Consider the following 57,671-nt stretch of genomic DNA (forward strand, 5'->3'; position numbering starts at 1 on the left):
GGGCAGTTGCAGATAGTATCTCGGTTTTGGCAGGTATGGCTGGAACAAGAGGACAAGCTTTATCGCTGCTGCCTCAAGTTGATGAGTTTTAACCCAACGGAGGCTGAAGATGCTCTGGGTCAAGCAAGGATCAAGGCTTGGGAAAAGGTGCAAGAGTTGGGGGACTCCATCAGAAATTTAAGAGCTTGGCTAATGCAGTTGACGAGCAACCTCTGCAAAGATATTCTCAAAAAAGACTCTCGGGCTCCAGTGGCTGTAGAAAATATTGAATTGGAGGGGGAGACAGGAGTCCTGTGTACGATGTCTTCGTTGCCATCGCCCCAGATAGCTCTGGAGGAGGAGGAAAGGTATGTCATGATCCGACGGGCAGTGGCTTCATTATCCCAAGGGATGCGCGATACTTTTGCTTTACATTATTATGAAGGGGTTGAGTATATAGAAATAGCCGAGCAACAAGGGTTAACCTACGGTAGCGTCTGCAAGAGGATATCAAGGGCACGCCAGGAGTTGAAGAAGAAGTTGAGGGGTTATTTCCGGGATGAGGAAAAACTAGAAAGTGAGTTGGAGCTGATGGGTCGGAAATCGCCAAGGAGAAAGGCCCAAGTGGAGAAGCAGAGTATAGGGTCTGATGGGAAGTCCTCAAAGAAGACGATAACTGTATCGGCTACTGGGAAGTGCGGGCGAGTGGTGGTGGAAGGAAAATCCTCGTTAAAGAATGACCCAGGGTCGCAAAAGGCTTTAGCGGGCTCGGCAAGATCGGAAGTAAGGGTCAAGGGTTTTGCACAGGAGCATTCCCCAAGCAGCTTAGAACAAGTAAAGGAGCGGACCATAGAGTCAGTTAACCCTATTGGGAAGGAGACGGCAACTTTATGGGGAGGGAGGGAGTGTGGGCAAGTGGTAGTAGAAGAAAAACCTTCCTTAAAGAATGGTGCAGTAGAGCAGAGGGCTCTGGTGGTCTCCCAAATCAAGGAAGTAAGGGCCAAGGGTTCTGCACAGGAGCATTCCCCAAGCAGGTTAGAACAAGTAGAGGAGCGGACCATAGAGTCAGTTTCTCCTATCGGGAAGGAGACGGCAACTGTATTGGGAGTGAGGAAGTATCGGCAAGTGGTAGTAGAAGAAAAACCTTCCTTAAAGGATGGTGCAGTGGATCACAGAGCTCTAGTGGTCTCCCAAATCAAGGAAGTAAGGGCCAAGGGTTCTGCACAGGAGCATTCCCCAAGCAGGTTAGAACAAGTAGAGGAGCGGACCATAGAGTCAGTTTTCCCTATAGGGAAGGAGACGGCAACTGTATCGGGAGCAAGAAAGTGCGCTGCGGTGGGAGAAAAACGGCGAATTTGTCCGGCGAATGTGTTGGTAGCGATATGTAAACCAAAAAATGACGGGTTGATAAAATTTGAAAAGCCAGTAAATCAGCGCTTTGAGAATTTACTTGCCCCTCAATTAAAGATTGACAATAGCTCCTCTAGGCAAAAAAAACTGTCAGAAAATCCCTCCTGGAAACGTCTTATATATGGAAGGCGATGCCAACCCCGGTATTGGGATAGTTCAGCCGGACAATATCACCCTATGCTACCGGACATGATATTGCTCAAGATTGAAGTGAGGCAAAAAATTAAGGATGAAGAAGCGTTTAGTTATTTGCTGTGATGGTACATGGCAAGATTTAAAAAGTTCTTACCCAAGTAACATAGTAAAAATTACTCAAGCAGTCAAACCAATAGCTAGTGACGGAACCCCACAAATCCTCTTTTACGACTCAGGAATTGGGACAGAAAGCAACAAAATATTAGGAGGCGCTGCCGGAGTAGGAATTGATACAAATATACAAGATGGCTATAGATTTCTCTGTCTCAACTATGTTGATGGAGATGAAATCTATTTGTTTGGATTCAGTCGTGGTGCTTATACGGTCAGAAGTTTGGCAGGGATGATCTACTGTTCGGGGCTTCTAAAACGTTCTTGTATTAAGGAAGCACCGAAAGCTTACGAGCTTTATCGCCAACGAAATGTTAAACCGAGCGATAAGGAAGCTACTGATTACCGGAAAAATAACGGTGAACGTGTTCCTATTTCTCTAATCGGTTGTTTTGATACCGTAGGTGCTCTAGGGATTCCTGTTGTCCCCTTATTTCAACGGTTTAAGTCTCTACTTCATAGACGTTATAAATTCTATGACACGAAATTAAACAAATATGTGCAGAATGCACTGCACGCTATGGCCATAGATGAAATTCGGGAAATTTTTGATGTGACTCCCATGAACAAAAACCCTAAGGCGGAAAATCAACGAGTGATTCAAAAGTGGTTCCCTGGCGAACATGGTTGTGTCGGTGGTGGTACAGAAGAACATAGAGGTTTGTCAGATGGGGCATTGAAATGGATGATTGATTCCATTGGCGAGCTTGGGTTAGGGCTGGAATTTGATATTGATGCAATTCCTACAGGGATTCAACCTGATTGTAAATCAGAATTTAAAAACGATCCAGGATTTTTTAAATTGGCAGGAATTAAATTTCGTGATGTCAGCGAGGCTATGGAAGAACTTCATGAATCCACGGTTGAACGTTTGAAGAATCGCCAGGATTATCGACCAAAAAATCTAGAGAAAGTTATTCCTAAACTAAATCTGAAGTAATTTCGACAATTTCACTACAAAAGTTAGAGGTTTTTTATGTCCTATTTAGAAAGGTACGACAGTATTCCGGCAGAAAATGTTAGCGACCGAGTTAATGTTATTAATCAAGGTGTTTGGACCGATTGGACACAATTATTTAAAGAATTGAGAGAAAGTCGTCCCATTTTTATCACCCCTAAATTTGTCCTAGTTAGTTTATTTCCAGACGTACAGGAAGTTTTATCTCGCTCGGAATACTTCTCAGTGAGAGGTTATACTGGCAAAATGGACCCGGTTTTCGGACCTTGTATGCTGTCGAGAGATAACTCAGAACATAACTGGCGAGAAAAGTCCATAATTAGATCAGTGTTGCCCTTGGAAGATTTGTCAATGGTGAGAAAAATGGCTGGTGAAATTGCTAAATCCAGTTTAGATAAATCAGCAGCAACAGGAAAAATAGAAGTTGTTCACGATTTAGCCAAATTTGTTCCCATCAGACTTTGCGGTGATTATTTTGGCTTTCCTGGTCCGAATTTGGAAACTATGTATCGTTGGTCAAAAACAACCCAAGACGATATGTTTAGAAACTTAACTAACGATCCAACAATTCATGAAGCATCTGTTCAGTCAGGTAATGAAATGCGTGCTTATCTATCTGAACTTCTCAAAGAGAAAAGAGCCAAGGAAACTGAAACACCTACAAATTTTTTCACATATCTAGCCCAATTTTTCCAACCAAAAACAGCCAACAACGACCAAAAAATTGCACCTGGGGACGTTTTTACCCGGTTGGCCAACACAAAGTTTCCTGGGGATATTCCCTTCTCGGAAGAGAGAATTATTGCCCACATGATAATTTTTTTGGTGAGTAGCATTGAAGGAACAGCCCAAGTCATCACCCAGATCATAGAACAACTGCTCAAGCGTCCTGAAATTTTCCAAAAAGCCTTAGCAGCAGCCAAGGCTAACGATGACGAAACATTTGATAAATATGTTTGGGAAGCCCTCCGTTTTAATCCCTTTAGTCCTTTTGTCGTGCGTTTCTGCGAAGCAGATTATACCCTCGCAGCAGGAACTCCGAGAGAAACCACTATCCCTGCCAAAAGCGTTGTCTTAGCGAGTATCGGTTCAGCTATGTTTGATTCAGCGGTGGTGACTCATCCTGATGAGTTTTCCATTAATCGTCCTAACTATAACTATATGCACTTTAGTTATGGTAGCCATACCTGTGTTGGAGAACACATTGCTGGAGTAGTAGTTCCCGAGGTGGTTAAACAAACTCTGTTGCGCCCAGGATTGAGATTTTTGCCAGGGGATGAAGGCAAAGTTGAATATCAAGGTTATATACCAGCACGTTTTGTTGTTGCTTATGACAAGTAACATAGGGTGATTAACTGTTAAACTTAAACCGTAGAAAATAGTTGTAAAATTTACACTCATTGTTGTAGTATTAAACAAGTAACAACTAAAATCTAAAAAATAGAAAGTGAATGCGACTTGTTGACAGACATATTATTAACCGAACACATAACTTTTGGCGAGTGTGTGATGAGTTAGCATTTAAGTCTAAAAACTTGTACAACTTAGCTAACTATTATTGTCGTCAGCATTTTTTCACTTTTCTCAAAAAGTCTGGATTTAACCAAGCTATACCATGGAACCAAAGATAGTGATGCTTACAGAGCCTTACCAACCAAGGTATCAAAACAAATAATCAAATGCTTGGTTGCCACTTGGCGTGGTTATTTTCAGGCTATAAAAGAATGGTCAAAACGTCCAGAGAAGTTTTTGGGTAAGCCCAAAATACCCAAATATAAGGACAAAACCAAAGGTAGAAATGTAGTTATATATTCAAAGGAATCAGTCTATAAAGCCCCTTTGAAGAATGGTATTTGTCACTTATCTATGAGTCAAATTAAAATACCTGTAGTTGTGGATACTGTCATCGAAGTGAGGATAGTACCTGCGACTGCCTGCTATATAATTGAAGTTGTCTATGAAAAAACTCTTCAGCCACAAATAAATTCAAGATCTGTAGCCGGGATTGACTTAGGGATTGACCGGTTAGTAGCTCTATCTACAAATAAGCCTGGTGTCAAACCACTGCTGATTAACGGGAAGCCACTAAAAAGCGTCAATCAACTATATAACAAGCGTAAAGCTAAGTACCAAAGTAACCTCAAAGGCAACAGAAAAACCAGTCGTAAGATTGAAGCATTAAGTTATCATAGAAATCGTTTTGTCGAGAATTATCTGCATAACACCAGTAAATTAGTGGTTGAGTATCTAACCACAAATAATATTGGTACTGTAGTCATAGGCCAAAATGATAATTGGAAACAAGGTGCAAACATCGGTAAAAAAAACAATCAAAACTTTACTCAAATACCTCACTCTAAGCTAGTTCAACAGATAACTTATAAATGTGAACTTGCTGGTATTCAAGTTATGGAAACGGAAGAAAGTTACACCAGTAAAACATCTGCTATTGACTTAGAATTGCCCTTTGCTCAAGAAAATTATGTGGGAAAACGAGTCAAACGGGGTTTGTTTAGGAGTGGAACAGGTAAAGTGATTAATGCCGATATTAATGGCAGTCTTCAGATAATCAGAAAGAAATTTCCAGAGGCTTTTAGTGCCGAGGGAATAGTGAGCTGCGCCGTACAGCCAGTATTGGTTAATCCAATATCAAGATAAAAGCTCAGATCGATTTTCTACAGTTTTTTTCGTACGGTCAAATTTATTCACAAGGAGTCATTATCATGTCAGACAAGATCAAAAAAATTATCGGTGAAGTTAAGCAAGTTGTGGGTATTACAGTCGCTGATAGTGCTTTAGGCAAAAGTAAAACCGAAAGGGAAGCCAAAAAAAGCATAGTTAAACGCCATGAACAGCAGTTTGACAAACCCCTCGATCAATTACGCAAAGCCACTGGGAAGTTAGTTTTTAGCGATACTAACAAGCCATTGCACAATATGGACCTCGAATTATGGGACAGGGATATAGGTAGGCCAGGAGATTATTTAGGAACAGGGGTAACTGACGACAATGGTAACTTTGAAATCTATTACGATCCTGCCAAAGGAGGCTTTCTAGACACGCCAGATTTAGAGTTAAGAGTGCTAGACAGTAAGATTAGTTTTGATAGTAATAGTGACCCAGTTTCTACCTATCGCATTGCATACACTATAAAAGGGGAAGACAATGTAAGGGAAAAAGAATATGATTTTGGTACTTGTACTGTTCCCTACTGGCTTTATAAACCTGATAGTCATTTTGCCCGTCTATTTTTTAGTGAATTAGAAGGCACGCCAGATGATTATTCTGTTGGTCGTACTCTTCAAGGTTATGATGCGGCTAGTGGTTTAGTACCTATTAAGGCAAAGCACGTTATTACTAATACACTCAATCCTAACGAACCTACTCTGGCAGAAGTCCAGGCAGCTTATCCACCAAATTTGACCATAAAATTGGATCAAGAAAATCCAGGGTATAGTCGTAGTGATGAATACTTTGTTTCGTGCATTCTCAATGGGATGAATCCTTGTTTACTAAAACGTAATAAAAACAATCCTCATCAATTTAAGGTGACATTTAATTGGGATAAGTACGAAAAAGATGATGACCACGATCTGAATAATGTGGAAGCTTTTTTTGAATTGAAAGATGAGAAGTTAATCCCCACTGCAATAACTATTCAAAGTCGGTATCCAGATTCTATTGCTCCCAATTCTCCTCTAAAAGAGCCAGTTACCTATACTCCCAATGATGGGGAAAAATGGTTACAAGCAAAACGTATTTTCCGCACTAATAGTTTCTTTGCGGCTGAAATGATTGAGCATTATATTAAGGCTCATTTGCAGATGGAACAGTATACCATTGCAGCTTTCCGAAATTTACGCAAAAATCCTGTGCGCCTGATTTTATCTCCTCATATCAAGAGTCTGGTTAACATTAATCAACGGGCTGATGAAGTATTAGTGTCCCCTACCGTTGGCTTAGTTACTACCAACGGCCCCTTAACTCCTGAAGCAGTGGTAGAAGTATGCAAGGAAAGTATGGCGACTTATGACTGGAAAGGTTGGAAACCTCGTCAGCCTCTTTGCGAAACTCATACGTTTGCTAAAATTGGTAATCTTTACTGGCAGGTTTTAACTGAATACATTGATATCTTTTTTGAAGATTACCAAGAGGAAATAGTGAAAGAATGGCTGGAAATTCGTCGTTTTTCCGATGATATAGTTGAACATAGTGTTGCTTATCAGCCATCCCAACCAAGCGGCTCTTCTGATGATAGCGACTACGACTGGTATGATTACAATGAGCTTGACCAACCTGATATTCCCAGAGCCACAATTAATGGTATCGTTAAGGCAACTCGACCCATTACTGTTTCGGATGAACCTAGTGAGGCAGATATTGAAAACTTAAAAGAGTTTTGTCGTTATGTTGTCTATTACATCACCTTTTGGCATTCTTGGGTTAATGATTCTCAAGCGGACGAAGGGGGAGAAGTAGTTTATAGTTCCCTGGCTTTACGCAATGGTAGTTTTGGCAGTGAAGATGATCCAAACATTGCCCCGAATATTATAGAATCAACCAATTTGATCTATATGGTCAATGTTCTGACGGCGATTAAGTACGGCTATATTATCAAGAATGAAGACGACGACATCCCTGAAGAATTAACAACAATATTGGCTAGTTACAAGGATCAATTTGCTGATTTTGGCTACGATATTAGCAATATCAGATCCTTGATCAATATTTAGCCAATCGGAAAGCCCAAAAAGGAGAGAGGGTAAAAGTTATCCGATCAAGCTCTTGGTTATATATTTGCATAAATCTATTTTAGTGCTAATTTTTACCGAATAATTAAGGTTTAAAGCCTCTCCTTTTAAGGAGAAACAAGAAAAAATTTTCCTTTGATTCAATCCTCTTCCTTTTAGGGAGAGGTAATTATCAATTATCCATTATCAATTATCAATTATTGAAACACCTGGTGGTCTTATGAGTACTCTGTACCTACTGGATCAAAATCCTGATATCAAGTAACATTAATTAACCGCAATTTAGGGACGTTGTATGCAACGTCCCTACGAGGTTGGGGAAAGATTGTTTATTACAGTTATTTAATGAGACATGATATGAGTGGCGATCGCGTCTCGAAAATGAGCTTAGGTCTCTTCCCTTGAACTCCCTTAAACTTGAGGGTTTAGAACAATGTTCACCACGTTCTACTGATTTTCCAGTATAGAACCCCTAAGCGTATCTCTAAAAATTTAGGCGATCGCTAACCTCTTAAGCATCAGTCGAATCAAACAAAGATTAATCTTGGCAGTAGCATTACCCACATTCCGCTTAATTAAATAGGGTTTGCGTATGGAAAGTCTTTTTATTGAGGTAGGGAGTAGGGAGTAGGGAGTGGGGAGTAGTTAAGAGTCAGGAGAAATGGGAGTTATAGAGAAGGTGGTCGTTCATTATAGCAAGAGTGATTTTTCTGCTATGGTCTCCCCAAAATACACTCCTTTTTGAGCGTGAAGGGCTGAGAACCAGGTATTTACAGCGGTTTTCATTTCAGTAAACCACAGTAGGGGCGAATGGCATTCGCCCGGCGAATGGCATTTGCGCTCCGCAAAGCTCCGAATTGCGCCCTTATAGGTTTTTGGTTATGACGATGTGGTTTATCAATCTGAAAAGGGCTGTAAAGCTAAAAAAGGATAAAACCAATATCAGTCAATGCTTTGAGATTTAATCAGCAAGCCCTAAATAGACAAGTTTTATGCAACCTGTTGTAATACAATTTAAAGTGCGGAATGTGGGCTTAAGATGAAACAGTCCACTACTGATTCTTATTAACTGGCTCTCATTAACCTTCAATTTCTGTCAAATCCCGCCAATAAAAGAATGGGGATTCAGAATATTTTGTGGGTCAAATTGTTGTTTAATTCGGCGCATTATCTCAAGACCATTCTGATTATAACCCCAAACATCTAGTTTTTCTTTAATGTCTAACGGTGCTGCTAAAACTGTGAGAAATCCACCTTTAGATTCACACCAACGCCGTAATTCTAGAAGAGTTTCAGGAGTAACAGAATTAAATTTTAATTCTCCCAAACCACTACCTGCATGAATTAATCCTAAACCTGTTTCTAGTGCCGATCGCTCTAAAGTTTCTACAGCTTCAGTAGGAATAACTCCTATTTTACAGATAATTTCATTTTGCTGATAATTCCAGATGTGTTGTTTTAAATTTTGCCATAATTCTGCTTCATAATCATGGTAACGGGTGGAATTTAAACCTAAACTATCTCCCACTTTTAATAATTGATTAGATTGCTCTTCAACACTCTCTATTATGCTTTGAAATCTAACCATTAATCCCACACCTTTACCTAAGTCTAATTGTTCTACTAATTTAGTTGAAAGTAAGTCAATAGCAACAGGAGTTAATGCTGAAGATAATAAAGTTTGAGTTGCTTTGGCAATGTTATTTTTTTCTCCTACTAAAACAACAGTACCGGATGCTTGTTGTTGAGGATAAACTCTCAGAGTAACTTGACTAATGATACCTAATGTGCCATAGGAACCTGTAAATAATTTCATTAGGTCGTAACCTGCCACATTTTTAACTACCCGTCCTCCCGCTTTAGCAATTTTTCCATCTGATCGCACAAAACTTATACCAAGTAGCATATCTCGTACTCCCCGGTAGCGTTGACGTAGGGAACCTGTATCAGCAGTGGCAATGATACCGCCAATAGTAGCAGTTTCTGGATAAGCAGGGTCGATAGCGATAAATTGACCTGTTTTTGCTAAAGTTTCTTGTAGTTCTGCATATTTCATCCCAGCTTCCACAGTAACAGTTAAGTCACCAACAGCGTGTTCGATGAGATGGTTGAGGCGATCGCTACTGACAACTATTATTCCTTGTTTGTGAGTAGTTGGGTCTACTTTCATTAACCCTCCCCAATGAACTTTGCTACCGCTACCACAAGGTAATATTGCACAATTATTTTTAGCACAGCAGGTAACTATAGTAGAGAGTTGTGCTTGAGTTTCTGGATAGACGATACAGTTGATGGTAGTGTCGGGAGCGATCGCCTGTGATATTTGTTGTTTTTTTGCTTGGTCTATATCTTGCCACAAACTAATATTGTCTTTGCCGACAATAGTTGCTAATTCTTGTGCGTTAAATGTATTTTCTTGGGAAATCACTATGATTAATTATGGATGGTATTTAGTCAAATTATTTTTTTACAGTTAGGGATTTAAAATAATTCCCTTTTCTTTTTATAGCATATTTGTTGCGTTTATTTGATTGACTTTTTGATCGTTTTATGATATTTACTTATGTAATAATAAATCTCATACTAATACCAAATCTTAAAAAGTTTGCTATATATTTTTAGTAATGGGAAAGTAGGGAGGTAGGGAGATATGGAGAGGGGGAGGTAGGGAGTGGTGAGATAGCTCAAATAAGCATTATTAGGACTTACGCAGTGCAACCTATTTTCGTCCGAAGCGACTGACAGGGTTTGCGGAGCAGTCCGTAACTGAAAGAAATCTCAAATCCTAGTTTTTCCTACTTCATGTGTAAGTCCTGATTATTATTCAGAAGTAGATTAAATTTTTTCTACTTTTACTGGAGGTTAGATAACGAAAACAAAAATATGCTTACCACATTGCAAAAAAGAAAATGGACGCGTTTGTTTCAAGTCTATGATGCCGATCGAAATGGTACAGTAGAAAAAGATGATTTTGAAGCAATATTTTATAATCTTGCTCAAGCTCGTAATTTAACTGAGGAAATGCCACAATACCAGCAACTCTATGCAAAGTTTATGGAAGAGTGGGAATATTTGCAAAAAGATGCAGATAAGAATGGCAACGGTAAAATTGAGCTAGCAGAATGGCTCCAACACGCCGAACGTCGCATCAATAGTCCAAATATATACCAAATACTTGTTGACCTAGCAAATCTGATTTTCGAGTTATTGGATATTGATGGAAATGGGGTTATTGGGGTGGAAGAGTACAAAACTTTTTATTGGAGCTGGCGAATTCCTAAAGATTTAGCTGTAGAAATTTTTCCTAAGTTAGACCTAAATGGTGATGGCAGTATAACTAAAAAGGAATTCTTGAAATTAGTACGGCAATTTCATCGTAGTGATGACCCTGATGCTCCCGGAAACTCACTTTTTGCTTTCTATACTACCACACTGCAAAAAAGAAAGTGGACGCGTTTGTTTCAAGTCTATGATGCTGATCGAAATGGTGCAATAGAAAAAGAAGATTTTGAAGCAATATTTCATAATCTTGCTCAAGCTCGTAATTTAACTGAGGAAATGCCACAATACCAGCAACTCTATGCAAAGTTTATGGAAGAGTGGGAATATTTGCAAAAAGATGCTGATAAGAATGGCAACGGTAAAATCGAGTTAGCAGAATGGCTCGAACATACCGAGCGTCGCATCAATAGTCCAAATATATACCAAATACTTGTTGAGATAGCAAATCAAATTTTCGAGTTATTGGATATTGATGGAAATGGGGTTATTGGTTTAGAAGAGTACAAAACTTTTTATTGGAGCTGGCGAATTCCTCAAGATTTAGCTGTAGAAATTTTTCCTAAGCTAGACCTAAATGGTGATGGCAGTATAACTAAAAAGGAATTCTTGAAATTAGTACGGCAATTTCATCGTAGTGATGACCCTGATGATCCTGGGAATTTATTTTTTGCTTATTACTAATATAGGAAAATTAATTAGTAATTCTCCATAAAGTAACTTCCAATAGAAAAATTTTTCTAGTTAATCTCGATAAATATTCATTCAACAGAAAACTGAAAAGAAATGAGATTATGGAAGCTAGAATTTACTAGATAAATGAGATTTTCGAGTTATTAGATTTAGATAGGGTTATTGGTCTGGAAGAGTAAAAAAAATTTTGTTGGAGCTTGCGACTTCTCGCACACTTTCTTGATGCACTACTAGAAAATATTAGGCTTGTTAAAGAAGAGATTGGAAATGGGTAAAATAGAAATACCGCAAGTTTCTACTTTTATCAATGGAGGGTGTATGAAATGTAAAACGCTTTTAAGTGTAATAGGAAGCATAACATTTTTAGCGATTTGTTCCCCGTCGGCGATCGCTCAACCTAACAGGATAATTCAAAGTAGGTCTAATAGTAATCCACTCTATGCGCAAACACAATCTTTAAGGCAGGTAGCTGAAGTATTTCGCCCTATTCTATCTCAACTAAAGCGCGAAACTAGAGTACCAATTTTATTGCCTAGTCAAGAAGCTTTTTCATTTCCTATACAAGTTTATGTAGAAGCTAATGGGGAAGCAAATGGCTATAAAATTTCATTGGGCAGCAGACCAAATTGTGGAGGAGTTACGGTTTGCTTTGTAGGTTATTTAGCTGCAGAAAGAGGTGGAAGAATTATTGGCAGTCGCGGCGGTGAGTCAAAAGAAGTGCGTCTCACACAAGGAATTACTGGATACTTGAGTATGCCTGTGTCGAGGGGTCGTTACAAAGCACCAACAATAATAAATTGGCTATTTCAAGGGGTTCTTTATACAATTCAAATACGAGGAGAAAATCCAGAAGCATACATGATTGAGTTAGCTAACTCGGCAATAGAGTTTGGATTACAAAATTCTCAGGTTGATCGAAGTTCCTCTGAAGGTAGGTCAATTTTTAAACCAATACTTAGGGATATTCAAGAGCAACTTCCTTCTAATTGGGTAATGCGCTTACCATCTGATATTGTAATGACTCGCGCTGACGGTACAAGAGTTCCTATTTACGCAAGGGTGAAACCCTCAAGAGACAGTAGTTACAATTACTTTAGAATTATCTTGACATCTCGCCCTAACTGTCAAGCAAGAGCTTGCCTATTTGGCCTATTAGCAACATTTTCTAAGGAAGATTTACCTAGCTACTCTAATTGGATAAACAGTTTCTCTTCAAAATATCGACGAGTTGCTCCTATCACTTTAGCAAATGGTATTCGAGGTACTTATGCTCAAGTTGACCCAAGGGGAGCATCTACTGGTCCTTTTGGAGTTGGTCCTTTTGGAGTGGTGTTGTGGGAACAAGACAATCAGGTATTTTTCGTGTCTTTAGGGTATGCATCGAGTATTGAAGAAGGGAAAGAGGACGTAATCCTAGCAGCAATGTCAATGGCTAAAGAGCCTCCTATTGCCAGTATAAATCAACCAAAAATAGCTAGACGATCGCCGTCTGAGAATAGGTCAATTTTTCAACCAATACTGAGGGATATTCAACAACAACTTCCTTCTAATTGGGTAATGCGCTTGCCATCTGATATTGTAATGACTCGCGATGACAGTACAAGAGTTCTTATTTACGCAAATGTGGAACCCTCCAGAGGAAGAGAAAATTACTTGAGAATTAGCTTGACATCTCGCCCCAACTGTCAACCTAGAGCTTGTCAAATTGGCTATTTAGCAACATTTTCTAAGGAAGATAATACCTACTCTGACTGGATGAACAGTTACTCTTCAAAATACCGACGAGTTGCTCCTATCACTTTAGCAAATGGTATTCGAGGTACTTACATTGATACCGATCCAAGAGGGGCATCTACCGGACCTTTTGGAGTGGTGTTGTGGGAGCAAGACAATCAGGTATTTTTGGTGTCTTTAGGGTATGCCTCAAAAAACACTCAACAAAGCAAACAAGAGACTATCCGAGTAGCAATGTCAATGGCTAAAGAGCGTCCTATTGCCAGTATAAATCAACCAAGAATAGCCAGACGATCGCCCGTCAAAACCTACAACAACGCCAGAGAATTAGGAATGGCACAATTCTTGCAAGGAAAACAAGAACTAATATCTGCCCTAGAAAAATTAAAACGTGCCGCCAAGCAAGAATACGAAACAAACATCGACTCTTTCAATCTCAATCTTTTAAAAGAAACGGTAACAACACTCAGCCCAGTAGAATGTCGTGCCGTAGGAGTAGAATGCGAAAGAAAAGGAATTTCTTACGCCGATTATCTGGAACTAAAAATGAAGTACAAACTACAACCAGATATTTACAAGAATGGCTACAAAATCTTTGATGCAGTAGCTGAATACCAAAAACTGCTGAATAACGACAACCGATATGGCGGAACCCAAGCAAGCGATCGGCTATATTCTATAGAGCAAGAAATTAAGCAGGAAATAGCAGAAAAGTGGGGAGAACAAGAAGAAAAATTGAATCGAACTACCTTGGAAAACTTGGTGTTAGCAGGGAGGCAAGCATTGGAAGACTCAGGGGAAATGTTAGGCGATCTATTGTTCACCACAATAATTCCTAAATCAATTCCAAGCATATTAGACATGGAAGGAGTTGCTGAAGAGATGTCCAAGGGCCTCCCAAAGTTTATGAGAATATTAGAGAAAAGGTTTGGAATCAAACCAGACAGTGATGAGGTTGAACCAACAGCTCTTTTCGTTGAAATGTCTCCTGAAGGATTAAAATTTTTGGCAGGCTATCCAAAATATGCTTTTGCCGTAGTAGAATTCACGAAAAGTTTAAGCCAAAATTTCGCAGAGGGTAATACCGATGGTATCAATAAAACTTGTACTAAGATGGCTGAAGAAACTCTAGAATTTCTCAATAATTTTGATGATTTTCCTGGCTATGCTCCCAAAGAACTAGCTTCTATTTCCAAGGCTAGTCGAGAAATTATGGAAACTTCCGATGTACTAGAAAAACCTGAAGTTAGACAACTTTTAGATGATTTTGATAAACTAAATTTGCAGGTAGCACAACTCAGTGCCACTCTAGACATGATAGACGCAGTAATTTCCTTGATAAATAAGAAAGTTATATCAAAAGAACAACAAGTTGTTCAAACATTAGGCAAAATGACTAAGTGGCAACTTCTAGCAAAGTTCTTACAAAAAACCCTAAAAGATTTGATAGCTGACGGAACTAAGCACACCTATAAAAATGATTTGCAGAGGACTTATCCCCGATTTCTATTTAACTACGAACGCAACCAAATAGCAATTGAAGGGTTATCTAAATTTCTTGATAAATCTGCCGAAGAAGTGGGAGAATATTTAATCAAAGCAAGGAGCGATGTTATTGTCCGTCAAGCCGATGGTAAAATAGCCGTAATGACTGATAAGGTTTTATCTCCACCTTAAGCTAATTAACTATGTAAAAAAAAACCTCTGGACTACCTCTTCTTTCTTACTGACAATCGCCATATAATGCGTAGGGGCGAATGGCCATTCGCCCTCTTATCTTTAATGCTGAATAACACCGATGTTAACTGGTTTGATATTAAACCTGACGATAAGCAATTACAACATAAAAAGGGTCGCCCCCTCCTAAACCTAACATCTGCAAAAAACTAGGTACATTTGACTTTTGAGAAATTACCTCTACTTGACTAAAACCTGGAACTTCATTAGCACTTTTTACACTGTCAAAATAACGCTTTACTAACTCTACTCTTGAAGTTTCTGAACCATCTCGCCAAGCACTAATAGCCTTCTGATAAAACATTCGATTAGAAAAGCTAATAATTGCTATGCCGCCAGGTTTCAAAATTCGATAAATTTCATAAAATATAGCATCAGGATATTGCAAATATTGAATAGAAACACAATTAACAACGGCATCAAAATCTTTGTCAGGAAAAGGTAGTTTTAAATCCTTGTTTAAATCTTGAACAAAGTAATGATTTAATTGACGATTTTTAGCCAACTCCTCCTCATTCATACCATGGCCTTCAACATGAGCAAATTCCATATCCTGTGGTAAATGAGAAACCCAACTACTCATCATATCTAAAATCCGAGTATTAGGTTTTAGGCGATCGCGATATAAACTTGTCAACTGGTCAATAAACCCTTCATCCACATGAGTAACAAACCTAGGGTAAGAATAAAACAGGCGATCGTCAGAGTCATCTAACTTCGTGCGTTGATTAGCTTGCAGTAACATAAATAGTCAAGGAGGGTTTACACTACATAATCTATTTTATCCAAATGTTATGAATTGTAAAGTAAGCTATACAATAAAAAATGTATAGCAATAGCTAGAACAGTTAGGACAGAGACTGAATAATGATCTTTAGGCGTTGCTGAATTGAAGTATGAATGCGCGATTGTTTGGTTCAAGTCCACGCCCCCGCGCATCCCCCGTTCAACAAAAAGCGCAGCAACATCTGGCTTCCCCCGATCTTCGGGGGACGGGAGGGGGTTCAAGGGGGACTTTTAGAGTTTTATTCCCCCCAAAATTGGGGGGTTAGGGGGGCAAAATCATACCCAGAATCAGCAACGCCGATCTTTAGACAGATGAAATGTTTTTCAATCTTTTGCCTGTTGCCTATTCCTGTTGCCTACTATGCAACTTCAGTAAATCAAATATTCAACTAAAATATGACCACAACAACTGCAGAAAAAATTACAACCAAACTTCCTCCCCTGATTCCCCGTGAAATTTTGTTTGGCAACCCCGAACGTACCAGTCCCAAACTTTCACCCGACGGCAAATATCTGGCATACATTGCTCCAGATGAAAAAAATGTCTTGCAAATATGGGTACGAACAATAGGTCAAGAAGACGACCGCCAACTCACTGCCGACAAAAAACGGGGCATTCGGATGTATTTCTGGACTTACAATGAAGACCAACTAATATATCTTCAAGATGCTGATGGAGACGAAAACTATCATCTCTATCAAGTCAATATTCAATCAAATATGGTGCGCGACCTCACCCCATTCCAGGGAGTCAAAGCACAAGTAATAGATTTAGACCGTAATTTCCCTGACCAAATATTGGTGGGTCTAAACCTGAAAAACCCCCAAACTTTCGATGTTTACCGCATCAACCTCAATAATGGTGCAGTAGAATTTGACACCCATAACCCAGGCAATATTATTGCTTGGACTGCTGATGCAAAATTTCAAATCCTGGCTGCAGCAACCATCACAAAGGATGGAGGTTCGGATTTACTGTATCGCGAAACCACAGAAAAACCTTGGGAAACTATCCGTCAGTGGGGGCCAGATGAAGAAGGAGGCCCGAGTTTCTTCTCCAATGATGGCAAAATTCTATATATATCAGCTAACCATGATGCTAATGCTATACGTTTACTAGGTCTCGATCTTGCCACTCGCGAAGAAAAAGTAATTGCTGAAGACTCTCAATATGACATTAGTGGCAGTTTGACTCATCCTATTACTCGTGCCATTGAAGCAGTGGGTTTCTACAAAGATAAATTAGAATGGCAGATTCTAGATGATAGCATTGCTGCAGATTTTGAATTTCTCAAGCAAGCACACAAAGGTGAGTTTCGCATCGTTAGTCGTACCTTAGAAGACAATAACTGGTTGGTAACTTATTTTACTGATGACGGACCTGTTTATTATCACACTTACGACCGCACTGCTAAAACAATAACTTTCCTCTTTAGCAACCAACCCCAACTCGAAGGTTTACAGTTGGCGTCAATGGAACCTATTTCCTACACTGCTAGGGATGGTCTAACTATTCATGGTTATCTGACTAAACCTGTAGGTGTTCCAACTCCTGCGCCAGCAGTGCTTTTAGTTCATGGGGGACCATGGGCGCGGGATACCTGGGGTTATAGATCGCAAACTCAGTGGTTAGCTAACCGAGGTTATGTTGTATTGCAAATTAATTTCCGGGGTTCGACTGGTTACGGTAAAGATTTTCTCAATGCTGGTAACCGGGAATGGGGAGCGAAAATGCACGACGATCTAATTGATGGAGTTAACTGGTTAGTTGAAAAGGGTATTGCTGACAAGGATAAAGTTGCTATCATGGGTGGTTCTTATGGTGGTTATGCAACATTAGCAGGGTTGACTTTTACCCCAGAAGTGTTTGCTGCTGGTGTGGATATTGTCGGACCGAGTAATTTGATCACTTTAATGCAAACTATTCCTCCTTATTGGGAACCTTTGAAGAAAGTCTTTTTCCATCGTGTGGGAAATTTGGAAACTGAAGCAGAATTTTTGAAGTCGCGATCGCCTCTGTTTTTTGTAGATAAAATTGAGAAACCTTTGTTAATAGGTCAAGGAGCAAATGACCCACGGGTGAAAGAGTCAGAAAGTACGCAAATTGTTAAGGCAATGGAAGACGCGGGTAAACCGATCGAATATGTACTATATACAGATGAAGGACATGGTTTTGCCCGTCCAGAAAACCGTTTACATTTTTACGCGATCGCCGAGGAATTTTTGGCAAAGTATCTGGGTGGAATATTTGAACCAGTAGGGAATATAGAAGGTCACTCTGGTGTAGTTCGTTAGAGTGCGGGAGTGGGGGAGTAGGGGAGCGGGGAGTGGGGGAGTGTTGGGAGATGGGGAGATGGGGAGATGGGGAGATGGGGAGTAGGAGAGTAGGAGAGTAGGAAAGAAACTGAAATACCTCTTTCTTTTACAATGCAGCACCACCCAAAAGTTTCAAACTCACACAACGCAATATTTTTCCTTTTTTGTTGTGAAATACATCCTCTTTCTTTGGCGTTGCATAATTGCGGGATGATTTTGTCAGAGAGCAAAAACCATAATCCCCCTGTCTGCGTGTCTCCGTGTCCCCGTGTCCCCGTGGAGCGCCGAAATCATCCCAGTATTCAGCAACGCCCTTTCTTTGGCAGTCCTGCGGAGCGTAATGGTATATAGCAAAAAGGAATAAATACCAGGCACGGGAGCAAGATGCTCCCACTGCCGTCTCTGGTAACAAACATTGCCGGACAATGCACCACCACCCAAAAGTTTAAAACTCACACAACACCAGATTTTTCCTAAGGAATAAATACCAGGCACGGGAGCAAGATGCTCCCACTGCCGTCTCTGGTAACAAACATTGCCGGACAATGCACCACTACCCAAAAGTTTAAAACTCACACAACACCAGATTTTTCCTTCTTCTACCTTCTACCTTCTACCTTCTGCCTTCTGCCTTCTTTAATTATTAATTATTAATTATTCATTATTAATTGTTAAACCCTACTATTCTTCTTCATAAAAACTATAAAAAGATATTCATTTTTAAAACCATGTTTATCTAAGACATGATGAATTAACCCACGATCGATTAATAATTGACCAATTGAAATTGCTTCTTGTAAATTAAAATTTTGAGTCCTCATTAACCATTTTACTGCCTCAGAACCAACAAAACATTTTGAGTAAATACCCCACCGATGTCGGCGGTCTTTTATTGCTACTCCATGAGAACCACGCATTTCCTTAATCAAGGTATCTATATCTATATTATTAAGAATTTTACTGTCGATATTATCTCTGGTTGATACAGTTAAATTATCCTCTTCATCTAGCTCTAAATCAGAAATTTTTCTTTCCAGTTTATGTACAAAATTATCAGGATAATAAAGCTCTACAGACTGGGGAGTATTTTTCTGCATCCAAGTCTGAATCATTTGCTCTATTTCTGGAGATTTTAAATGCAAATCTCGCTGAGGAAAAGGAATTTCAATTCCATATTTTCTTAGACTTACTTCAATACGATAATTTAGTTCACTTTTTAGCTTATGTTTTTTCTGAGGTTCTCTAATCCAAACAAGCAAATCAAAGTTTAGAGAACTATCACCAAATTCTTGAAACCATAGTTGCGGTGATGGATGTAATAATACTTCTGGATGACTTTTAGCTACTTCTAAAATAGCTTTTCTAACTGACTTAATTTCAGAACCATAAGCAACTCCTATGGGAACTTTTACCCGAGAAATCGGATTGTTGTGACTCCAGTTTAAAACTTCATTTTCTAGAAAACGAGAGTTAGGAACAATTAAAGAAATCTTATCTAATGTAGTAATGTAAGTGCTGCGTAAACCAATCCGTTTAACAATACCTTCTAAATTTCCAACTTGAATAAAATCACCTACTTGAATAGGTCGCTCAAAAATTAGAATAATGCCACTCATAAAATTGTTAGCAATATTCTGTAGACCAAAACCGATACCTACACCAAGGACACTAGCAATAATTGCTAAAGAACTAACATCTACGCCCCAAAGTTGCAGAAGAATGAGTAGACCTAAGAAAATCAAGCCATATTGAACTAAGAAACTAATTGTATCTTGAATGCTCTGCTCTGCTCCTGTTAAGCCAATAATTTTAGTTCTGAAGATTTTAATAAAATATCCGACTCCTTTCCACATTGCAATGGTTAATCCGACTAAAAACATTATGTCTAAAATGGAAAAACCTTTGTTACCTAGAGTAAAAATAGGAGAAGTAAAGCTCTCTATTAAAAAATTTAATACCTGATTACGATAGTCGCGAATTAATGGTATTAAATCAGTTATATAGAAGACAACTACTATCCAGACTATGACTCTAACAGCAATTCCAGCCAATGGCAAAATTGTCGGTAAATAATTGACAAATTGAGGATATTTTTCCTCAAATAAATTGCTAATTTTGAATTCAAAAAACGATAAGAGAACTCTAGAGCTAAGGCAGCTAAAATTAGAATAATACTGATGATTAATACTTTGAAAATATAACCTGGCTGACGTTCTGTTTGAGCTAATTCCAAAGCTTCTTCAATTTTATATTTCCAGATTACTGCTTGCTCTTCTATCTTCATTCTTCCTTTAACATCTGCCACAGTTACTGTGAGTAGATAGTTATTATTAGCACGCAGAATTGTTTCTTTATTTTGCTGGTCTATGTCTACCTCTATAGATTCACCTGAGTTTAAGATATCTTCTAATTTTGAACTGATGATTTCAGCCCGTTTAGCAGCCGTCAAATTGGTCTCATCATTACCTGCTACTTGAAATAAGTTTTGACCATTAAGCTCTACTGGAGCTGTTTTAAAATTATTATTAGTAGCAGTAGATTGCCCCCAAGCTGGTACTATGAAAAATAATAAAGGTAACAAACAAGCAATTATTAATATTTTGAAAATTTGTTTTGTAGCTGTTTTTCTCCGCAGTGGAAAAATCCTCATGTTATTAATTACTAGAGAGCGATTTGTTTGTTCGCCTCTTGCCAGTTTTTTCAACTTTAGCCACAAATATTCATACCACATAGCTACCCTTGAAAACCTCAATGAACCTTTAATTATAGGTAAGCATTCAGCCGTCAGCCATCAGCTAGCCTCCTATGGTCGTAACTGCGAACTTCAGCTATTGCTTTTAGTTTATTTTCAAAGCAATATTTAATTGTCTTACTACAAAAGTTGCCTCCCTTACCCTTAAAGTCAGTTGTTAATTTCAATACTGTCCTATATGAGAGAGTCTTGTTGCTGATAGCTGACAGCGAGCTAGCTGAATGCTTACAATTATAGACTAATTTGCTGTGGACAAATTGACGCACTAAATTTGTTAACTTATTGGTACTTTCTAGTAAGCATTTCCTACGGAATGCTGCGCAAACAGCCGTCAGCCAGCCTCCTATGGTCAGAACTGCGAACTTCAGCTAGCCTCCTATGGTCGGAACTACGTTAACAGCTATTGCTTTTAATTTAGGATAAAAGCAATATTTAATTGTCTTACTACAAAAGTTGGCTCCTTTGCCTTTAAAGTAAGTTGTTAATTTAAACACTATCCCATAAGAGAGAGTCTTGTTGCTGATAGCTGACAGCTAATAGCTGAATGGTTACCTTGGAATTATGATAATCCTTACTTTATAGAGATAAAGTATAAGGATTTAATTCAAGATACTAATCTGATTTTATTCAGAGAATTTTTTCTTCTAGGGTTTAAGGAAAGAATTATTCCTAGTCTATTAAGAATAGCCTACAGAAAAAGTTTGTTTTCTGGACTGGTTTCAAACAGTAAGCATATCAGATAGGGAAAAAAACAGCAGTGGAAAGAATATTTTAAACCCATTCACGAAGCAAAATTTTCCGATCTATTTGATGATGTTTTGCTCAAACTCAATTATGAGTAATTATTCAATAATCGACCGACTAAATTTGCTAATCTTTTAGCACTATCATTTACTGCTAATTTTTCCGAACCATGACTCATTTTTTCCAGTTTTTCTGGTGAATTTAATAACTCCAAAACTACTGTTTTAAGTTTGTCTGAAGTTAATTCTGTTTGAGGAAAAACTATTGACGCTTCCATATTTGCAAATACATTAGCATTATAAACTTGATGATTATCAGCAGCATAAGGATAAGGAATTAAAATAGATGGTGTATGAGTAACTGCTAACTCTGTTAAACTACCTGCTCCTGCTCTACTAATCACTAAATTTGCCCGCTGAAATAAACCAGCCATATTATTATAAAATGTCGTGGGAAAATATTGGGGATGTTCTACACTAAAAGCATCTTGGTCATTTTCTCCAGTTTGGTGAATAATCCAAGCACCAGCATCAACCCATGCAGGAACACATTCTCTCACTAATTGGTTAACCGAAACTGCTCCTTGAGAACCACCAACAACTGCAATTACAGGGACATTTTCTGGAATAGGTATATCTAACACTTGGGGAGACAAAAATTGCTCTCTGACAGGAGTACCTACATAAACCGTCTTACTATTAGGAAGATATTTTGCTCCTTCCTCAAAACCCACTGCCACTACATTACATAAACGACTAAACCAGCGTGTCACCTTTCCTGGCAACACATTAGACTCATGGAGAATAACTGGTAAACCTAGAGAACGAGCAGCAATAATGGCCGGAGCAGCAATATAACCGCCTGTGGTAAACAATCCTTGAAAGTTTCCCTGCTTAAGTATATGTCTTACCTTTAGAATAGAGCCAATCAGTCCACTCAAAATTTTTAAAGTTCCCAGGCCCAATTTCTGTTGAAAACCTTCAACTGATATAGTATGGAGAGGATACTCGGATGGCACTAACTTAGTTTCTAGACGATTAGGTACTCCTAGCCATTCGATCTGATAATCCTTTAATTGGTCAGCAGTGGCGATCGCTGGAAATAAATGTCCGCCAGTGCCACTGGCCGCGATTAACAATTTAATTGATGTATTGGTCAAGGTTTCTTTCTCCCTGGTATAACAATGAAATAAGTCAAAAATCTCAAATCAAAAAGCCACAGTAATGAAAATTGATAATTTGTGTGTTGTAAATTATCTATAGCAGGGAACAGGGAATAGGGAACAGTGACAAAAGCTTTTCTCTGTCTCAGGTTCATCATCAATCTATATCCTAACCAACTCATTCCTTGCTATAACTTTCAGTTTTGCAGAAGGTCTAAATATTTCATAATCAGTCCTTAAATGCAGTAACATTCGGTAAAAATCAAACCTATGGCCATAGAATTCGATTCTAACAACTTTTATAAGTTAAAAATGATTATTTCTCAAATTATATTTCGTTCCCAAAGCAAATTTTTGATGAAATTTCAGAAATTATCAATAACATTATTTAGTTCTTTATTACTAAGTTTAACTGTTTCTTCTGGAATAGTTTTATCTCCTAATTTGGCTTTAGCTCAAGATAGAGATAAAACCCTGATGAACTGACCGATATGTTGAAAAAAATCGATCGAGCTGCCAGTCGTCAAGACTTAGAAGATGTAATGGATTTCTATAGTAATGATTTTACTAACTCTGATGGTTTAAATCGGGAAAGTTTGTCAGAAGCTTTATCTGAATTCTGGCAACTTTATCAATCAGTTAAATATCGTACTGAAGTAAAATCCTGGGAAATAGATGGCGATGCAATTGTGGCTGAAACTGTTACTTACATTACTGGTATTCAGGAAATGAACGATAGAAATATAACATTAAAGTCTACAATTACTTCTCAACAACGTTATGAAGGTAAAAAAATTGTTGAACAAGAAATTTTAGCCGAGCGTAGTGAACTTACATCAGGCAAAAATCCGCCTACTATTAATATCAATTTACCAGTAGAAGTAGAAGTAGGTGAAAAGTATAACTTTGATGTGGTTGTTGCAGAACCTTTAGGCGAACAAATTATGTTAGGAGCTGCTTGGGAAGAACCAATTAATGAAAATTCTTATAATTTTGAGCCTGCTAAATTTAAATTAGAACTATTGCCTTCTGGGGGAATTTTTAAAATTGGTGAGGCTACAGAAAATTCTCAGGATCAATGGTTATCAACAGTTTTGATGCGAAAAGGAGGTATTACTATTAGTACCCATCGTTTAAGGGTTTTGGATAAGTTCTAAGGAGTCATTAGAATTTAGAATTTAGAATTTAGAATTTAGAATTATTTATTCTTATAAATAATATAAATAAGAGGATTGAATAAAAGGATTTTTTTTCTTCTCTTGGTCGATTGGATATGCTTAGGAAACCCATCCATCCCACCCTTCGGGAAGCTGCGCTTTTCGGTGCGGAATGCGCTCGCATTCATGTCGCGTAGCGTTAACGTAGTTATGCGCCAGCAAAACGACCGCTTTTTTCTCCATGAATGGAGAGGCTTTATACCTGAATTTTTCGGTAAATAATTAAATCAAACTGGTAAATTTATAGAATAGTCAATATGATTTCTGTTGATAATAAAATAGTCTTAATTACAGGTGCTAGTAGTGGTATTGGAGAGTCTTGTGCCAATGTATTTGCTCAAGCAGGTGCAAATCTAATTTTGGCTGCACGTCGCCAAGAAAAACTGGAAAAACTTGCTGATGAATTAACTAAAAAATTCCAGTGTAAAATTTATTTATTAAAGCTAGATGTACGCGATCGCCTAGCAGTAGAATCAGCAATAAATTCTTTGCCTGACCCTTGGAAAAATATTGATATTTTGATTAATAATGCTGGTTTAAGTCGTGGTTTAGAGAAACTCCATATTGGGGACTTCAACGATTGGGAAGAAATGATTGATACTAATGTTAAAGGATTACTATACATGACTCGCTATGTAGTACCAGGAATGGTTAATCGTAGTCAAGGTCATGTAGTTAATATTGGTTCTATTGCTGGTCGTGCTGCTTATCCTGGAGGTAATGTTTATTGTGCTTCTAAGGCTGCTGTTAGAGCAATTTCTGAGGGGTTAAAACAGGATTTATTAGGAACTCCTGTGCGAGTCACTGAGATTCAACCAGGTTTAGTAGAGACAGAATTTAGTAATGTCCGATTCCATGGGGACACAGAAAAGGCTAAGAATGTTTACAAAGACTTGACACCATTAACCGGAGATGATATTGCAGATTTAGTATTTTTCTGCGTTACGCGATCGCCCCATGTTAATATCAGTGAACTATTGGTAGTACCCACAGACCAGGCTAATGCAACTATGGTTCATCGACATCATTGACATCTCCATAAAAGGGCAGGGAATTGATGGGGAGATGGGGAGATGGGGAGATGGGGAGATGGGGAGATGGGGAGATGGGGAGATGGGGAGATGGGGAGATGGGGAGATGGGGAGATGGGGAGATTTGCACAATTATCTGATGAATATTCTCTGACGACAAAGAATTAGCCCTGCCATAAAAGGGGGAATATGGAACAGGGAGAAGTAATTGATAAATTACAGATAAGAAATGATGAATTTTTTTTTGCACAAAAGACTAAAATTCATCTCAACTTCTAAGATGATAGAAACAATTTACACACAAAAAAGATGAAATATCCAAAACAACCTTTAACATATCCCATTATCCACAAAACAGACATAGTGGAAAATTATAATGGTGTTCAAGTTCCTGACCCCTATCGATGGTTAGAAGACCCTAATTCAGAAGAAACTCAAGCATGGGTAAAGGCGCAGAATGAAATTACTTTTAATTATCTCTCAGAAATTTCCGAACGAGAAAACATCAAAAAACGACTAACTAAAATCTGGGATTATGAAAAATATAGCGTTCCTTTCAAAGAAGGCGATCGCTACTTCTATTACAAGAATGATGGTTTACAAAATCAAAGTATTTTATACACTTTGCCTTCTCTTGATGCTGAATCAAAAGTTTTGATAGACCCCAACAAATTCTCAGAAGATGGAACAGTTGCTCTTTCGGGAATTGCTATTAGTAAAGATGGAAAATTAATCGCTTATGGTATTTCTAAGTCTGGTTCAGACTGGCAAGAATGGCGGATTAAAAATATTGAAACGGGAGAAGATTTACCAGATGTTTTGCAATGGATAAAATTTAATGTACCAGCTTGGAAAAATGATAATCAAGGTTTGTTTTATAGTCGCTACGAAAAACCACAAGCAGGAGAATTAGAAGAAACTAATTATTTACAAAAAGTTTACTACCATAGTTTAGGTACTCCTCAAAATGAGGATGTACTAATTTATGAAAAACCAGAGCGAAAAGAATGGAGTTTCAATTGTTATGTCACGGAAGATAGTAAATATTTAGTTATTACAGTTTGGCAAAGTACAGACCGCAAAAATTTGGTCTTTTATCAGGATTTAACTATAGAAGATGCGCCGATAGTAGAACTAATTAGTGAATTTGAAGCTGAATACCGTCTGATAGATAATGATGATAATATCTTTTGGTTTGTCACAGATTTTGATGCTCCGAAAAGACGAGTTATTGCTATTGATATTAATAACCCTCCATCTCCTTCTTTAGTCACAGGAGAAAATAAGGATAAATGGCAAGAAATTATTCCTGAAACAACAGATACATTGAGAGGAGTAGGTACACTTAATAATCAGTTTGTTGCTTTCTATTTAAAAGATGCTCATACTCAAGTAAAAATATTTAATCTTGATGGTTCCCCAGTCAGAAATGTAGACTTACCCGGAATTGGTTCTGTGGGTGGTTTTTATGGTAAACGTTACGAGACAACTACATTTTATAGTTATGTTAGTTTCACAACTCCCTCAACTATTTATCAGTACGATCTGGTCAGTGGTGAAAGTAAAATTTATCGTCAACCAACTGTAGATTTTAATCCTGATGAATTTGAAACCAAGCAAATTTTTTATAGTAGTAAGGATGGTACAAGAGTACCAATGTTTATTACTCATAAAAAGGGTCTGAAGCTGGATGGTAATAATCCGACTATTCTCTATGGATATGGAGGGTTTAGTATTTCTATCACTCCAAGTTTTTCTATTAGTAGATTAGTCTGGTTAGAGATGGGTGGCGTATATGCAGTTGCCAATATTCGTGGAGGTGGAGAATATGGTGAAGAGTGGCATAAAGCAGGAATAAAACAACATAAACAAAATGTATTTGATGATTTTATTAGTGCTGCTGAATGGTTGATTGAAAATAACTGGACTTCCTCGAAAAAATTAGCTATTACTGGTGCAAGTAATGGTGGTTTATTGGTAGGTGCTTGTATAACTCAAAGACCAGAATTATTTGGTGCAGCTCTACCTGCAGTGGGAGTAATGGATATGTTACGTTTCCATAAATTTACTATTGGTTGGGCGTGGGTTGCTGATTATGGTTCTCCAGATAATCCAGAAGAATTTAAAGCTTTATATGCTTATTCTCCCCTACATAATTTAAAGCCAGAAATATCTTATCCGGCAACTTTAATTACTACTGCTGACCATGATGACCGAGTTGTTCCAGCTCATAGTTTTAAGTTTATTTCTGCTTTACAAGCCGCTCATATTGGAGATAATCCAGTGTTAATTAGAATTGAAACTAAAGCAGGTCATGGAGCAGGAAAACCTACTACGAAAATTATTGAAGAAATTACAGATGAATTTGCTTTTTTGCTGAGAAATTTTCAGATTGAATTGCCAGAACATTTTGGTAATTAATTACAGCATTTTTGGAGTTGATGAAGTCAAAATTTTAGGACTTTAGGGAGTATGGAGTAGGGAAAAAAAGATTAATTTTAACACTGTACCTCACGCTTCCTAAAAAGTGTTGTAAGTTGTTAGTTAATCATAACTCCAATAATGATTTGATAAATTATTCTCCGGTATAACCAACTAAAAATCCATTCATTAATTGATAATGGATAATTGATAATTGATAATTACCTCTGGTTAAAACCGTTACGGAATTGAAAATAAGGAAATATTATTTCTTCTCTTGGTTGATTGGATATGGCGAGGGGACCCGCTCTTGACAGAGCCGCTCCGCTTTATATGTTGCGGAGCAAAACGCCATCCCTCAACAGCTTTTTTCCCCTTAAAAGGGGAGGCTTCAAGGCGCGAATTATTTAATTATTAATTATTAATTATTAATTATTAATTATTCGGTAAATATTCCTCCCCAAAAATCTTCAACAGAAACAACCTGTTGAACATTACTTTTTCGAGCAAATTAAACCATATACCAAAGAAGGATAATTAACGATTAGATTAGCCAGCTATAAACTACCTTAAGTTATAATTATTATTGGAAGTTAAAAATTTAGAAAAATGACAATTACAGTTAATGACTTACAGAATATGCTACAGCCTGAGCTAGATGAACTTTACAAAAATAGCCAGACAGGTATTATTCCTGATGGTGAAAGTAAAGGCACAGTAATATTTGCTCCTGGCACATCTTTTTCTCAGAATATTTCCTCAATTATTAAATTTCTAGCTTGGCAAGGTAAAATTTTTGATCGAGAACAAGGTTACTTACTAAATAAGATAACTCCTCTAAATATAGAATTAGTTAAAGCAGAAGTTTATTTGGGAAAAAGCTGGCTTGATGAGGGAGAGTCTATCATTCTTGACTATTCTCAAACATCTTTTATTGCTCAAAAAATTAGGGATGAAATTAGAGAAGTTGCGCCAAATATTTATCTAGGAAATGCTTACTGGGAAAAATATCGAGTTCTTAACTTTGTTCTAGAGTTTTAGTACAAAGCCGAATAAATTCCAAATCAATCCGTAGTGTTTAATTTTTTTTCAGTAACTCAACCCATTAATATTTTTTTGCAATATCTACTAACTACTAAAACCCTAATCCTAACTTTGAGATTTTGTCTGACGCAACTCTTGTTGTAAATCTTTCATAAATTCCAGAAAAAAATCTTTAAATACACAAGCTCTTTCTGAACTTCCAGTGCTAAAGGTAAAATTTATATCTTGGGTTTCAATAGCAGCTTCTCCAATTTTAAAGATAAAAACTGTTTTTCCTGGAATTGTAGGAGATGATAATAACCCATCAAAATTTGATTCCTTCACAGCTATTCGTGGTGCTTGAGGAGTCAAAGGATTAGATGTAAAAATTTATTCTACTGATTTATCTAGGTTATTTTTTAACGTTCTTAATCCACCTGTTGTTGCTTGCACAACCTCCCCAATATTATGTCCGACATCTAAAATATGAACATCATTGGGAAGATTTTTTGCACAGTAATTCATCAGTTGATTCTGTGCTTTTCTACCAGCTATATATTTCCACGGCAAGATAGCTTCGCCTAAACTTTGTACTGTATTTTTGGCAGTTTTAGTAATAGGTAGAGGAATCTCTTTATCAAAAAATCTTTGATTAACTATTTGCACCATTTCATAAGCAAGAACTTCATCTTCTGCATTTTTATTTAACAGTTAAGCAATTCTTTTAACATCTGCTTCACTATAACTTGTTGCCACTTTTTCCTCAAGATATGCTCGTCTTTGTTGATAGGTAGGATTAGAAGTTGACTCGAAAGGACAAAACCATAAGTCACGCTCTCGATCGTGAAATTTAGTAGCTCTAAAATAAATTTTTGCCCACTAAGGTAAGGAAGCAGTATCGTATGTGTGTAAACGGTCTACATCTCCTGAAGTTTCAATTTTCTTTATTTGCTCTGAATCAGAAATTATAATGATGTCTAGTAAAAATGGAATTTTCACTCGAAATGGATTAAAGCTGATAATATCTAACATTTTTCTGTTTCCTAAATATAGGTTTTATTACTTTTCTAATAGCTAGTGTCGCTACGCGGAAGTTAAAAGTTAAAAGTTAAAAGTCAAAAGTCAAAAGTTAAAAGTTAAAAGTTAATCATTTTTGATTTGTAATTGTTTTAGGATTTTGTAACTGGTCAGTTATTTCCGCCATCCTGCACTAGGGAGAATTAATTTTACTAATTAGGGTTTGCTGAAAAAGTCTTATGAGTGAAGGGAGGAGTCAGGATAAATGGGAATTATAGAAGAGGTAGTCGGATATTTTTCCCCTCGGTTTTTCTTCTGCTTGTCTACCCAAAATGCTAACTTTTTGAGCATTTTAGACTGAAACAAACGCACTTTATTTCGACACAAAAAAGCTAAATTTTTTATCTATAAATGCTTTGATATTTAATCAGTAAGCCCTAATTAAAATGATAACTCTTATAACTTCTGACTTCTGACTTCTTACTTCTTACTTTTGAATTCGTTATTACCGAATAATTAAGGTAAAAATCCTCTCCTTTAAAGGAGAAACAAGCGGTCGTTTGCGGAGCAGTCCGTTAGGATGGGATGGCGTTAGCGGAGCGGCTCTGATAAGAGCGGTCTCCTCGCCATATCCAATCGACCAAGAGAGAAAAAATTTTCCTTTTATTAAATCCTCTTCCTTTTAGGGAAAGGTAATGATCAATTATTAATTATCCATTATCCATTATCCATTATCCATTATTGAAACACCCACCTTTCGCCAAGGTGCAAAAGCATTTTCCACACTAAATAAAGCCCGACTTAAACTAGGATAATGCCGACGTAAAACAGTCAACATACTGTTATTATCAATCCAATCTAAACCAAATTGGGTATAAATTTCAGCTCGATAATCTTCAGTAAAGAAACGATCGCTTTTCAATCTTCGAGATGCCATAAGAATAAACACACGAAAAGCAGTATCACTAAAACCAAATCCCGTGGGAGGATTTTCCGCAAACATACCCACCATTAAATCCACACTATCAATATTATTCTGATAAACCTCTCGTAATTCTTTCACCCATTTTTCATTATCAGTAATCTCTTCAAAAGATTTTACTCGTCCACGACCAATCAATTCTCTAAAATCATTATAACGAGGAACACCCCGCTCCCGGTCTCGCAAAATATCTACAGCAGCTAAATCAAAAACTTCACCATTATCTCGCACAAGTTGTTGAAGAAAACTCGGATAATTATATAGAGTAATTGCTCCTGGATTAGTGATACCAAATGAGTAAAACAAATCCGGCATTTCTAAATTTTCAACCAGATTTCTAGTACGATTACCAGCAACTTCAAATAGATTATTCTTTTGTAATAAATTCCCGTTTTTAACCGAATAAAACTTAAATTCATCCGGCATTAATGGGTGCATTCTATACACAGAAACAAATTCTTCAGTTAAATAGTAGGGAGCTGTATGATGGTCAGTAGAAGAACCAATAATACCACTCAGCAGTTCGCTATCTCCCACACGGCCAAAAATATTCTTGAAATGTTGACCCAATAAACCCCACCAGTTAGAATCCATAGCTATTTGTAAAGCAGGAAGTCCTAGAATTCCCGGAGTCCATTCTACGGTGTGAATTTTTGCTAGTAAAGCAGCATTAATTAAACGAGCATGGTCAAATAGGTCTTCATCTGTCCATGCAGGATACTCTTGTTTAAGATGGTCGCAAATTGTGTTGTGTTCTTTGACAAATATAGTGTGGAGCATACTCAGTCCAATCCACCAATTATCGTCAAACCCTACTAGATCGATACCATTTTCAGAATTAATAGGTAATAAACCATCATCCTCAATTAACATTTTGCCGTCTACATGGGAACGTAACTTATCTATTGTTTCGCGATCGCTACCATATATTTGAGAAGCATCCCACCAATGAGTAACTGTATTAATATAAGTGGGAGGTCCTTGTGTATTCTCATCGCTACGAGTTGTATCTAGTAAAGTTTTTTTGATTTCTAAAGGTCGATATTCTTCAGGCCAAGGATCGCCTTCCTCCAGGGGAATTTGAAACTTATTGTCCTGTTGATTGCCTCCATGAGAAAACCAGTCATGGGTTTGAAATTGAATCCAAGCAGCAGCTAATAGATTTAGGGTAGTAGCTGGTACAAATTCCTCTCGCGTCAATAACTTTCGGCTAATCACACGAGGGTTAGGATTAAGTAAATTCTCTTCATTAGGATAAACATTCTTAAGTGGAAAATTACGCCCAAAGCGAGTACCTGCCATACCCATTTTGGGGTCTTCCAAGTCATTAAAACTACCATCAGCAGTACGCACAACTAAATGGCGATCGTCTGGTAGAGGTAGAGGTAACTCAATGTCATCTTGAGTAGGTAATTGTGCCGTATTATGAAGGTTTTCTTCTCTTAATTTGTTACGAAATCCAAGTAATTTTAGCAATGCAATGGGAGTAGGAAATTTATACCAAGACCACTTCATAAAGCTCTCCTTTTATAACAGTTATATTTTGAGGACTTGAGTTTAGAGTAAGGCTCAAGGGTGGGTTAAAAATATAGTTTTAACGTAAGCATTCAGCCGTCAGCTATCAGCTTATTGTTTTTAGTTTTAGATAAAAGCTTTACTAACTGATTCAGAATTGATACTTACTACAAAAGCCAGCTAAAACAGTCTATATTCATTTAAACTCCCTCATGAAAGCTGACAGCTGACAGCTAATAGCTGTTTGCGCAGCATTCCGCAGGAAATGCTTACGTTTTAACTCCTTTACAATATAACTATTAAGTACAGTAATTGCCTAGTGTTATTTTTTGATTAACTTATGTGAAGATTCCCGATATAAATTTGACTTTATTTAGCATTGTATAATTAATGAATTTATTTGTGTTTAATATATCGCTCTTAGAGTTAATTTTTATTAAGATTAAAATTTAGTAGTGGTGCATTGTAATTATTTCGGTAACAGTATAGTAGGCGTTTCAGCCACCATTCTTCACTACTATACATAACTAAAAGGAGTAGGTAGTGGTGTATTTTCAACAATTAATAATTAATAATTAATAATTACCTCTTCTTATAAAGAAGAGGATTGGCTAAAAGGTATTTTTTGCTAAAGTCCCGGTAAGAATTATTAAGCGTATTTTTACAAAGAAATAGTATTATTTATTACACTCCACAAATACCCCTTTCTTGGTTCCACAGGTTGTCAACTGATACTGATACTTCCGAACCAGGTTTGACATTACCTCCTGATATATCGATAAGAACTACATCTGCTGCTCCCAAGAAACCACCTCGGTAAACTGGTTGACCTTGCTCATTGACAGTATCGTAGGTTAATTCCGAGACTACAGGGGGTAAATCTGGAGAACGATCAAACCGGACTTGAGTAAACAATCCATTTATATAGGATGCTGTATAAGGATTGCCACCATGATCCAATCCATCACAAGATAGGGAATATGCTGCGTGGGCTAAAGGTACTGGTAGGAAAAATGTGCCGACAAATAGTAAGACAAATGTTGTTACTAATGTAGCTACTAATTTAGATATTTGTTGTGGGAACTTATGCCACACACTGCTGAAAAACTTAGTCATAAGATTGCTCATGTTTTTTCCTCGTTGAAGGGTTCAATAAATAGTGAATATTATAACAATACCAAAAAATTACTCTTCGTCAAGAAAATAATCTATCTAAATCTATAGTTTTATAGTTAGTTAATTAAGCCAAATTTTTGTGTGGGAAAAAGTTGGTTTTATTGTAAAGAATATTCAAGGTCTATTGTTTTTATCTAATATCACTTTGAAAAAGAATGCTAAAAATAAGGTATATATAGCAATCCTATTTTATTCGTGTCAAAAATCTTACTGCTTTTTAGGGAACAGGGAACAGGTAAGAGTTTCAGTTTTTTTATCTACTTTTTGATTTTTCGCAACCTATTTAGGATTGCCATATTAATTCAGATATGCTTATACCAATTTCCTCAAGTAAAACTACATAGAACTTGACATCTTGGTTTTTAAGCTTGATAGATTACTTTTACCGAAAAATTGTGGTTGAAAGCCTCCTATTTTAAGAGGATAAAAGCGGTCGTTAGCAGAGCTTCCCGTTAGGGTGGGATGGCTCCGAAACCTGCGCCATATCCAATCGACCAAGAGAAGAAAAAATTTGATGATTAGTCAATCCTATCCGTTTTAAAGGAGAGGTAATTCTAAATTATTAATTCTTAATTCTAAATTCTTGAAAACCGTTGTTTAAGTTTATGAAATTGGTATTAAAAATAGCTAAATAAATTTATTTTAGATAATTATATCTCTCGTTTTCTATCTTTTTAAATATTTATTCCTTATTCATTCTTGTTTCTTCCTTCTTCCTTACTTCTACCATTTATATCATGTCTGCGCTTTATCATTTGTGTAAACCCAAGGGTAAATATCTAGTGAAGATTTCGAGGAAATTTAAGTTTTTTTTTCAGACTTTTAAGCCTTCCTCTCTCTTCCTTTTTCCTTTTCCCATATCTGGTATTCCGTACTTGCGCGGTCTACCATTCAATCTACAAAACTAACAAAAGATTTATATGTTGCTTTTACTCCTCAAAAGTAGCCATTTACTTCCAGATTTGTTCATTTACTCCAAGGAACATTTATACTAAAATTTTTCTAGAAGAATTTTATGATGACAAATTTTTGTCCATAATTTGTTAACAAAAACTCTTGATTATCCAACCTATTATGTAGGAGTTACAGAATGTCCTCACAACTTTTAACCGTTATCAATGACAACTATCAAGCAGTAAAAAATGATGGACAAGATGTGATTGCCGGATTGAAAAAAAGTCCCAAGAGTTTGCCCCCCAAATATTTTTATGACGATCGCGGTTCAGAACTATTTGAAGATATTTGTCAGTTACCTGAATATTATCCGACTCGTACAGAAGCTTCCATTCTAGAGGAATATGCAGATGAAATTGCTCAACTAACTGGATGTTGTGAATTAGTAGAATTAGGCAGTGGTAGTTCGACCAAAACTCGCCTGTTGTTAGATGCTTATCAAAAAGTAGGTGGTTCTTTTAGATATGTACCTACTGATGTAAGTGGGGGAATACTCAAAAATAGCGTATTAGAGCTAAAAGAAAAATATCCAAATTTCTCTATTGAAGGATTTATTGGCACTTATGATGAAACTTTAGCTCATCTAAAGTCAAACCCTACACCAACCTCTTTTGTAGGAACTTCCCTAAACAGAACAATTTGTTTTTTGGGAAGTTCTGTTGGTAATTTTCCACCAGAAGAATTAGACCGTTTTTTGAACCAAGTTACTGATGCTTCAAAACCAGGAAATTATTTTTTACTTGGTATAGATTTACAAAAACCCAAAGAAATTTTAGAACCAGCTTATAACGATAGTCAAGGAGTTACGGCTGCTTTTAATTTGAATATGTTATCCCATTTGAATTGGCGTTTCCAAGGAAATTTTGACCTCGATTTATTTACTCATAAAGCTATTTATAATCAAGAAAAATCTCAAATAGAAATGCGTCTTTATTGTCAAGAGAATGTCACCTTCTCTTTAGAAATTCTAGATTTAAAGGTTGATTTTGAAAAAGGGGAAAGTATTCTGACTGAAGTTTCTCGCAAGTTTGATTTAGCAGTTATTCAAACAGAGATGGAAACAAAAGGACTTAAAGTTAAGAAAGTATGGACAGACCCTAAAAAGTGGTTTGGATTAATTCTTTGTCAAGCTTAATTTGAAGGAAGAAGGAAGAATGAAGAAGGAAGAAGGAAGAAAAAAATATGGTAAACATTTCCTATGGAATGTTGCCCAAAGAGAGGTCATGTCTCAGCAATTAGTGGGAAAAAACTGTAGGGGTTTGGAGACAAAACCCCTACGTTCAATAATTGATAATTGATAATGGATAATTGATAATTACCTCTCCCTAAAAGGAAGAGGATTGAATAAAAGGAAAAAATTTATTTTTTTTTCCCTTGAAAGGGGAGGCTTTAAACCTGAATTACTTAATTATTTAATTATTAATTCTTCGGTAAAATATTACAACCTATAGCGTTTTCAAATGAAGTGTAAATCTAGATTGAGGTTTTTTATCATAAAAATAATCCTGTCTTGAGTGCCTACTAATCCTTGTGGAAAGCTACTACTTAATGTTGTTTTCCTTTACTTTCTTTATTCCTTATTCACAAAAAAACTGAATCCTAAATCTTAAACACCTTGCAAAAGTAAACAATTAAAATTATTTTCCCGTTAATAACACTATGAACCAGATAAAATCTACTACTCCACCAAAATTTGATAGTTGTCATACTAACAGCAACCTACGCCAAGAAATTCTTGACTACTTTCAGAATGCTTGGCAACTTGAAGATATTTTGATGAACAGTCTAGTCGGTGAAGAAACATTTTATTCCAATCCCGACCCTTTGAGAAATCCTTTAATTTTTTATCTCGGACATTCAGCAGTTTTCTACATCAATAAATTAATTCGTGTGGAATTATTAGAAAAACGCCTCAACCCTAACTATGAAATATTATTTGAATTGGGAGTAGATCCAGAAATACCAGAAGAGTTAGACCAAGCGATCGCTCATATAAACTGGCCTAAACTTGAAGATGTTTGGCAGTATCGAGAAAAAGTCTATCAAATTATATTAGACCTAATTGAGAAAACTCCTTTAAATCTTCCCATCCATCAAAATCATCCTCTGTGGGGATTAATGATGGGTATCGAACATCAACGCATCCATATCGAAACTTCATCTATGTTGTTTCGGCAACTACCTGTAGAAAAACTAAAACGTCCTAGTAATTGGGAATATGCTCCTACAAATGCTAGGCAAATTGATAATGAAATGGTTGAAGTTGCTGCTGGGGTAGTAAAAATAGGTAAACCAGCAGATTATCCTACTTTTGGTTGGGACATAGAATATGGCGATCGCCAAGTGGAAGTCTCACCTTTTATTGCTAGTAAATATTTAATTACTAATTCAGAATTTCTAGAATTTGTTAAGTCTGGTGGTTACGAAAATCAAGATTATTGGACTCAAGAAAGTTGGCATTGGAAAACTCAAAATAACATCAAACATCCTAAATTTTGGAGACCTGAAAATGGTAACTATAAATATAGATATCGAGCCATGTTTGATGAAATAGATTTACCTTTAGATTGGCCTGTAGAAGTTAATCATTATGAAGCAATGGCTTATTGTTGTTGGAGGGGTGAAAATACTCGGTTAATGAGTGAAGCTGAATATAACTTAGCAACTTATAGTAATGGTAAAGAAGCAGAAGCAGATAATTATAATCTGAATTTTAAATTTGGTTCTCCTTCTCCAGTTGGTTTATTAGAAACTGCAAAAAATGAATCGGGATTATATGATTTGCGGGGTAATGTTTGGGAATGGTTAACTGATAATTTGAATCCTCTTTCAGGATATAAAACTCATCAACTATATGAAGATTATTCGGCTCCATTTTTTGATAGTAGACATAATATGATGTTAGGGGGATGTTGGATAACTAATGGAACAGAAGCTTTGAAATATTATCGTAATTGGTTTCGTCCAAACTTTTATCAACACGCTGGTTTTAGAATAGTTCAGGGATATTCAAAAATTAATAATTAATAATTAATAATTAATAATTAATAAAGCTTTGAACATAAACTAAAAGCTATAGTTGATGGCTGACGACTGAATGCTTACATTTTTACCGAATAATTCAGGTTTAAAGCCTCTCCTTTAAAGGAGAAACAATAAAATATGTTCCTTTTATTCAATCCTCTTCCTTTTAGGGAGAGATAATTATCAATTATCAATTATTGAAAGTATTACTCCCAATTTTTTTTGACCATTAATCAATTATATTAAATAGGGTTTGCGCTCAAAAGTCTTTTTGCGCTTGACAGAGAGTAGGGAGTAGTGAAGAGTCAAGAGGAATCAGGAGTTGTAGAGGACGTACAAAGGAAAAATTATCCCAAGATTGTTCTGCCTCTTAACTTACGCCAATACTCACTTTTTGAGCTTTCCGTAAGGCAAAAACCTGGTACTTTTTCACTACCATTAAAGGCCAAAACCTTTATAGATCAAGACTTTTATATTTAATCAGCAAACCCTAAATAGAAAAAATCCTAGATAAATTAATATGAAAGACTCTCAAATTACATCCGCAGAAGAATTTCAAATAGCAGGATATTTTTTGCAAGAAAATTTTCTTTCTCACAAAGAATGTGATTCCTTATTACAACTAATTACCGATTATCGCCAGAAAAATTCTATTCCTAAAATTTATCGCAATATTAAACCCATTCCCTTAAGTTATTTTGTCATAGATGGAAAAATAATTAAGTCTCAGATTCCAGAAATTCAAAAACTATACGAAACTGTGAATCTAGTTATTAATAACGTAACAAATAGACAATTTTTTCCTTTAAATGATATTCAAGTAGGGTGCAATATTAATATTACTGAAAAAGGAGGTACATATCGCTGGCATTATGACCGAAACGCTATTACAGCTCTCTTATATTTGAACAAAGTTGATGGAGGAGAAATCGAATTTTATCCCAACTATAGAATCATCTTACCCAAAGCTAAATTTTCTAGATTTCAGAATGTGATAGACCGGGTACAACAATTGAGTTTTTTTCGTCACACCTTTGGAAAACAAATTATTATTAAACCTCAGCCAGGTCTACTGTTAGTTATGGCTGGCAATAAATCTCTACATAGCGTTCGTCCAGTAACAGAATCAAGGGAGCGAATTAATATTGTTATGGCTTACGATTTACCTAATGCTAGTTTTGTAGTTAAAGACCAACTGAATACTTATTTATATAGTTCAGAAGACGTTTTAAATACAGACCCAAATTACTCTTAATCGGGTAATACTAACTCAAGCTAAAGTTAAATTATAGATAATTCAACAATTAATAATTAGGGTTTGCTGAAAAATTCTTATGGGTAAGGGTAGGAGACAACCCACCCCTCGCCCCTCCCCTCCCAACCCACCCCTCGCCCCTCCCAGGAGGGAGGAGAAGACAGGAGACAACCCACCCCTAACCCCTCCCCTCCCAACCCACCCCTAACCCCTCCCAGGAGGGGAAGGGAAGACAGGATAAATGGGAATTAATTAGGAGGTAGGAGGAAGAATAATCAAGGGATTATTCTGCGCAACAAAGCCACCTAAAATGCTAATTTTTTGAACCATTATGACCATTAAGCTTGGACTTTTTTTAACTAAAAATGCGCTCTAGCTTTATATTTCAGTGCTTTTAGATTTAATCAGCAAACCCTAATTAACAATTACCTCTCCTTGAAAAGAAGAATATTGACGCGGTAGGGAAAATTTTTTCTTTTTTCTTCTTTAAACCTGAAACCCTTTAACAGTTTACTATTCCCTATTCCCTCTTCCCTATTACCGATTCAAGTAGCCCTATAACTCTATTTTTATACTAACTTTAGAGATATAATTTCGTAAGCATTCAGCCATCAGCCATCAGCTAGCCTCCTATGGTCGTAACTGCGGACTTCAGCTATTGCTTTTAGTTTAGGATCAAAGCAATATTTAATTGTCTTACTACAAAAGTTGCCTCCCTTACCCTTAAAGTCAGTTGTTAATTTCAATACTGTCCTATATGAGAGAGTCTTGTTGCTGATAGCTGACAGCGAGCTAGCTGTTTGCGCAGCATTCCGCAGGAAATGCTTACATAATTTCTAATATCCTGCTTTCAAAATTGCCAAATATATAGGTATATTAAAATTAGGAGACTATTGACAATGAAACCTAATCCAATTCCACCAAAACCAGGTCAAGAATCAGTGTGGGATTATCCACGTCCACCCCGTTTAGAAGATACAGATAAATCTATTCGAGTAATCTTTAATAATGTAGTTTTGGCAGAAACAAATAAAGCAAAAAGAGTATTAGAAACTAGCCATCCTCCTTGTTATTACATACCGCCTGAAGATGTTAAGGTAGAGTATTTAATTCCTAATCCCAAGAAAACTTTTTGTGAGTGGAAAGGTTACGCTTCCTATTACGATATCTCAGTAGGAGATAAATATGTAAATCATCCAGTATGGCAATATTTGGAGCCAAACCCTAGTTTTCTTCCCATAAAAGGATATTATAGTTTCTATGCTAATTTAATGGATGCTTGTTATGTCAATGATGAGTTAGTAAAGCCTCAAGCTGGTAATCTTTACGGAGGATGGATTACTTCTGATATTGTCGGACCATTTAAAGGTGAGCCTGGTACAAGAGGTTGGTAAATAATGAATATAGAATATATAAGATAAGCAAACAGCTATTAGCTGTCAGCTTTCAGGAATAAGACTATGCACTTAACGAAAGTGTTTAAATGAATATATCAAGGTATCCGAATTTTGTAGCAAGATTTAATTTCTGTTCAATTAATAAAGCTTTTATCCCATTATATTTCCCAGAAAATTCAGGAATTACTGCTCCATAAACTCCAGTATCTGTCTTTGAATCATTGTTTTTAATGTTAGATAAAGGATACAATTACTTATGTTTAGCTCACGAAAAAAGTGCTAATACTGGAAATTTATTCTGAGAATAAATAGGCAGAGAAGTTAACCATCAATGGGGGAAAGGTCTAGAAGCATAACAACTTTTATACCAATTTATTCCGGATAATATCTTATCTCTTATCTAACTTTAAATACTTTAGTATCCTCCAACCTATTTATGAGCTTCGTATTTTTCAAAACTTGAGTAAATATCCTGAAATTATTCCAAAAATTCATTCCTGTAATATTAAAAAACCTTGGTGTAAAAAATTCCCGAAATGTGCCTATGTTTGGCTAGGGTTAATGACTTTTTGTCAGCGGGATATTATCGATGAAGTTTTTCAGGTAAATTTATTTGATGATGAAGATTTACTGTCGATTTTTAAAGCAATGATAGGTTGATCAACCCATACTCCCTTTGAATGTATTGGTGAAATTGATGAAAGTCGTTTGATGATGAAAAAATGTCTGGAAAAAGGTTGAACTGGCAAAGTATTAAATATGTTTGCTGAACAAGTTTTATCAGATACTAAAATTGACTGATAACAAATAGATAAAAAATATAATTCTGTGTATGAAAAAGCTATCCTCAGCCGTCCTTTATCAATGTCGAATTTGACAACCCCTCTTTTTGATTTTCGTAGGCATTCAGCCGTCAGCTATCAGCCAGCCTCCTATGGTCGGAACTGCGAACTTCAGCTATTGCTTTTAGTTTGAGATAAAAGCTTTACTTTACTAATTGAGTCAGAATTTATAGTTCCTATAAAAGCTAACTAAACAGTCTATATTCATTAAAACCCCCTTCTTTTGCTGAGAGCTGACAGCTAATAACTGTTTGCGCAGCATTCCGCAGGAAATGCTTACTGATTTTCTAGCATTCATCTAGCAATAAACCTGTTTTTTCTCGCAAAGTTTAGTCTATTTTAAAAGTATCAGTAGAATCTACAAGATAACACAGACATCTATTTGTCTAGCTTCTCCCCGCACTTCACGAGGTGCTTTTACTTCACCAATAGTTGATAGTAATTCTTCTAAATATTGTTTAGCAAATTGGTCATAAGGAAATCTGGTCATCAAACTTTCTTGCTTTTCTAAAATTTCTCTGAAATTTCCTCAAAAACCCAGTTTCTGTCCCCCTTATTCAACATTCTGAACTTGTCCCCAAAGTCGCCATCCCAGTAATATCCCTACAACTATTGGAGGTGTGAGTACAGCAATAATGGCATTGCTTGCTGTAGAGGAAATAGAAAGATAAGGGCCAGCATATTTAATTAGCAAAGACAGTCCAGCAGAGAGAATTAGGACTTTGAGAATGAAAGTTATTTGATTATTCATATTACGATGTTACGATCAATTCTTATATCAATCAAAATTTAATCTATTCATAATTATACAGAATAGGTATATTTATAACTCAGCACTACCAATCAAACAATTATGAACCCTCAAGAATCAGAACTACAAGCAAAAATTCGTCAACAATTTGATGTAGTAACTTATCCTAGAATACCTGTAGAAAAATCTCCTAAAGATGACTATGAATTTCTTTATATTCATAATTTTGTCACACCATATTATCTGAGAAATCAAAAAGTAATAAATACTGAGGGGAAAGTAATTTTAGATGCAGGATGTGGCAGTGGTTATAAAGCATTAATATTAGCAGAAGCAAATCCAGGGTCAAAAATAGTCGGTATTGATATTTCTGAAAAGTCTGTAGAATTAGCTCGTCAACGTCTGCAATATCACGGTTTTGATAATGCCGAATTTCATGTTTTTCCCATAGAAGAATTGTCAAGCTTAGGTTTAGAGTTTGACTATATTAACTGTGATGAAGTGCTTTATTTATTGCCAGATATAGTTATGGGTTTGCAGGCAATGAAATCTGTTTTAAAACCTGATGGAATTATTAGAACAAATCTCCATAGTTCCCTACAGCGACATAACTATTTTAAAGTTCAAGAAATTTTTCAAATGATGGGATTAATGAATGAAAATCCTGGAGAAATGGAGATGGAAATTGCGCGAGAAACTATTGCAGCTTTGAAAGATTCAATCATACTGAAACAACAAATTTGGAAGCCAGAAAGAGCAAAATATGAAGAGTGGATGCTGAGTAATTATTTACTATTGGGAGATAAAGGTTTTACTATCCCGGAAGTTTTTGCTGCTCTGAAAAATGCTGATTTAGAATTTATTAGTATGGTTAATTGGCGACATTGGGAAATTATGGATTTATTCAAAAATGAGGATGATTTGCCAGCTTTTTTAGGAATGAGTTTACCAGACATTTCTGTAGAGGAGCGACTGCATTTATTTGAGCTATTACAACCTATACACCGTTTACTAGACTTTTGGTGTGGCCATCCCCAACAAGGTCAGTCTTTTGTGCCTATTTCAGAATGGACTAACTCTGACTGGCAAAAGGCCAAGGTACAGCTACATCCTCAACTGCGAAATTCTCAAGCGAGGGAAGATTTGATTAGCTGTATCAATAACCATAAACCTTTCGAGATTAGTATTTATGTTAAGTTACCAACTTTAAAACCTATTCATATAGGTAGCAGTATAGCTGTTTGTATACTGCCACTATGGGATGATGTTTGTACTATTGAATCTTTGGTGGAACGGTGGGTCAAGATTAGACCATTAGACCCTATTACTCTAGAATCTGTGACCCAAGAGAAAGCTTGGGACGAAATTAAGGAATTGTTGGATACCTTAGACCCATTTCTGTATATGCTTTTGGAGCCTTACTTGTAGTTAGTAGGTTGGGTAGAACGATAGTGAAATCCAACAAACCTTTCTTGGTTTTGTGTTAATGATGTAGGGTTTATCCTACAGATAAGCTCCGCTAACGTCCTTTTACCCAACCTACTACTGAAAAAAAATTTCTGTGGGAGATGATATGAAATTTTGGGAAGGTGGGTAAGTTAGATTCAGTAGATAAATTTTATTTGTCCAAATTCTTATAGGAGAAAACATGAAAACTGAATTTAAGGCCAAGTTCTTACAGCACGTTGCTAAGAAGAAAAAAGAAGAGGGTTTCACCCTGATTGAATTGTTGGTGGTTATCATTATTATCGGTATTTTGTCCGCTATTGCGTTGCCTTCTTTCTTGAACCAAGCTAATAAAGCAAAGCAGTCTGAAGCCAAGCAGTATATTAGCTCTATTAACAAAGGTCAGCAGGCTTACTATGTTGAGCGAGGTCGTTTTGTTCCGGCCTTAGCTGATATTAGCGATCTAGGTCTTGGTATCAAAGTTGCTACTTCCAATTATACTTATAATATTGGTACAGATGATTCAACTGAGCGTGCTGCTGCGTGGACTGATCAAGGTAGTGCTTCTCTCAGGGGGTATGTTGGAGTAGCTTTCATACAACCAATTGCTGGTGGCGCAAATACTTCTGAAACAATTATTTGTGAGGGAACGGAAGCTCATACTTTTGCTGCATTTACAGCTACAGCGTGTTCTCAGGCTACTGGCTATACAACTGCGCTCTAAATTTTTATACACTTTAGTTTGAAATTAGTTGAGCGTAAATTTTAACTAGAGTATCTTTTTTTTCAATCTAAGTTTTGATATCTAGACATAGTAGGTAGCGTGTATGCGCTACCTAATTTTATAGTTTATGTAAAAAATATTGTTCTATGGTTTCTAGTGATTCATCTATTTCTACATATAGTTGGCAGCAAGAGGCCAACCAATCTTTGAGGAATGGCAACTATGCCAAAGCTGCAAGTCTATATGAACAGGCAATAACTTCAGAGCCTGGCAAAAGGCACTACTACTGGCAATTAGGATTAATTTTGCTACTGCAAGGCCAAGAAGCTGAAGCACAGACAACTTGGCTGTTAGCGATCGCAGATGGTGAACCAGAAGAAGTAGACATTTGGACACAAGAACTAATTGAGGTCTTAGCAACAGAAGCTAATAGACAAACTTCATTAGAGGAATATAAAGTTGCTTGGGTTATCCGACAACATATTCGGGAAATTAATCCCACCGAGATAAATAATCTTTTGTGTTTAATTGACCTCTATTTTATCCTTGAGACCTACACAGGAGAAGAATTAATTGAATTTGGGATAGTTGACCAACTGAAAGCAGATCCACTAATAGAGCTAGATTTAGATTTATTGTTGCATATATTTAAAAAATATTAATATCTGCTCCCCTATATCCATCATCTATAGCTTTTGCAGAAGCTTGTGCAAATTATGTTAAGAAACCCAAAGATTTTATTAATATTGTACTGCCTGTAATATATGATATTGCTTATTCCTATGAAGAACCGAGAACAGCCATAAAATATTTGGAAATAGCTGTATATTTAGCACCAGAACATTTAGAAGTTTTGCGAAATCTAGGTCAATTTTATGTTGATACAACTAATTTTCCCCCCGGAATAGAGTATGCAAAAAAATGTTATTCCATAGCAGAAAAACTGTCAGATAAAATTTTTGATAATCACATGATTATACGGGGAATGATGTATGCGGGAGGATGTAATGAAGAAGTAAAAGAATTAATTGATCGACAAGAATCACTATTAGAATCTTTTATAAAAGAATCACCTATTAATTTGGGTACATCAATTAGTTTAATGCGCTTATACAACTCTTCCTTCTTTTTCCCTTATGTTCAAGACTCTCCCGTTACTAATGTCAGGCTGCGCCATCAAGTAGCTAAGGTTTGTCAAGCAAATATGGAAGATAGTCATAAGGAAGAAGTTAAAAAATATCGCCAAAGACTATCAACCCTTCAAGGGACTAAAAGTTTAGGGAAGCCTTTGAAAATTGGATATGTATCTCATTGCTTGAAAAGACATTCTGTAGGTTGGATAGCACGATGGCTATTTGAGTATCACGACCGCGATAAATTTGAAATTTATGCTTATTTGGTAGCAGCTAAAAATCGTAATGACCCCTTACAACAATGGTATGTCAACAAGGTAAATAAAGCTTATAAATATGGTATTATTGGAGCAGAAATTACAGAACAAATTTATGAGGACGAGATAGATATTTTAATTGATTTAGATAGCAGTACATTAACAAATACTTGTGGAATTATGGCATTGAAACCAGCGCCTATTCAAGTAACATGGCTTGGTTGGGATGCTTCGGGAATACCAACTGTTGATTATTATATAGCCGATCCCTATGTTTTACCAGACGACGCTCAAGATTATTATTCTGAGAAAATCTGGCGACTACCTCAAACTTATGTAGCAGTCAATGGTTTTGAAGTTGGCGTACCTAGTATACGTCGCGAAGATTTAAACATACCTAGTGATGCAGTAATATATTTCAGTATTCAAAAAGGACCTAAATACAATCCTCAGATGTTGAGACTGCAAATGAAGATTTTGCAAGATGTACCCAACAGTTATTTTTTAATTAAGGGGTTTGGCAATGAAGATTTTCTCAATGAGTCTATTATAGATGTGGCAGAAAAAGAAGGTATAGACAGAAAACGCTTAAAATTTACAGATAGAGTTCCATTTGAAGAAATTCACCGAGCTAACTTAGGTATTGCAGATGTTGTTCTTGACACATATCCCTACAACGGAGCTACAACTACTTTAGAAACCCTCTGGATGTGCATCCCAATGGTAACGCGGGTGGGCGAACAATTTGCAGCACGTAACAGCTACACTATGATGATTAATGCTGGCATCACTGAAGGTATTGCTTGGAGTGATGAAGAATATGTAGAATGGGGAATTAGATTAGGAAAAGATGAAAATTTACGACAGCAAATATCTTGGAAATTAAGAAAATCAAGGCAAACTGCACCATTATGGAATGCAAGACAGTTTACCTTAGAAATGGAAAAGGCTTACCAGCAAATGTGGGAAAAATATATTGAGGGAGGGAGTTGATACTTTACCATTTGATTTTCATTGTCAAGGGGGATGATTTTAATCTTGCTTTTACCTTATTCGTGGTTGACTTGCAGCTACAATTTGTTTGACAGTTAACTTTAGCTCTGGAAAAGTAGGAGAAATAATCCGATCGCTTCCCCGAAATGCTTGACTCTGATAGTCACCATCAACAATTTGATAAACAAAAACAGTGGGAACTTTAGAACGACCCAAATAAGACCTAGATGCGATCGCTAAATAATCTACTATCCAATACTCGACAATACCAAGACGCCCATACTCATCCAATTTGTCTACATAATCATCCTCCCAGTTAGTGGAAGTAACCTCCACTGCTAACCTCAAAGGTTCTCGAAATCCCTGGTATGTATAAAGATATCTGTCCCAAATCTCTCCATCTACCACAGACACATCAGGATTTCGTCCTTGTTCTTGCCCATCTTTTGTTTCAACTCTCACCAGTGCAGTGCGTGTTACTACTAAATCTAGATTTAGCCGTTCGATTTCACGGTCAATAGCTCTCTGAATTAAGTTAGCAACGTTTTCATGGGCACCTATAGGTCGCATTTCTATGATTTCTCCATCCACGAGTTCATAAATACCTCTAGCTTCTGGGTATTGCTCAATAAATTGCTCAAAAGTTAATCTAGTTTTGGTGATATTCATAGCGATCGCTCTTCTACACAACTGGGAACGGTAGGTGTGAATTTCATTGACTTTAGTTTATTGCTGCTCTATTGTGTTACCCTGCGGGCATTTTATATTATCTGGTAAATTGGTCGTGAATAAATCTAGTCATCAATTTAATTTAAAGTTGGAACTGAAAAATTCTCTAGTTCAATTAGTGGGATTTTATTTACTTTAGCTTTTGCTTCTTCATTCTCATTTTCCAACTGAATTCTACCTTGCAATTGAGGGATTAAAGCAGACCATTGTATTTGACTCAACTCCCCAACCAAAAAAATTTCTGGTCCCTCATCTACTTCTAAATCCTCTTCCATTAACAGGTTCATTACCACACTGGATAAAATTAAATCAGCATCTTCAGCAGCAATATTGCTGTTATCTATTAATAAAGTCATCTTAGCTTTCTCTGGATGAGTCACGAGGCTTTTAATTACTTCTTGTAATTCTAATCCTACCCTTTCTTCTGATTGCAACCAATCTGGAAAAATAATTAAATTAATTTCTGTTAGCGAAAAGGGTAATCTCTGGGTAGCAAAGCATTCTGTAATTTCTCCTTTCGTTTTCTGCTTGCCGCTGACTATTGCCAGAAAACGCAAGGCCGTGGGAACTGGTGAATAATTTTTAATTGCCCACTGTCTCCCCGCAATAGATATCCTTTCTAAAATTTCTGGTTCCTCGATAAGGTGCTCGACTGTTGCCTGCATATTATCTAAGTTAATACCGATATAGTGTTTCCAATTTTCCGGCATCACTGGTAAATTAACACCATACTTATCAAAATCAATATGAAACGTTACACATCCTGCAGCTAAAGACTCCCAAAATCTCCAACTATCCCACCATTCTGCATAAAATTTTTGACAATTATTATCTGGAGTTAAGCAACCGCCAAAAGCTGCACAGGCAACAGACTTAATTAGTCTTTGATAATACTCAGGATGGTGGCGTTTACCAGTTTGCTGCCATAGTTGGTAGTTATCATTATCTTTAGGTGCTGTGAAACCTTCGGTAGTGTAGTCTAGTGCAATAATATCTTTAATTAAAGGGTGAAAACGCTCGTCAGCAATTTTTCTTAAGGGAAAATCTACTTTGTATTCAACACATTTCTCATCTCCTATCTCATCAATTTTTTGTAGTCCTGGAATTTTGAGGGAAGTGTTTACACCAGATAATAAGAATAATTTCTCATGTTTAATTCTATAATTAATTAGTAGTTTATTGCTTCGCTCTTCAAATCTGCTAACTTTTTGAGTAAATTTTAAAATCCGATTAGATATTCCAAAAAACCAGGGGTAGAAATTATTGGGATGTTGATATATATTATTACAACCTGTTCTTAAAACAACATCAAAGTTTTTAACTACACCATAATTTAATTGATAAAGTAGGAGACTAGGACCATCTGTATTGTCTAAATAAACGGTGAGATATTTTCTGTGAGGATCGAATAAGCCATCTGGTAAACTATAATTGTATTTCAACCTTTCACTACTTAAAACTACAACAGAACAATCCCAGTGATTGACAGTAGAATCATAGTTAAAAAGATATGATTCAGAATCCGATACAGTTTTCCAATAATTTATATTAGCATAAAATGGGATTCCTAATGCTTTCAGTCCATCAGCTATATTAACCATTAAATGCTCGTATGCTTGTTCGTGAGATATATAGAAATAAACTGAACCAGAAAAGCTGCACTCACCGTTCAATTTTTTAGTTGCTATAGTGGTTATCATAGTCAATTTTTATCTTTGAATTGTGTTTCTGATAAACTGTTGAAATCATAATTAGATAGGGGAGCTAATTTGAATTTAGCCATTACCTCTACATTCTCATTCTCCAACTTAATCCTACCTTGCAATTGAGGGATTAAAGCTAACCATTGTATTTGACTCAACTTTCCAACCAAAATAATTTCTGGTCCATCATCTACTTCTAAATCCTCTTCCATTAATAGGTTCATTACCACACTGGATAAAATTAAATCAGCATCTTCAGCAGCAATATTACTATTATCTACCAGGAGAGTCATTTTACTTTTATCTGGATGACTCACCAGACTTTTGATTACCTCTTGTAATTCTAACCCCACAGTCTCTTCTGAGTGAGACCAATCAGGAAAAATGACTAAATTAATTTCTCTTAATCTTAAATTTTCTTTCAACTCAGCTTGATATCTATTTTGTAGGAAATCTTCATCACCATCTCTAATTTTCAAAATTTCGTCAAACTTACTTTCCAAAATATCCACCGACCTTTCAATATCGAAGATCTCAAAAGCACGTTTTACTCCTGTCATAGCAATATTTTTCCATCCCTCCCGGTCTTCTACCAACTTTATTAAAGCTGCTGCTAAACTTTCAGCATTTCCTGGAGGGAAAGTTAAACCACTGACATTGTTTTTAACTACTTCACTTGCACCCCCTGTACCACTGGTAATTAGCAACATTCCAGCAGCCATTCCTTCTATCTGAGAAATGCCAAAAGGCTCCTGCCACACAGAAGGAAAAACAAAGACGTTATGAGTTCCATAAAGATTGAGTAACTGAGGGCGCGATAAGTACCCTAAGAAATCTACCTTATCTTCTATTCCCTGCGATCTAGTAAAACTCTTTAACTGATTTAGGAAATTCTCATCAGGAGTGTCTCCAGCTATGGAACAGTGAAAATCTATGCCTGCTTTGTGCAGAATACTCATAGCTTCCACTAAAGTTTGAGGCCCTTTGTAAGGTAATACCAAGCTAGCAAAAGCAATACGAAGTTTTTCAAACTTAGGACTTACAGGCATTCTGAATTTGTTAACAAAAGCTCCTGGATAAATAACACTAATATCTTGAAGAGGATATCCATTACTTAGTATATTCTGTTTGACATATTCACTGCAAGCAGATAAGTGATAAATTGGACTTTGTGGTGTATTAGGGATAGGATAGTTTGGTAAGTTGAAAGCTACATGATGTATTATAGGAATTTTGCTATCCAAAAATGGTTGGAAAACTTTGTAACTCAAGAAGTCTATATTACCAACTAGGCAAACGTCTGGAGTATATCTACTAATTGTATTTCTAATAATTTGATTGTTATGAACTAAGACTTCCTCAATTTCAGATTCATTTTCTAATGACTTAGGAGGTAGTTTTTCGTAATTTCCAGTCAGGAGTAAACTTCTGTCTACATATTCTTCATTAGTCTTTATTTCCCCTAAGTAGGGAGCATCTGAGGTTAAAACTTGCACGGTATGACCACGACCGCGCAGAATATTGGCAAAATCTGATATATAACGACCATATCCTCCTAACTCCTGGGGTGGATAGATATTATTGATGACTAGAATACGTTTTAATTTCGTCTTAGCAGTGGATTTCCTGGCTATGTCAATAGGTGTCTCTGATAATATTTTACCTGTTTTGAGATTTTGGCAGTAACGATACACTTCCAGTGCTTTCTCATCTAAACCTAACTGGCGATAACAATTTTCCAACAGTAACCACGAGGATAAATCTTGGGAATTAATGCTAACTAAATGTTCTAAAATATCTTTGCTTTTTTCATATTGATTCAAATGCTGAAGAACTCGACCTAAATATTCTAGTGCTAAAGGATTCTGCCGTTCTAAACTGACAGCTTGCTGCAAGAGTTGCTCTGCTTGTTCTAAATAGTTCAGCTTAAAGCATAGGATACCGAGATCCAGCAATGCAGTGACATCATTAGGATTATCTTGTAATGCCCATTCAAAAGCTTTTACTGCCTCCAAAAGCTTCTGTTGTGACAATAGTAAATTTCCCCAGTCTGCCTTTCTTTGCCAGTAATAGACAAGCGGGCGATCGCTATTTTTGACAAATCCTGGTCTTTCTAAAAGTTCATCTAATGCTTTTTGCTTTTCCTCTGCTAAATTATTGGTTGCATCAGTAATTATCAGCCACCTAAAATTTACTAACTTTAGCAAATTATAAGCCCCAACTCTTTCTAGTTCATCCCATGTCAAAGCAAGGAAATCATATTGCTCAGTAAGTTTTGCAGTTGGATAGGAGCGAAAGGTAATTTGATCTAAGATTTCGCATTGCATAAACAAATGATTTGTATCCGCAGTTTCCTGGTTATCCAAAATCAGATGTATGTCTAATCTAGGTAAGTCTACAACATCGCAGATAATTCGGGAGTCAACTTGAGGCCAAAACAGCCCTTTTAAGCTAGTTTGATGTAGATGTATTTCTTGAATGTACTCGTAAATTGAAATGCGGTCATTCAGTTCTCTTGAACTATTACTTTTCATCAATACACTGCGTTTTTCATTCTCTATCTGAAATATAGATTCTATTTCTTTCCCACCGATATAATCTAAAACTCGCTTAATGTTAAGTTCTGGTCGGTGCTTACTCCAAAACGCCTCATAGCCTTTATCTGAAATTTCTCTGCCAGTTTCAGGATGATCTAAAAAGAATTCAATTTTATGCTTAAGTTCTAATTCATTTCTAAATGTTAGTAAATGCTCACCATCTTTAAATAATAAGTCTAACCCAGACTGTTTACTTAGCTTGTCTGTCAGCAATAAGCCACCACTTGCTAACACCTCAAACACTCTTAAGTTTAAATCCCCGTTTAAACTGATGTTTAAGTTAATTAAAGAACTTGCATAAACTTCGGCTGCTTGTTCTTGAGTACCTCTAAACTGCTGAAGTGGTAAACCAAAATTCCTGATTTGACTCAGAATATATTGACGATAGGGGTGAAATGCTCCCACTTGACCTACAAAACTTAGGGCATATTTTACTTGGTTTGCTTGTTTAGGAAAAGGATTAATATTAAAGCCTGGAACCCAGAAAACTTTCTCAAAACCAGCCTCCTTAAAATAATGTAGATGATGACGCTTATGGTCAGACATTATGAAGTCGAATTTTTCTTCTTTGGCATATTCGATTAAAGTATTTAGTGGAGAATTCAAATGCTGCGTATTTCCGCAAATCAGAAGTTTTGGACATTTGAGACTTTGCAAATTAACCGGAAAGTTACGTTTAGTTGAATCAGCCTTCACAATCAGCAGTTCTGGTTGTTGAGATTGAGGTAGTTGCTGTATTATTTCTCCTATATCATACTTTCCTACAGGTGTATTAATTGTACGATAGTTCTGTCCTTCAAATGTTGTTTCACAATCAGGTCCACAAAATACTTCTTGAGATGAAATAATAGTTTCTCTGTAGATATTCCTTGGAGCTAAGAAACTGATTAAAACTTTTGTAGAAACATTATTGAGTTTTTCTTTTTCAAGACTTCTTACTTCTGAAACATTATTAGGTGGTTCAATATTTTTCAAGACTTCTATGCTTATTTCCTGTTGTTTATTTTGACGTTCGTCACTAATATTTGCATAAGTCATCCACCTATAAGTAAACATCTCTCTCTTGATAATTTCAAATTCCTGTTTTTCACTAATTTCTAAAGATTGATTCTCGATCAAGACATTTTCATTAGTTACAGGAAAATCATATTTGTATAAAGGTGGAAAAACTTCATATTTTTCCAAGATATTTTGCAAATTTTTCGCTTCAGACTTTCTGGAATTAAAGCATTCTTGCAAAGTCAAATGAGAGCCATTTTTTCGAGGGTAATTGTCATCAAAGATTAGATGTTTAAATCCTTTACTTCTAGCTTGTAATACTCTTTGATAAGCATTTTGATGATCGTCAAAAAATACTAAAGCATTATCTATATCGTAGCTACTGAAATCTATTTCAGAAAAATCAATAGTATAATAACTAGCTTTGTTAGAAGTATATTTTCTGACTTCGGGAGCAGGATCTATACAAATAATCTTAGCTTCTGGTAAAGTTTTCTCAATCAACCATGTCGTCAAGCCTAACCATACACCGCTTTCTACAACTAACTTTGGCTTCTCCCTTTGTAAGAAAAACCACAAACTAAATGCACCAACAGACCTAACCCCACCTTGATTATCTCTAATAGGTCTTCTGTCGTACAAAACTAAAAATTCTTGTAGTAGCTCTTCTAGCTTTTCTTTTGATGGTAGCCAGTTAGGCCAAGATTCTGTTACAGTCTCCCGTTTCATTATAATTGGATTTGCTTCAACTTTTGCATCTCGAAATATTGTTTCACTACTCCAAGGGTCAAATGGTATCAATTTTTTTGATGGCAAATGGGGTCGAAAAAACAATTTCCCCTTTTCATTCAGCATACAAGCTGCAAAAGAAAAGGAACTATTTGAAATCCCCACAATATCACATTGACTTAATATATAAAAATCAGGATAAAACTCTGCTTGTGAAAACTCTACACCTAATTGCTTGGAAGTTACTGGATTATATTCTGCAAAATCACCCAGTACTTTTTCTAATTCATCGCTAGCAATAAATAATACTGGTTCTTCTAATGTTTCCCATAAACCTCTGAGCCATTCTTTATACCATTCACTAGGAGATACAAAAAAATGTCTATAACCATAGTCACTACGGCGCAGATGAATACCAATAATAGTTTTTCCTCTTGAGCGTAGTTGATGCATTGCTTGTTGCATTCTGTTTTCTATTTCTGTCACAGGTTTAAAGAGCGCACGAAAATACTCTTTGTGTGGCGCATAAAATTTGGTATTGTACTGAAAATATCCCCAAAAATCTACATTTTTAAAAGGTTCACTGGCATGAGGAACCTTTGCTATGGCTAAATCGTTAGTTATTTCTTGAAGGACTGGTAACTGCTTAGATATAGGTGGATCATTATGACCGAAAAGAGTTTGCCCTATCCACACTGGTGTCTCAACCCGAAAATTGTGTTCCCGAGCATAAATTTTTAAGAAAGCATATTGAAATAATTGATTGGCAAAACGTCCATTTTTACCAAGTGTTGACATTGTAATAACTGGCTTTCTAACATAAAAAGCATCTCCCCAGGAAGGATGATAAGGTGTTGTAGTCGCTACTCTTTCAAATCCCTCTTTTTCAAGAAAATCATCAATTTTTTCAATTAATGCACATCCCTCGTACAACTCTTCATAATTTACTTCTGTATTAATTGCATCAATATGTTGTAGTAAATTAGTAGCTCCTTCTAAAGCTAAAAGTTCCGCTCCTTGTATATCTAAATTAATAATGTTAAAATCTGAAGGGTTTAATTCTAACTCTTGTAATAAAGTATCTATTCTTCTAGATTTTACTGTAATTTTGTTAGTTTCTTTGATATTGGGGTAATGTTCCTTAACTTTTTTCAATGGTAAAATAGAGCTGCTTTGATCTAAGGAAGTTAAGTTCATAGTTACAGTACCGTCAATATTGCTAACAGCACAGTTAACTACCTTTACATTTGGATATCCTACGACATTTGCTTGCAATCTTTCAAAAACAACTGGGTTTGCTTCTATGAATAATGTTTTTTCTACTCCCATTGATCGGTATTGAGCCACTTCCTTCCCTTCGTAAGCACCTACATGGATCGCGCCACGGAGTTTAACTGAATGCTTTTGGCAAAGGTCGTTAATATCCAGCATTTTCGGACTTTCTCCTAAAATATTAGACAGAAAGCGCTCGTTAACAGCTAAAAAATTACTATATTGATAATTTTCGTATTCTGGAGAAAATATAGGTTTATATTCTAAACCTTTCGATGTAATTTGAAATAAGCTGTAACGTTTTTTTTGTAGGTACTCAAATACTTCCTTTAAAGTTATTTTTGCATCTAAAAAAGTTCCTCCGTACTCAAATTGGATGTAATCAATATATCCTTTTTTTAACAAATTTTCGCACCCTTTTAATACCTCTAATTCACCACCTTCTACATCAATTTTTAAAAAATTAATTCTACTAATTTCCCAACGATGACAGTAAAGATCAAGACTCGTTACTAAAACAGAAAAAGATTGTGGCGGTTTAATATCGTATTGTTTTTCAACTTCAAAACGCCGGAAAAATGTACTCCAAGCTGGTTTTTCCTGATAGAAATAAAACTCATGTAATTTTTCAGCGCTACCGATTGCCAAGTTATTCGGAAATATGTTACCAGTATCTAACGCATAAGATATATTTTGTACAAGACTTTGATAAGTTTGAGGAACTGGTTCAAATAAATGTATTTTGATATCTGAATGAGAGCTTAATACAGATTGTGTCCATGAGCCTGTATTAGCACCTACATCAAAAACAGTTTGTTTTGATTGAATAAATCGATCTATTATTAATTTTTCTCCTGTTACTTTAAAGTTTTTCGCTCTTTTTTGTAATATGTGAATTGTCTATTTTTTTGCTTTCTCTAGCAAATTTTTACTAGCTACATTATTTATTGTTATTGTCTCATTTTTATATTTTGCACATATTTCTAAGATGTTATCTATTTTTAGGCTTTCAGAAGCAATTCCTCTAATTGCTATAATATTTCCGTATACGGAAACTTCAGGAAAAATTTGACAAGTATCTAAGTTAGAAGATTGTAAGTTTAAGATAATTTCTTGGGCTTCTTTTGCCGAATCTATAATAATAAGGGAATCATACCCGCAATCTTTCAAAATTTGAAGGCACTCATACGTTCCAGATGCAAACTTTTCTGACCAACCTTTTTGACCTCCAGCCTTGCGATCGCCTCCACCATATTCAAACATTACTACATTTGGTAAAAGTGATTTAGACAAGGATATAAACTGTCTAATAATTCTAGACTCTGCTCCTTCAACATCAATTTTTATACAAGTAACTTTCTTAGTATCAACACTTGATAATACTTGTGAAAGGGTTAGCGATTGCACTTCTACAGTTTTTGTCGAGGAACCCCACCAATCAGACTCTAAAGAAGAAAGGTTAAGATTTTCAGACCCCTTAAAAGTTCCTATATGCAAGATTTGATTACCACTAACTTCTGAAACACAAGCTTCAATTAGAGTGATGCCATAATGAGAGCATCGTTGTCTAAGAACATCTATTGGGAGTGGTTCCACTGCTACAGTTTTAAATCCTAGTTTGGCAAAGATTTCACAGTAAAAAGCAAATGTACCTACACCAATATCAATGCAAATACCTTCTCGTTGTTCGTCTATAGTCGGTAATATTTGAGACAATAAAGCCTGACAGCAATCTTCTACCTGCATTTTTGATTCCTTTTTAGTATTTTTAGTATTTTTTATACATGAGCATAAGGAGGTAAATTAGCGATCACCTCCATCTTTCCCTATAACTTCCAACCTCACCTGTTCCAATGCAACTTTATAATCCTCTCTCTCTGGATACAACCCCACCAACTTTTCCAAAGGCTCGATCGCCCCTTCTTTATCCCCTATCTCCAACCGCACTTTAACCAAACCTTCCAAAGCATTCACATTTTCAGGCTCCCGCTCCAATACTTTCTCATATCCTTTTGCCAGTTTCTGCAACCTCTCCTCTACCGACACAACTTCCACCGTCTCTACTTGTTGAGACTCTTGAAAAGCAGTTTTAAACATATTCGCCATCCCAAACAAGGCCGTACCACCAAAAGATACAATCCCAACTAGGGACATTATCTTTTTCAATCTCTTACTTCGTTGCTGCCGAGCTTCCATATTCCGTTTCTCTGTTAAGTTTTAGACGGCATTTTCCTCGACATTTATCGACAACTGTGGACAAAATGCATAGGTATAACCGTCTTTTTTATGTACAACTTTTAATTTACTCATATTAACACTTTTTGCTTTCTGTCCTGGCACTGTGAAATTAAAACTATTTGATTTTGACCGAGGATTAACTCTACCTACTTCTCCTGTTTCAATATTCAATGCTAAGTCCCCACTATTCCAACCTTTTATCGGTTTGAGTGGGTTGTACCTGATGGGGTATCCATATTTATTGACCGCTGCTTTCTGTCTACCTCCTTGGCCTTTGCAAATAGCAGCTAAAGCTTGGGTAGTCTTAAAATCTAAGTGATTCACTTCACCTACACAAGCAGCGTCTATGCAGTGCGCTTTTGGCAGCTTACATTTTCTGCGGTTAAATTTTGTTTGTCCCCCGCGCTTATGTGATTACGGTCAACCCAGTAGTCTTTAAGGTATTGAACAATTTCCATCTAGTAGAATTAACCGCTGCTGCATCTTTTAATGGTCTTCTTGCTTGGGTTAGTATTCGCTTTAATAATTCTGGTTTTCCTGATAAGAAGTCTTTGACATCTTGATTACTTTTTATATGATTGCATTTAGTACAGGCCACAGTTAAGTTAGATACTCGGTCTGAACCTCCTTTTGACTTTGGGTAGATATGTTCCACCTCTAGCGGTGTATTAGTTTGACCACAATAAGCACATCTCGGACCCCATTTTTTTAACAAATACTCTCTCAATTCATATCCTGCTAATTCACCCTGTTGATACTCATATCCCTTAATTTCTGGATTTTGGATCAATTGAGTATCAAAGCTCACAAACTCCATTGAGATTGATTCTACTGGACAAAACTTCATTAATATTTTGACCCAAGTCATAGTAGTTTCGACTCTGTGCATTAGAGAGGGTGCTAACCAACCTTCAGACTTTTTTTTGTTCGGGTTACCTGGTTTACGGTATCTGAGGTTTTTTGTCCTTCTTGCTCTCCGTCTGTGAGAACGCTTTTGCAGTTTTTCGGAAATTAATGAACCTCGGTGCTGAATTTCTAGCATCCAGATCACTTTGTTTCCTTCTAATAGAGCCATCCCTGTAAATTTTGAACCAGGGTCAATCTTTAGAGTTAAAGTTGTTTTTACAACTATTTCAACTGCTTTGCGTGAGAATCAAAGTAAACGGAAAGCGTCTAAATACAGAAGCTCTGCCCGAATTTAACAACCTACGAGCTACAGTTGGTTTGCAAGGTTGTAATGGTTTTTTGTTTGTATCTAGTCGCGAAAATGTAATTAGTATTAGACATTGTGGTGTCTATTCCTTTTCAGTAAAGTGTTCCTCGATCATGTTGGCCAGGCTTGTTCATGCTCTAAACACTATCGGTATCAAACCCACTTCCGATTGGCGCACTTTAACGCCGTCCTTAATTTAGAGCGATCAGCACATAAGCTGGAGTTCACTTATGGTGGTCGTGACCAGCCAACGTAGTCAGTTAAGACTTGATCTGCAACCTTTGAGAGACAACCCTAGAAATGTCTAGGATTGGCTAGGTTTTTCAAAGGTGTACCTTGCATTGGCTATTTTACTCTCAATATTCTACTTTCTCCAGTTTTCCCAGTTTTAGCTAAAAAGCGATCATATAGATCATATAAGTGATG

At 36.4% G+C, this 57,671-nt stretch carries 40 protein-coding genes and 2 pseudogenes; 24 read left to right on the top strand and 18 right to left on the bottom strand.

The features are described 5' to 3' along the window. Window positions 1-6: 6 nt before the first annotated feature. From SAGCYANO_RS31370 to SAGCYANO_RS31395, 6 genes are all read left to right on the top strand, one after another. A complete protein-coding gene (locus SAGCYANO_RS31370) occupies window positions 7-1,647 on the top strand; it encodes an RNA polymerase sigma factor (RefSeq protein ID WP_255502773.1) in 1,641 nt (546 codons plus the stop codon). Then, the gene (locus SAGCYANO_RS31375; protein ID WP_202223655.1) at window positions 1,619-2,635 is read left to right on the top strand and encodes a DUF2235 domain-containing protein; all 1,017 of its coding nucleotides are present in this window, start codon (window positions 1,619-1,621) and stop codon (window positions 2,633-2,635) included. Before SAGCYANO_RS31370 ends, SAGCYANO_RS31375 begins: the two co-directional genes overlap by 29 nt. A 36-nt stretch (window positions 2,636-2,671) precedes the next feature. Then, a complete protein-coding gene (locus tag SAGCYANO_RS31380) occupies window positions 2,672-3,994 on the top strand; it encodes a cytochrome P450 (RefSeq protein ID WP_202223656.1) in 1,323 nt (440 codons plus the stop codon). 110 nt (window positions 3,995-4,104) lie between these two features. Beyond that, window positions 4,105-4,284: a hypothetical protein gene (locus SAGCYANO_RS31385; RefSeq protein WP_202223657.1), complete on the top strand. Its 180-nt coding sequence runs from the start codon at window positions 4,105-4,107 to the stop codon at window positions 4,282-4,284. 43 nt (window positions 4,285-4,327) lie between these two features. Further along, window positions 4,328-5,311, top strand: a complete 984-nt coding sequence (locus tag SAGCYANO_RS31390; RefSeq protein ID WP_237396889.1) for a transposase — start codon at window positions 4,328-4,330, stop codon at window positions 5,309-5,311. 65 nt (window positions 5,312-5,376) lie between these two features. Further along, window positions 5,377-7,386 carry a lipoxygenase family protein gene (locus SAGCYANO_RS31395; RefSeq protein ID WP_202223659.1) on the top strand — a complete coding sequence of 670 codons (2,010 nt, stop codon included), beginning with the start codon at window positions 5,377-5,379 and terminating at the stop codon, window positions 7,384-7,386. Window positions 7,387-8,500: 1,114 nt separating this feature from the next. Here the strand turns inward: SAGCYANO_RS31395 and SAGCYANO_RS31400 are convergent. Further along, entirely contained in the window at window positions 8,501-9,838 is a 1,338-nt protein-coding gene (locus SAGCYANO_RS31400) for an FAD-binding oxidoreductase (RefSeq protein WP_375340027.1), read from the bottom strand. A gap of 449 nt (window positions 9,839-10,287) precedes the next feature. Here SAGCYANO_RS31400 and SAGCYANO_RS31405 point away from each other — a divergent pair, with 449 nt between their 5' ends. Beyond that, a complete protein-coding gene (locus SAGCYANO_RS31405) occupies window positions 10,288-11,367 on the top strand; it encodes an EF-hand domain-containing protein (RefSeq protein ID WP_202223661.1) in 1,080 nt (359 codons plus the stop codon). A gap of 327 nt (window positions 11,368-11,694) precedes the next feature. After that, window positions 11,695-14,787, top strand: coding sequence for a hypothetical protein (locus SAGCYANO_RS31410; RefSeq protein ID WP_237396883.1), 3,093 nt, complete (start codon window positions 11,695-11,697; stop codon window positions 14,785-14,787). A 139-nt stretch (window positions 14,788-14,926) separates the two neighbouring features. Here SAGCYANO_RS31410 and SAGCYANO_RS31415 read toward each other — a convergent pair whose 3' ends face one another. Beyond that, a complete protein-coding gene (locus SAGCYANO_RS31415) occupies window positions 14,927-15,592 on the bottom strand; it encodes a class I SAM-dependent methyltransferase (RefSeq protein WP_202223663.1) in 666 nt (221 codons plus the stop codon). A 437-nt stretch (window positions 15,593-16,029) separates the two neighbouring features. Between SAGCYANO_RS31415 and SAGCYANO_RS31420 the strand changes: the two genes are divergently transcribed. Then, entirely contained in the window at window positions 16,030-17,928 is a 1,899-nt protein-coding gene (locus tag SAGCYANO_RS31420) for a S9 family peptidase (RefSeq protein ID WP_202223664.1), read from the top strand. Between the two features lie 240 nt (window positions 17,929-18,168). Here SAGCYANO_RS31420 and SAGCYANO_RS31425 read toward each other — a convergent pair whose 3' ends face one another. From SAGCYANO_RS31425 to murG, 4 genes are all read right to left on the bottom strand, one after another. After that, window positions 18,169-18,525, bottom strand: a complete 357-nt coding sequence (locus tag SAGCYANO_RS31425; RefSeq protein ID WP_202223665.1) for a hypothetical protein — start codon at window positions 18,523-18,525, stop codon at window positions 18,169-18,171. Window positions 18,526-18,620: 95 nt separating this feature from the next. Beyond that, entirely contained in the window at window positions 18,621-20,000 is a 1,380-nt protein-coding gene (locus SAGCYANO_RS31430; RefSeq protein WP_237396884.1) for a mechanosensitive ion channel domain-containing protein, read from the bottom strand. Beyond that, window positions 19,973-20,680, bottom strand: a complete 708-nt coding sequence (locus SAGCYANO_RS31435) for a hypothetical protein (protein WP_202223667.1) — start codon at window positions 20,678-20,680, stop codon at window positions 19,973-19,975. Before SAGCYANO_RS31435 ends, SAGCYANO_RS31430 begins: the two co-directional genes overlap by 28 nt. Before the next feature lie 853 nt (window positions 20,681-21,533). Next, window positions 21,534-22,604 (bottom strand): undecaprenyldiphospho-muramoylpentapeptide beta-N-acetylglucosaminyltransferase, encoded by a 1,071-nt coding sequence (gene murG, locus SAGCYANO_RS31440; RefSeq protein ID WP_202223668.1) that lies wholly within the window; start codon window positions 22,602-22,604, stop codon window positions 21,534-21,536. A gap of 273 nt (window positions 22,605-22,877) precedes the next feature. On the opposite strand from murG, the gene SAGCYANO_RS31445 reads away from it, so the two are divergent. The 6 genes from SAGCYANO_RS31445 to SAGCYANO_RS31470 all read left to right on the top strand — a co-directional run bounded on the left by SAGCYANO_RS31445 (window position 22,878) and on the right by SAGCYANO_RS31470 (window position 28,317). Beyond that, the gene (locus SAGCYANO_RS31445; protein WP_202223669.1) at window positions 22,878-23,093 is read left to right on the top strand and encodes a hypothetical protein; all 216 of its coding nucleotides are present in this window, start codon (window positions 22,878-22,880) and stop codon (window positions 23,091-23,093) included. Window positions 23,094-23,098: 5 nt separating this feature from the next. Further along, window positions 23,099-23,764, top strand: a complete 666-nt coding sequence (locus tag SAGCYANO_RS31450) for a nuclear transport factor 2 family protein (protein ID WP_202223670.1) — start codon at window positions 23,099-23,101, stop codon at window positions 23,762-23,764. 317 nt (window positions 23,765-24,081) lie between these two features. Continuing rightward, a complete protein-coding gene (locus SAGCYANO_RS31455) occupies window positions 24,082-24,855 on the top strand; it encodes an SDR family oxidoreductase (RefSeq protein WP_202223671.1) in 774 nt (257 codons plus the stop codon). Next, window positions 24,827-25,009 (top strand): hypothetical protein, encoded by a 183-nt coding sequence (locus SAGCYANO_RS31460; protein WP_202223672.1) that lies wholly within the window; start codon window positions 24,827-24,829, stop codon window positions 25,007-25,009. Before SAGCYANO_RS31455 ends, SAGCYANO_RS31460 begins: the two co-directional genes overlap by 29 nt. Window positions 25,010-25,164: 155 nt before the next feature. After that, window positions 25,165-27,276, top strand: a complete 2,112-nt coding sequence (locus SAGCYANO_RS31465; RefSeq protein WP_202223673.1) for a prolyl oligopeptidase family protein — start codon at window positions 25,165-25,167, stop codon at window positions 27,274-27,276. A gap of 609 nt (window positions 27,277-27,885) precedes the next feature. Further along, a complete protein-coding gene (locus SAGCYANO_RS31470; protein WP_202223674.1) occupies window positions 27,886-28,317 on the top strand; it encodes a hypothetical protein in 432 nt (143 codons plus the stop codon). Window positions 28,318-28,425: 108 nt separating this feature from the next. Here SAGCYANO_RS31470 and SAGCYANO_RS31475 read toward each other — a convergent pair whose 3' ends face one another. From SAGCYANO_RS31475 to SAGCYANO_RS31495, 4 genes are all read right to left on the bottom strand, one after another. Next, window positions 28,426-28,671: a hypothetical protein gene (locus SAGCYANO_RS31475; protein ID WP_202223675.1), complete on the bottom strand. Its 246-nt coding sequence runs from the start codon at window positions 28,669-28,671 to the stop codon at window positions 28,426-28,428. Between the two features lie 18 nt (window positions 28,672-28,689). After that, window positions 28,690-28,968: a hypothetical protein gene (locus SAGCYANO_RS31480; protein WP_202223676.1), complete on the bottom strand. Its 279-nt coding sequence runs from the start codon at window positions 28,966-28,968 to the stop codon at window positions 28,690-28,692. 1,072 nt (window positions 28,969-30,040) lie between these two features. Continuing rightward, the gene (locus SAGCYANO_RS31490) at window positions 30,041-31,813 is read right to left on the bottom strand and encodes a peroxidase family protein (RefSeq protein WP_202223678.1); all 1,773 of its coding nucleotides are present in this window, start codon (window positions 31,811-31,813) and stop codon (window positions 30,041-30,043) included. 684 nt (window positions 31,814-32,497) lie between these two features. After that, on the bottom strand, window positions 32,498-32,941 hold the full coding sequence (locus tag SAGCYANO_RS31495; protein ID WP_202223679.1) for a hypothetical protein: 444 nt from the start codon (window positions 32,939-32,941) through the stop codon (window positions 32,498-32,500). Window positions 32,942-34,079: 1,138 nt separating this feature from the next. Between SAGCYANO_RS31495 and egtD the strand changes: the two genes are divergently transcribed. The 6 genes from egtD (at window position 34,080) to SAGCYANO_RS46055 (ending at window position 40,279) form a co-directional block, all read left to right on the top strand. After that, window positions 34,080-35,078 carry an L-histidine N(alpha)-methyltransferase gene (gene egtD, locus SAGCYANO_RS31500; protein WP_202223680.1) on the top strand — a complete coding sequence of 333 codons (999 nt, stop codon included), beginning with the start codon at window positions 34,080-34,082 and terminating at the stop codon, window positions 35,076-35,078. Window positions 35,079-35,097: 19 nt separating this feature from the next. Then, the gene (locus SAGCYANO_RS31505; protein WP_202223681.1) at window positions 35,098-35,241 is read left to right on the top strand and encodes a hypothetical protein; all 144 of its coding nucleotides are present in this window, start codon (window positions 35,098-35,100) and stop codon (window positions 35,239-35,241) included. Window positions 35,242-35,602: 361 nt separating this feature from the next. Continuing rightward, complete coding sequence (gene ovoA / locus SAGCYANO_RS31510; protein WP_202223682.1) at window positions 35,603-36,970, top strand: 5-histidylcysteine sulfoxide synthase; 1,368 nt, start codon at window positions 35,603-35,605, stop codon at window positions 36,968-36,970. A 517-nt stretch (window positions 36,971-37,487) separates the two neighbouring features. Then, the gene (locus tag SAGCYANO_RS31520) at window positions 37,488-38,222 is read left to right on the top strand and encodes a 2OG-Fe(II) oxygenase (RefSeq protein WP_202223684.1); all 735 of its coding nucleotides are present in this window, start codon (window positions 37,488-37,490) and stop codon (window positions 38,220-38,222) included. Between the two features lie 899 nt (window positions 38,223-39,121). After that, the gene (locus tag SAGCYANO_RS31525) at window positions 39,122-39,616 is read left to right on the top strand and encodes a DUF427 domain-containing protein (protein WP_202223685.1); all 495 of its coding nucleotides are present in this window, start codon (window positions 39,122-39,124) and stop codon (window positions 39,614-39,616) included. A gap of 462 nt (window positions 39,617-40,078) precedes the next feature. Beyond that, on the top strand, window positions 40,079-40,279 hold the full coding sequence (locus SAGCYANO_RS46055; protein ID WP_237396885.1) for a hypothetical protein: 201 nt from the start codon (window positions 40,079-40,081) through the stop codon (window positions 40,277-40,279). A 540-nt stretch (window positions 40,280-40,819) separates the two neighbouring features. Here SAGCYANO_RS46055 and SAGCYANO_RS48245 read toward each other — a convergent pair. Together SAGCYANO_RS48245 and SAGCYANO_RS31530 are read right to left on the bottom strand one after the other, a co-directional pair. Beyond that, window positions 40,820-40,951: a hypothetical protein gene (locus SAGCYANO_RS48245; RefSeq protein ID WP_255502774.1), complete on the bottom strand. Its 132-nt coding sequence runs from the start codon at window positions 40,949-40,951 to the stop codon at window positions 40,820-40,822. Window positions 40,952-41,014: 63 nt separating this feature from the next. Then, complete coding sequence (locus SAGCYANO_RS31530) at window positions 41,015-41,212, bottom strand: hypothetical protein (protein ID WP_202223686.1); 198 nt, start codon at window positions 41,210-41,212, stop codon at window positions 41,015-41,017. 102 nt (window positions 41,213-41,314) lie between these two features. Here SAGCYANO_RS31530 and SAGCYANO_RS31535 point away from each other — a divergent pair, with 102 nt between their 5' ends. The 3 genes and pseudogenes from SAGCYANO_RS31535 (at window position 41,315) to SAGCYANO_RS31545 (ending at window position 45,765) form a co-directional block, all read left to right on the top strand. After that, window positions 41,315-42,640: a class I SAM-dependent methyltransferase gene (locus tag SAGCYANO_RS31535; protein WP_202223687.1), complete on the top strand. Its 1,326-nt coding sequence runs from the start codon at window positions 41,315-41,317 to the stop codon at window positions 42,638-42,640. 220 nt (window positions 42,641-42,860) lie between these two features. Beyond that, on the top strand, window positions 42,861-43,382 hold the full coding sequence (locus SAGCYANO_RS31540) for a type IV pilin-like G/H family protein (protein WP_202223688.1): 522 nt from the start codon (window positions 42,861-42,863) through the stop codon (window positions 43,380-43,382). 146 nt (window positions 43,383-43,528) lie between these two features. Beyond that, window positions 43,529-45,765 (top strand): annotated as a pseudogene (locus SAGCYANO_RS31545) (tetratricopeptide repeat protein). A gap of 51 nt (window positions 45,766-45,816) precedes the next feature. Here the strand turns inward: SAGCYANO_RS31545 and SAGCYANO_RS31550 are convergent. From SAGCYANO_RS31550 to iscB, 6 genes and pseudogenes are all read right to left on the bottom strand, one after another. Continuing rightward, window positions 45,817-46,434, bottom strand: a complete 618-nt coding sequence (locus SAGCYANO_RS31550) for a Uma2 family endonuclease (RefSeq protein ID WP_202223689.1) — start codon at window positions 46,432-46,434, stop codon at window positions 45,817-45,819. 137 nt (window positions 46,435-46,571) lie between these two features. Further along, window positions 46,572-48,194 (bottom strand): glycosyltransferase, encoded by a 1,623-nt coding sequence (locus tag SAGCYANO_RS46060; protein WP_237396886.1) that lies wholly within the window; start codon window positions 48,192-48,194, stop codon window positions 46,572-46,574. Window positions 48,195-48,196: 2 nt separating this feature from the next. After that, a complete protein-coding gene (locus SAGCYANO_RS31560; protein WP_307786031.1) occupies window positions 48,197-54,691 on the bottom strand; it encodes an FkbM family methyltransferase in 6,495 nt (2,164 codons plus the stop codon). A gap of 3 nt (window positions 54,692-54,694) precedes the next feature. After that, the gene (locus SAGCYANO_RS31565; RefSeq protein ID WP_202223691.1) at window positions 54,695-55,540 is read right to left on the bottom strand and encodes an FkbM family methyltransferase; all 846 of its coding nucleotides are present in this window, start codon (window positions 55,538-55,540) and stop codon (window positions 54,695-54,697) included. A 57-nt stretch (window positions 55,541-55,597) separates the two neighbouring features. After that, window positions 55,598-55,948: a M48 family metallopeptidase gene (locus SAGCYANO_RS31570; RefSeq protein WP_237396887.1), complete on the bottom strand. Its 351-nt coding sequence runs from the start codon at window positions 55,946-55,948 to the stop codon at window positions 55,598-55,600. Window positions 55,949-56,011: 63 nt separating this feature from the next. Continuing rightward, window positions 56,012-57,312: pseudogene (gene iscB / locus SAGCYANO_RS50820) on the bottom strand (RNA-guided endonuclease IscB). Between the last annotated feature and the right edge of the window lie 359 nt (window positions 57,313-57,671).

It is taken from the genome of Okeania sp. KiyG1 (genome assembly GCF_014132355.1).
Taxonomy (GTDB): Bacteria; Cyanobacteriota; Cyanobacteriia; order Cyanobacteriales; family Microcoleaceae; genus Okeania.

Bases quoted from the DNA above. Each gene is read 5' to 3' on its own strand.
- SAGCYANO_RS31375 (WP_202223655.1), top strand. From the start codon at position 1,619: ATGAAGAAGCGTTTAGTTATTTGCTGTGATGGTACATGGCAAGATTTA.
- SAGCYANO_RS31380 (WP_202223656.1), top strand. From the start codon at position 2,672: ATGTCCTATTTAGAAAGGTACGACAGTATTCCGGCAGAAAATGTTAGC.
- SAGCYANO_RS31385 (WP_202223657.1), top strand. From the start codon at position 4,105: ATGCGACTTGTTGACAGACATATTATTAACCGAACACATAACTTTTGG.
- SAGCYANO_RS31395 (WP_202223659.1), top strand. From the start codon at position 5,377: ATGTCAGACAAGATCAAAAAAATTATCGGTGAAGTTAAGCAAGTTGTG.
- SAGCYANO_RS31405 (WP_202223661.1), top strand. From the start codon at position 10,288: ATGCTTACCACATTGCAAAAAAGAAAATGGACGCGTTTGTTTCAAGTC.
- SAGCYANO_RS31410 (WP_237396883.1), top strand. From the start codon at position 11,695: ATGAAATGTAAAACGCTTTTAAGTGTAATAGGAAGCATAACATTTTTA.
- SAGCYANO_RS31415 (WP_202223663.1), bottom strand. From the start codon at position 15,592: ATGTTACTGCAAGCTAATCAACGCACGAAGTTAGATGACTCTGACGAT.
- SAGCYANO_RS31420 (WP_202223664.1), top strand. From the start codon at position 16,030: ATGACCACAACAACTGCAGAAAAAATTACAACCAAACTTCCTCCCCTG.
- SAGCYANO_RS31435 (WP_202223667.1), bottom strand. From the start codon at position 20,680: ATGTGGTATGAATATTTGTGGCTAAAGTTGAAAAAACTGGCAAGAGGC.
- SAGCYANO_RS31445 (WP_202223669.1), top strand. From the start codon at position 22,878: ATGGCCATAGAATTCGATTCTAACAACTTTTATAAGTTAAAAATGATT.
- SAGCYANO_RS31450 (WP_202223670.1), top strand. From the start codon at position 23,099: ATGTTGAAAAAAATCGATCGAGCTGCCAGTCGTCAAGACTTAGAAGAT.
- SAGCYANO_RS31455 (WP_202223671.1), top strand. From the start codon at position 24,082: ATGATTTCTGTTGATAATAAAATAGTCTTAATTACAGGTGCTAGTAGT.
- SAGCYANO_RS31460 (WP_202223672.1), top strand. From the start codon at position 24,827: ATGCAACTATGGTTCATCGACATCATTGACATCTCCATAAAAGGGCAG.
- SAGCYANO_RS31465 (WP_202223673.1), top strand. From the start codon at position 25,165: ATGAAATATCCAAAACAACCTTTAACATATCCCATTATCCACAAAACA.
- SAGCYANO_RS31470 (WP_202223674.1), top strand. From the start codon at position 27,886: ATGACAATTACAGTTAATGACTTACAGAATATGCTACAGCCTGAGCTA.
- SAGCYANO_RS31480 (WP_202223676.1), bottom strand. From the start codon at position 28,968: ATGGTGCAAATAGTTAATCAAAGATTTTTTGATAAAGAGATTCCTCTA.
- SAGCYANO_RS31490 (WP_202223678.1), bottom strand. From the start codon at position 31,813: ATGAAGTGGTCTTGGTATAAATTTCCTACTCCCATTGCATTGCTAAAA.
- SAGCYANO_RS31495 (WP_202223679.1), bottom strand. From the start codon at position 32,941: ATGAGCAATCTTATGACTAAGTTTTTCAGCAGTGTGTGGCATAAGTTC.
- egtD (WP_202223680.1), top strand. From the start codon at position 34,080: ATGTCCTCACAACTTTTAACCGTTATCAATGACAACTATCAAGCAGTA.
- SAGCYANO_RS31505 (WP_202223681.1), top strand. From the start codon at position 35,098: ATGAAGAAGGAAGAAGGAAGAAAAAAATATGGTAAACATTTCCTATGG.
- ovoA (WP_202223682.1), top strand. From the start codon at position 35,603: ATGAACCAGATAAAATCTACTACTCCACCAAAATTTGATAGTTGTCAT.
- SAGCYANO_RS31520 (WP_202223684.1), top strand. From the start codon at position 37,488: ATGAAAGACTCTCAAATTACATCCGCAGAAGAATTTCAAATAGCAGGA.
- SAGCYANO_RS31525 (WP_202223685.1), top strand. From the start codon at position 39,122: ATGAAACCTAATCCAATTCCACCAAAACCAGGTCAAGAATCAGTGTGG.
- SAGCYANO_RS48245 (WP_255502774.1), bottom strand. From the start codon at position 40,951: ATGACCAGATTTCCTTATGACCAATTTGCTAAACAATATTTAGAAGAA.
- SAGCYANO_RS31530 (WP_202223686.1), bottom strand. From the start codon at position 41,212: ATGAATAATCAAATAACTTTCATTCTCAAAGTCCTAATTCTCTCTGCT.
- SAGCYANO_RS31535 (WP_202223687.1), top strand. From the start codon at position 41,315: ATGAACCCTCAAGAATCAGAACTACAAGCAAAAATTCGTCAACAATTT.
- SAGCYANO_RS31540 (WP_202223688.1), top strand. From the start codon at position 42,861: ATGAAAACTGAATTTAAGGCCAAGTTCTTACAGCACGTTGCTAAGAAG.
- SAGCYANO_RS31550 (WP_202223689.1), bottom strand. From the start codon at position 46,434: ATGAATATCACCAAAACTAGATTAACTTTTGAGCAATTTATTGAGCAA.
- SAGCYANO_RS46060 (WP_237396886.1), bottom strand. From the start codon at position 48,194: ATGATAACCACTATAGCAACTAAAAAATTGAACGGTGAGTGCAGCTTT.
- SAGCYANO_RS31565 (WP_202223691.1), bottom strand. From the start codon at position 55,540: ATGCAGGTAGAAGATTGCTGTCAGGCTTTATTGTCTCAAATATTACCG.
- SAGCYANO_RS31570 (WP_237396887.1), bottom strand. From the start codon at position 55,948: ATGTCCCTAGTTGGGATTGTATCTTTTGGTGGTACGGCCTTGTTTGGG.